56 protein-coding genes (1 of these 56 running past the window's edge) are annotated in these 57,671 nt (G+C 37.7%); 10 read left to right on the top strand and 46 right to left on the bottom strand.

Annotated elements, in window-relative coordinates; translation table 11 throughout:
- A protein-coding gene (locus tag GA0116959_RS05020; protein WP_053578055.1) for a TerC family protein crosses the window boundary here: on the bottom strand, positions 1-744 show its 5' portion. 783 nt of this gene lie to the left of the window's left edge; 744 of the gene's 1,527 nt are visible here — the first part of the coding sequence; it begins with the start codon at positions 742-744; the stop codon falls past the left edge of the window.
- A gap of 580 nt (positions 745-1,324) precedes the next feature.
- Between GA0116959_RS05020 and GA0116959_RS05015 the strand changes: the two genes are divergently transcribed.
- Complete coding sequence (locus GA0116959_RS05015) at positions 1,325-1,789, top strand: MarR family winged helix-turn-helix transcriptional regulator (protein WP_092718972.1); 465 nt, start codon at positions 1,325-1,327, stop codon at positions 1,787-1,789.
- A 9-nt stretch (positions 1,790-1,798) separates the two neighbouring features.
- Here GA0116959_RS05015 and GA0116959_RS05010 read toward each other — a convergent pair whose 3' ends face one another.
- The 4 genes from GA0116959_RS05010 to zapE form a co-directional block, all read right to left on the bottom strand.
- Positions 1,799-2,461: an SOS response-associated peptidase gene (locus GA0116959_RS05010; protein WP_092719288.1), complete on the bottom strand. Its 663-nt coding sequence runs from the start codon at positions 2,459-2,461 to the stop codon at positions 1,799-1,801.
- An 89-nt stretch (positions 2,462-2,550) separates the two neighbouring features.
- Positions 2,551-4,002, bottom strand: coding sequence for an aldehyde dehydrogenase family protein (locus GA0116959_RS05005; RefSeq protein WP_092718968.1), 1,452 nt, complete (start codon positions 4,000-4,002; stop codon positions 2,551-2,553).
- A 132-nt stretch (positions 4,003-4,134) separates the two neighbouring features.
- Entirely contained in the window at positions 4,135-6,297 is a 2,163-nt protein-coding gene (locus tag GA0116959_RS05000; RefSeq protein ID WP_092718966.1) for a malate synthase G, read from the bottom strand.
- A gap of 380 nt (positions 6,298-6,677) precedes the next feature.
- Entirely contained in the window at positions 6,678-7,826 is a 1,149-nt protein-coding gene (zapE, locus tag GA0116959_RS04995) for a cell division protein ZapE (RefSeq protein ID WP_092718960.1), read from the bottom strand.
- A 506-nt stretch (positions 7,827-8,332) separates the two neighbouring features.
- Between zapE and GA0116959_RS04990 the strand changes: the two genes are divergently transcribed.
- Positions 8,333-9,241 carry a LysO family transporter gene (locus GA0116959_RS04990; protein WP_092718957.1) on the top strand — a complete coding sequence of 303 codons (909 nt, stop codon included), beginning with the start codon at positions 8,333-8,335 and terminating at the stop codon, positions 9,239-9,241.
- 94 nt (positions 9,242-9,335) lie between these two features.
- Here GA0116959_RS04990 and pyrF read toward each other — a convergent pair whose 3' ends face one another.
- From pyrF to GA0116959_RS04850, 28 genes are all read right to left on the bottom strand, one after another.
- Entirely contained in the window at positions 9,336-10,016 is a 681-nt protein-coding gene (gene pyrF / locus GA0116959_RS04985; protein ID WP_092718955.1) for an orotidine-5'-phosphate decarboxylase, read from the bottom strand.
- 184 nt (positions 10,017-10,200) lie between these two features.
- On the bottom strand, positions 10,201-10,566 hold the full coding sequence (locus GA0116959_RS04980) for a lipopolysaccharide assembly protein LapA domain-containing protein (RefSeq protein ID WP_053578062.1): 366 nt from the start codon (positions 10,564-10,566) through the stop codon (positions 10,201-10,203).
- 24 nt (positions 10,567-10,590) lie between these two features.
- Complete coding sequence (locus GA0116959_RS04975; RefSeq protein WP_092718950.1) at positions 10,591-10,896, bottom strand: integration host factor subunit beta; 306 nt, start codon at positions 10,894-10,896, stop codon at positions 10,591-10,593.
- Between the two features lie 160 nt (positions 10,897-11,056).
- Positions 11,057-12,733, bottom strand: coding sequence for a 30S ribosomal protein S1 (gene rpsA, locus GA0116959_RS04970; protein WP_053578064.1), 1,677 nt, complete (start codon positions 12,731-12,733; stop codon positions 11,057-11,059).
- A 106-nt stretch (positions 12,734-12,839) separates the two neighbouring features.
- The gene (cmk, locus tag GA0116959_RS04965) at positions 12,840-13,523 is read right to left on the bottom strand and encodes a (d)CMP kinase (RefSeq protein WP_092718948.1); all 684 of its coding nucleotides are present in this window, start codon (positions 13,521-13,523) and stop codon (positions 12,840-12,842) included.
- A gap of 17 nt (positions 13,524-13,540) precedes the next feature.
- Entirely contained in the window at positions 13,541-13,972 is a 432-nt protein-coding gene (locus GA0116959_RS04960; RefSeq protein ID WP_092718945.1) for an SRPBCC family protein, read from the bottom strand.
- A gap of 59 nt (positions 13,973-14,031) precedes the next feature.
- The gene (gene tadA / locus GA0116959_RS04955) at positions 14,032-14,553 is read right to left on the bottom strand and encodes a tRNA adenosine(34) deaminase TadA (RefSeq protein WP_092718942.1); all 522 of its coding nucleotides are present in this window, start codon (positions 14,551-14,553) and stop codon (positions 14,032-14,034) included.
- Entirely contained in the window at positions 14,550-15,680 is a 1,131-nt protein-coding gene (locus GA0116959_RS04950) for an enoyl-CoA hydratase/isomerase family protein (RefSeq protein ID WP_092718940.1), read from the bottom strand. Before GA0116959_RS04950 ends, tadA begins: the two co-directional genes overlap by 4 nt.
- The gene (ung, locus tag GA0116959_RS04945) at positions 15,677-16,390 is read right to left on the bottom strand and encodes a uracil-DNA glycosylase (protein ID WP_092718937.1); all 714 of its coding nucleotides are present in this window, start codon (positions 16,388-16,390) and stop codon (positions 15,677-15,679) included. The genes GA0116959_RS04950 and ung overlap by 4 nt, the downstream gene beginning before the upstream one ends.
- Before the next feature lie 45 nt (positions 16,391-16,435).
- Positions 16,436-17,032 (bottom strand): 6-pyruvoyl trahydropterin synthase family protein, encoded by a 597-nt coding sequence (locus tag GA0116959_RS04940; RefSeq protein WP_053578070.1) that lies wholly within the window; start codon positions 17,030-17,032, stop codon positions 16,436-16,438.
- 150 nt (positions 17,033-17,182) lie between these two features.
- Entirely contained in the window at positions 17,183-18,130 is a 948-nt protein-coding gene (gspK, locus tag GA0116959_RS04935; protein WP_092718934.1) for a type II secretion system minor pseudopilin GspK, read from the bottom strand.
- 37 nt (positions 18,131-18,167) lie between these two features.
- The gene (gene gspJ / locus GA0116959_RS04930) at positions 18,168-18,794 is read right to left on the bottom strand and encodes a type II secretion system minor pseudopilin GspJ (protein WP_244878567.1); all 627 of its coding nucleotides are present in this window, start codon (positions 18,792-18,794) and stop codon (positions 18,168-18,170) included.
- Positions 18,795-18,874: 80 nt separating this feature from the next.
- Complete coding sequence (gene gspI / locus GA0116959_RS04925; RefSeq protein WP_092719285.1) at positions 18,875-19,264, bottom strand: type II secretion system minor pseudopilin GspI; 390 nt, start codon at positions 19,262-19,264, stop codon at positions 18,875-18,877.
- A gap of 100 nt (positions 19,265-19,364) precedes the next feature.
- Positions 19,365-19,925: a prepilin-type N-terminal cleavage/methylation domain-containing protein gene (locus GA0116959_RS04920; protein ID WP_092718929.1), complete on the bottom strand. Its 561-nt coding sequence runs from the start codon at positions 19,923-19,925 to the stop codon at positions 19,365-19,367.
- Positions 19,926-19,934: 9 nt separating this feature from the next.
- Complete coding sequence (locus GA0116959_RS04915; protein ID WP_092718927.1) at positions 19,935-20,549, bottom strand: TetR/AcrR family transcriptional regulator; 615 nt, start codon at positions 20,547-20,549, stop codon at positions 19,935-19,937.
- 45 nt (positions 20,550-20,594) lie between these two features.
- On the bottom strand, positions 20,595-21,368 hold the full coding sequence (locus tag GA0116959_RS04910) for a TatD family hydrolase (RefSeq protein WP_092718924.1): 774 nt from the start codon (positions 21,366-21,368) through the stop codon (positions 20,595-20,597).
- A 26-nt stretch (positions 21,369-21,394) separates the two neighbouring features.
- On the bottom strand, positions 21,395-21,736 hold the full coding sequence (locus GA0116959_RS04905) for a PilZ domain-containing protein (RefSeq protein WP_092718922.1): 342 nt from the start codon (positions 21,734-21,736) through the stop codon (positions 21,395-21,397).
- Positions 21,737-21,754: 18 nt separating this feature from the next.
- On the bottom strand, positions 21,755-22,738 hold the full coding sequence (locus tag GA0116959_RS04900; RefSeq protein ID WP_092719282.1) for a DNA polymerase III subunit delta': 984 nt from the start codon (positions 22,736-22,738) through the stop codon (positions 21,755-21,757).
- Between the two features lie 50 nt (positions 22,739-22,788).
- Positions 22,789-23,550 carry a 3-deoxy-manno-octulosonate cytidylyltransferase gene (gene kdsB, locus GA0116959_RS04895; protein ID WP_092718920.1) on the bottom strand — a complete coding sequence of 254 codons (762 nt, stop codon included), beginning with the start codon at positions 23,548-23,550 and terminating at the stop codon, positions 22,789-22,791.
- Between the two features lie 12 nt (positions 23,551-23,562).
- A complete protein-coding gene (gene lpxK / locus GA0116959_RS04890; protein ID WP_092718917.1) occupies positions 23,563-24,567 on the bottom strand; it encodes a tetraacyldisaccharide 4'-kinase in 1,005 nt (334 codons plus the stop codon).
- Positions 24,568-24,570: 3 nt separating this feature from the next.
- Positions 24,571-26,298, bottom strand: a complete 1,728-nt coding sequence (gene msbA, locus GA0116959_RS04885) for a lipid A export permease/ATP-binding protein MsbA (RefSeq protein ID WP_092718915.1) — start codon at positions 26,296-26,298, stop codon at positions 24,571-24,573.
- Complete coding sequence (locus tag GA0116959_RS04880; RefSeq protein ID WP_053578079.1) at positions 26,295-26,720, bottom strand: ExbD/TolR family protein; 426 nt, start codon at positions 26,718-26,720, stop codon at positions 26,295-26,297. The genes msbA and GA0116959_RS04880 overlap by 4 nt, the downstream gene beginning before the upstream one ends.
- Before the next feature lie 9 nt (positions 26,721-26,729).
- Positions 26,730-27,368, bottom strand: a complete 639-nt coding sequence (locus GA0116959_RS04875; RefSeq protein ID WP_053578080.1) for a MotA/TolQ/ExbB proton channel family protein — start codon at positions 27,366-27,368, stop codon at positions 26,730-26,732.
- 24 nt (positions 27,369-27,392) lie between these two features.
- Positions 27,393-28,280, bottom strand: a complete 888-nt coding sequence (locus GA0116959_RS04870; RefSeq protein WP_092718912.1) for a ParB/RepB/Spo0J family partition protein — start codon at positions 28,278-28,280, stop codon at positions 27,393-27,395.
- Positions 28,277-29,059, bottom strand: coding sequence for a ParA family protein (locus GA0116959_RS04865; protein ID WP_053578082.1), 783 nt, complete (start codon positions 29,057-29,059; stop codon positions 28,277-28,279). The genes GA0116959_RS04870 and GA0116959_RS04865 overlap by 4 nt, the downstream gene beginning before the upstream one ends.
- 25 nt (positions 29,060-29,084) lie before the next feature.
- Positions 29,085-29,717: a 16S rRNA (guanine(527)-N(7))-methyltransferase RsmG gene (gene rsmG, locus GA0116959_RS04860; RefSeq protein WP_092718909.1), complete on the bottom strand. Its 633-nt coding sequence runs from the start codon at positions 29,715-29,717 to the stop codon at positions 29,085-29,087.
- 84 nt (positions 29,718-29,801) lie between these two features.
- Positions 29,802-30,491: an N-acetylmuramate alpha-1-phosphate uridylyltransferase MurU gene (gene murU / locus GA0116959_RS04855; RefSeq protein WP_092718907.1), complete on the bottom strand. Its 690-nt coding sequence runs from the start codon at positions 30,489-30,491 to the stop codon at positions 29,802-29,804.
- Positions 30,491-31,504, bottom strand: a complete 1,014-nt coding sequence (locus GA0116959_RS04850) for an aminoglycoside phosphotransferase family protein (protein ID WP_092718903.1) — start codon at positions 31,502-31,504, stop codon at positions 30,491-30,493. Before GA0116959_RS04850 ends, murU begins: the two co-directional genes overlap by 1 nt.
- Before the next feature lie 120 nt (positions 31,505-31,624).
- On the opposite strand from GA0116959_RS04850, the gene GA0116959_RS04845 reads away from it, so the two are divergent.
- Together GA0116959_RS04845 and GA0116959_RS04840 are read left to right on the top strand one after the other, a co-directional pair.
- Entirely contained in the window at positions 31,625-34,087 is a 2,463-nt protein-coding gene (locus GA0116959_RS04845; protein ID WP_092718901.1) for an LPS-assembly protein LptD, read from the top strand.
- Positions 34,087-35,391 (top strand): peptidylprolyl isomerase, encoded by a 1,305-nt coding sequence (locus tag GA0116959_RS04840; RefSeq protein WP_092718899.1) that lies wholly within the window; start codon positions 34,087-34,089, stop codon positions 35,389-35,391. Before GA0116959_RS04845 ends, GA0116959_RS04840 begins: the two co-directional genes overlap by 1 nt.
- A gap of 557 nt (positions 35,392-35,948) precedes the next feature.
- On the opposite strand, the gene hfq is transcribed toward GA0116959_RS04840, so the two are convergent.
- The 4 genes from hfq to tsaE form a co-directional block, all read right to left on the bottom strand.
- Positions 35,949-36,491 carry an RNA chaperone Hfq gene (hfq, locus tag GA0116959_RS04835; RefSeq protein ID WP_092718896.1) on the bottom strand — a complete coding sequence of 181 codons (543 nt, stop codon included), beginning with the start codon at positions 36,489-36,491 and terminating at the stop codon, positions 35,949-35,951.
- Positions 36,492-36,584: 93 nt separating this feature from the next.
- Complete coding sequence (miaA, locus tag GA0116959_RS04830; RefSeq protein WP_092718894.1) at positions 36,585-37,529, bottom strand: tRNA (adenosine(37)-N6)-dimethylallyltransferase MiaA; 945 nt, start codon at positions 37,527-37,529, stop codon at positions 36,585-36,587.
- Positions 37,530-37,535: 6 nt separating this feature from the next.
- Positions 37,536-39,494, bottom strand: a complete 1,959-nt coding sequence (mutL, locus tag GA0116959_RS04825; RefSeq protein ID WP_092718891.1) for a DNA mismatch repair endonuclease MutL — start codon at positions 39,492-39,494, stop codon at positions 37,536-37,538.
- A 4-nt stretch (positions 39,495-39,498) separates the two neighbouring features.
- Entirely contained in the window at positions 39,499-39,963 is a 465-nt protein-coding gene (tsaE, locus tag GA0116959_RS04820; protein ID WP_092719279.1) for a tRNA (adenosine(37)-N6)-threonylcarbamoyltransferase complex ATPase subunit type 1 TsaE, read from the bottom strand.
- A 133-nt stretch (positions 39,964-40,096) separates the two neighbouring features.
- On the opposite strand from tsaE, the gene GA0116959_RS04815 reads away from it, so the two are divergent.
- The 3 genes from GA0116959_RS04815 to GA0116959_RS04805 all read left to right on the top strand — a co-directional run bounded on the left by GA0116959_RS04815 (position 40,097) and on the right by GA0116959_RS04805 (position 41,988).
- Positions 40,097-41,002 carry a pseudouridine synthase gene (locus tag GA0116959_RS04815; protein ID WP_092718890.1) on the top strand — a complete coding sequence of 302 codons (906 nt, stop codon included), beginning with the start codon at positions 40,097-40,099 and terminating at the stop codon, positions 41,000-41,002.
- 113 nt (positions 41,003-41,115) lie between these two features.
- Positions 41,116-41,451, top strand: a complete 336-nt coding sequence (locus GA0116959_RS04810) for a type II toxin-antitoxin system RelB/DinJ family antitoxin (protein ID WP_053578092.1) — start codon at positions 41,116-41,118, stop codon at positions 41,449-41,451.
- Positions 41,452-41,544: 93 nt separating this feature from the next.
- Positions 41,545-41,988, top strand: a complete 444-nt coding sequence (locus GA0116959_RS04805) for a GNAT family N-acetyltransferase (RefSeq protein WP_053578093.1) — start codon at positions 41,545-41,547, stop codon at positions 41,986-41,988.
- Here the strand turns inward: GA0116959_RS04805 and GA0116959_RS04800 are convergent.
- Entirely contained in the window at positions 41,981-42,691 is a 711-nt protein-coding gene (locus GA0116959_RS04800; protein WP_092718887.1) for a pseudouridine synthase, read from the bottom strand. The genes GA0116959_RS04805 and GA0116959_RS04800 overlap by 8 nt on opposite strands.
- A 138-nt stretch (positions 42,692-42,829) precedes the next feature.
- Between GA0116959_RS04800 and GA0116959_RS04795 the strand changes: the two genes are divergently transcribed.
- Positions 42,830-43,282 (top strand): DUF441 domain-containing protein, encoded by a 453-nt coding sequence (locus GA0116959_RS04795; protein ID WP_053578095.1) that lies wholly within the window; start codon positions 42,830-42,832, stop codon positions 43,280-43,282.
- Between the two features lie 39 nt (positions 43,283-43,321).
- Here the strand turns inward: GA0116959_RS04795 and GA0116959_RS04790 are convergent, their stop codons facing one another.
- From GA0116959_RS04790 to GA0116959_RS04765, 6 genes are all read right to left on the bottom strand, one after another.
- Entirely contained in the window at positions 43,322-44,335 is a 1,014-nt protein-coding gene (locus tag GA0116959_RS04790) for a sensor domain-containing diguanylate cyclase (RefSeq protein ID WP_092719276.1), read from the bottom strand.
- Positions 44,336-44,524: 189 nt separating this feature from the next.
- Positions 44,525-45,445, bottom strand: coding sequence for a LysR family transcriptional regulator (locus tag GA0116959_RS04785; protein ID WP_092718885.1), 921 nt, complete (start codon positions 45,443-45,445; stop codon positions 44,525-44,527).
- A gap of 284 nt (positions 45,446-45,729) precedes the next feature.
- The gene (locus tag GA0116959_RS04780; protein ID WP_092719273.1) at positions 45,730-47,445 is read right to left on the bottom strand and encodes an AAA family ATPase; all 1,716 of its coding nucleotides are present in this window, start codon (positions 47,443-47,445) and stop codon (positions 45,730-45,732) included.
- Between the two features lie 88 nt (positions 47,446-47,533).
- Positions 47,534-49,552, bottom strand: a complete 2,019-nt coding sequence (locus tag GA0116959_RS04775; RefSeq protein ID WP_092718882.1) for a hypothetical protein — start codon at positions 49,550-49,552, stop codon at positions 47,534-47,536.
- Between the two features lie 372 nt (positions 49,553-49,924).
- Positions 49,925-51,043, bottom strand: a complete 1,119-nt coding sequence (locus tag GA0116959_RS04770; protein WP_092718879.1) for a beta-ketoacyl-ACP synthase III — start codon at positions 51,041-51,043, stop codon at positions 49,925-49,927.
- A gap of 26 nt (positions 51,044-51,069) precedes the next feature.
- On the bottom strand, positions 51,070-54,999 hold the full coding sequence (locus tag GA0116959_RS04765) for a DUF3418 domain-containing protein (RefSeq protein ID WP_425304198.1): 3,930 nt from the start codon (positions 54,997-54,999) through the stop codon (positions 51,070-51,072).
- A gap of 549 nt (positions 55,000-55,548) precedes the next feature.
- Between GA0116959_RS04765 and ahpC the strand changes: the two genes are divergently transcribed.
- Positions 55,549-56,112, top strand: coding sequence for an alkyl hydroperoxide reductase subunit C (ahpC, locus tag GA0116959_RS04760; protein ID WP_053578101.1), 564 nt, complete (start codon positions 55,549-55,551; stop codon positions 56,110-56,112).
- 268 nt (positions 56,113-56,380) lie between these two features.
- Positions 56,381-56,587 (top strand): KTSC domain-containing protein, encoded by a 207-nt coding sequence (locus tag GA0116959_RS04755; protein ID WP_092718873.1) that lies wholly within the window; start codon positions 56,381-56,383, stop codon positions 56,585-56,587.
- Positions 56,588-56,624: 37 nt separating this feature from the next.
- Here GA0116959_RS04755 and GA0116959_RS04750 read toward each other — a convergent pair whose 3' ends face one another.
- Both GA0116959_RS04750 and GA0116959_RS04745 read right to left on the bottom strand, forming a co-directional pair.
- Positions 56,625-57,209, bottom strand: a complete 585-nt coding sequence (locus GA0116959_RS04750; RefSeq protein ID WP_092718871.1) for an O-methyltransferase — start codon at positions 57,207-57,209, stop codon at positions 56,625-56,627.
- 46 nt (positions 57,210-57,255) lie between these two features.
- Positions 57,256-57,477: a DUF1653 domain-containing protein gene (locus GA0116959_RS04745; protein WP_053578104.1), complete on the bottom strand. Its 222-nt coding sequence runs from the start codon at positions 57,475-57,477 to the stop codon at positions 57,256-57,258.
- Between the last annotated feature and the right edge of the window lie 194 nt (positions 57,478-57,671).

Genomic DNA, 57,671 nt, shown 5'->3' with positions numbered 1-57,671 from the left:
ACGATGACGCAGTGGAATTTTAGATTCATGTTTGGCAACATTTCGCTGACCAAATTGGTTAAATGCTTCAATCGCAATAGCAACACCAATACCCGAATAGATATAACCTTTCGGAATGTGGAAACCAAAACCTTCTGCGATTAAGCTAATCCCAATCAGTAATAAGAAGCTTAGACACAGAATTACCACCGTTGGATGACGGTTTACGAAAGCAGTGAGTGATTTAGAAGCCAGTAGCATGACAGCCATGGCAACAATCATTGCTACCATCATTACATAAATGTTGTCGACCATGCCAATAGCGGTGATAACAGAATCTAAAGAGAATACTGCATCTAATACAACAATCTGTGCAACGACTGCGGCAAAACTCGCATAAACAATATTGGTGCTTACTTTAACTTCAGGTTTACCCTCAATTTTTTCATGCAGCTCTGTGACGGCTTTATACACCAAGAACAGACCACCAAATAAAAGAATCAAGTCTCGACCCGAGAAGGTCCAATCAAAAAGAATAATTAGCGGTTTGGTCAAAGTGACTAACCAAGAAATGGCAAACAGCAATCCCAAACGCATAATTAAAGCGAGTGAAAGACCAATCACACGTGCTTTATCACGTTGTTCTGGAGGAAGTTTTTCAGCTAAAATAGCAATAAAGACAAGGTTATCAATACCCAAAACAATTTCTAAAACAATCAGGGTAAGTAGTCCAACCCAAATTCCCGGATCTAATAAAAACTCCATTAGTTTATATCTCCGATGTTATACATTGGGTGAAAATAAAGCGTAGACCTGTACGGCGACGGATCCATATGAGTGACCTTTTCAACAATAGATAAATCAATTATGCACAATCTAGGAAATTTGTAATTATTTTTTTTATTTTTAACGTTTAAAACTCGATTTTTCTATTTATTTGATCCCTTTTAATTTAAGTTATTTTATAATTCCTCATCATGAATTTAAACAAATTAATTATATTTTTCAAATACTTAATTAGATTATTTGAAATATTTTATAGTTCATTGTCTCTAAGTTATTATAAGTTTTAGCCCATCCTCATATTTTTTATAATTCAATTTTTTGAATTATCTAGATATTACTTCCGATTCACTATAGTCGAACGCAATTCTTGTGTACAAAATAGCCAACTCTTATTTATAAGGAAAATTTATATATAATTTTTGCATTAATTTATAATCAACCATTATCGTTTATGAATTTTATCATTTAAGTTATATTAATCTTGATAAATGAGTGAATTTTCAAATAAGATATTCAAGATAACGGATTACAATTACAACAATTTGCTCGGGGAATTTTTATGACTAAGAAATACAGTAAGTTCTTGCCTACATCAGAAGATTTTAATCTAGAACATTTTCCCTATTATTGGGTTACCCAAGTCCATGCTCAATATGTCCAAAACGTAGATCATGTATTAAAAAAATATGGTTTGGATAATTCTCGTCGTCGTATTTTATTGGCATTAAAGTCTAAACCCAATGCAAGCGTTTCAGATTTGTCTGAAATGGTAGTCTCTAAAATGTCGACCACCACCAAAATTGTTTATCGCTTAAAAGATGAAAAGTTAGTCGACACCTATTCATGTGAAGATGATGCACGAATTACGCGTGTTATTTTGACTGAAGAAGGCGAAAAAATGTTCTATAAAATTAATGATCTAACCAATGTGGTACTCGAACAATCCTTTGAAGGCTTAACGCCTTTGCAAATTGAAAAAATGATGGAATGTCTTAAGCATATTTTTAAAAACTTAGCCCATTAAAACCATTTATCATTCATCAAAAAAATTCAACTGTGGACTGGTTTTCTTCACTTTTAATTTAGGCACATGTGAACATTCAAAATCTGCCACAGGAAAACCTTCGACAAATGACTGTATATCTGGAGAGTTCCAGCTTAACCATTCATTTAAACGCTCATGAGGAATAATCATCACTGAGCGTTTAATATTTCCTGGTTCATGGAATTCTTTCATCATAGGATGATCAATCGCATCCATGGTAATCATGCTGCAAGAACGAATCACTTGATCATTTATTTTGCTTATTTCATACAATGCAGCAATAAAAAATGCCTGACCATCTTTTCGTCTAACGCCCCATCTTTGTGGTTTTTGATCTATATATTTAGATTCATAAAACTCGGTGACAGGAATGACACCAAATTGGTATTTCAACAACGCTTCACTAAAGCTCGGTTTTTGTGACAAAGTTTCATTGCGTGCATTATAGGTCTTAGTTGCAATCGTTGTATCTTTAGCCCATTTGGGTACCAAACCGAACATCACTTTACGCCACTCTAAACCCCGCGAAGATTGAAACAATAACGGTAACTCATAGCCTGGATAAACTTCTTCAGAATATTCAAACGGTATATTCGGAAAATTTAAATAACTCAATTGCTGAAGAGTAAGTGGTTTGAAATTTGCACACATAACAGTCATTTGGCCATGTATCAATTCTATTCAATTATAACTATAAATGATATTTCAAACCACAAATCAAACCTTACTACGTATCTAGATTAGGACTTTATCTTTGGTCGCGTCACCCAATGGGTACGACTAAACTCTTCTAAAATCCATTGCCCATTAAAACGCCCCAAGCCTGAGTTTTTCTCTCCCCCAAAAGGTGCATTGGCTTGATCTGCTACGGTAATTGCATTGATGTGTGTCATTCCCGCTTCAATTTTTAAAGCAAATTGCACCCCACGTTCATTATCTTGAGTACACACCGCACTTGATAGACCAAAACGCGTATCATTCGCAAGCTCTAGAGCATGGGCTTCATTTTGCGCCTTAATAACAGGTAAAATTGGCGCAAAACTTTCTTCTTGGGCCAAACTCGAACTTGGATCGACATCAATAAAAATATGCGGCGGTACTAAATTGCCTTTGATTTCCCCTTTAACGATTAGTTTTATACCCGCTTGCTCTGCAAGCTCGATGATTTTTTTAATTTTATCAACTTGGCTGCTATTAATAATCGGACCAATAAGGGTGGTTTCCTGTGCAGGGTCTCCAATTTCAATTGATCCAACACGCTGTACCAACTTTTCGACAAAACGATCATAAATATTCGCATCAACAATGACACGATTGGTACTCATACAAATTTGCCCCTGATGGAGAAAACGTCCCATTACAGTTAACTCTACAGCCAAATCTAGATCTGCATCATCTAAAACCACCAACGGTGCATTTCCACCGAGTTCTAAAGCAAGCCGTTTTAAATTATTACTGGCAATAGCCAGTTGTCCTACTCGTTTGCCGACTTCTGTTGATCCAGTAAATGAAATAAGTTTAGGAACGTCGTGTTCGACAAAATAATCACCTATTTCACTGCCGACGCCTGCAACAACATTTAAAACACCGGAGGGTAAGCCTGCCTCCTCAAAGATTTTTGCTAATAATAAACCTCCTGTTACAGGTGTATCACTTGCTGGCTTCAAAACCACTGTATTTCCAATTGCAATCGCGGTGATCACTGAACGCATACTTAAATGAAATGGAAAATTCCAAGGACTAATCACGGCAATCACACCTAAGGCTTTACGGTAGACCCAGCTGCTTCTTTCTGAATCTAAGGATTTAAGCTTGCTGTCCATCATACGCTGAGGAAAAGTTGCTGCCTCCTGAATGATACTTAAGGCTGCATCTACTTCAAGCGAAGCCTTTAATCGTGTACTTCCCGATTCTTGAATTAACCAGTCAATGATTTCCTCACGTCGTGTCTTCACCACTTCTGCCACATTTACAACCAGTTTTTTTCTCTGTTCTGCTGCTGTGCTTGACCATGACAAGAAACTTTTTTGTGCTGCTGCGTAAGCACTTTCTACATCAATGATACTGGCTGCGTGAAGTTCTAAAATAATTTCTTGATGATAAGGATTGATATTTTCTATGACATGGGTTGATGTTCCTTTTAGCCATTGTCCCGCTATGTATTGTTCATCATTTATTTTATAAGCAATCATACTCAGACTCTTTTTTTTGACTTAAGAATGAATGTAGGAGGTATTGTATAAAAGCGCCAGTACAAAATACTTTTAGTAACCTTAAGACAATAAAAAAACCTCCGAAGAGGTTTTTTTATTTACATGCGATGTTTAATCACCTGTATAACCTTTAAGTTTTAAACGTGCTGCATGCAATAATGGCTCTGTATAACCCGATGGCTGTTCCCCACCTTTAAAGATCAAGTCAGATGCAGCTTGGAATGCGATACCATCAAAGTTTGGACCCATAGCTGTATATTCTGGATCATTTGCATTTTGCTGATCCACAATAGCAGCCATACGTTTCATGACTTCTTCAACTTGCGCGTGGGTTACAATACCGTGACGTAACCAGTTCGCTACATGTTGTGAAGAAATACGCAATGTTGCACGGTCTTCCATTAAACCCACATTGTTAATATCAAGAACTTTAGAACAACCTACGCCTAAATCAACCCAACGAACTACATAGCCCAAAATACCTTGACAGTTATTTTCAAGTTCTTTGGTTTTTTCGTCTTCAGACCAATTGGTGTCTTTTGCTAAAGGTGGCGTTAACAAATCATCTAATGGTAATGCTTCAGTCGCCAATAATTCTTTTTGGCGGCTTGCAACATTAATTTGATGATAATGAATCGCGTGAATGACCGCACCCGCTGGTGATGGAACCCATGCACAGCTTGCACCAGCATCTGGATGTTCCGTTTTAGTTTTATACATATCCAGCAACATATCTGGTTTAGGCCACATTCCTTTACCAATTTGTGCTTTACCACGTAAACCTGCTTTCAAGCCCACCATTACATTTCGGTTTTCATACGCTGGGAACCAGATTTGTCCTTTCACTTCGCCTTTACGTACGAACGGACCTGCTTCCATAAAGGTATGAATTTCATCACCAGTACGATCCATGAAGCCTGTATTGATGAAAATCGTACGGTCTTTCGCTTGTGCAATACAGTTTTTCAAGTTTACAGATGTACGACGCTCTTCATCCATAATCCCGATTTTTAAAGTTTTTGCAGGTAAACCTAATGCTTGCTCAGAGCGTTCAAACAATTCAACAGCAAATGCAACTTCTTCTGGACCATGCATTTTTGGCTTAACGATATACATAGAACCTTTGCGAGAGTTCTTAATTTCGTTTTGCCCTTTAATGTCAGCAAAAGAAAGTAATGGTGTAACCAATGCATCCATAATGCCTTCATAAATTTCCGCACCATCGACAAGGATGGCAGGATTAGTCATCAAGTGACCCACATTACGAAGAAGCATTAATGAACGACCATGAATAATCGTTTCACCACCAATCAAGTTCTTATGCGTACGGTCTTTATTTAAACTACGAGTAACAGTTTTACCGTTTTTCTCGATTGATTCTTCTAAAGTACCTTTCATTAGGCCTAACCAGTTACGGTAGCCTTCAACTTTTTCTTCAGCATCAACAGCTGCAATTGAATCTTCTAAATCTTGAATAGTCGTTACAGCAGCTTCAAGTACTAAATCTTTAACACCTGCCGCATCTGTTTGACCAATTGGGCTAGTGGCATCAATTTCAATAATGACATGTAAGCCATTATTTTTGAATACGATTTCAGTCGGTGCAGCAGCTTCACCGTTATAACCTACAAATTGAGCTTCGTGAGCTAAAGTAGTTTGAGTCGCATCTTTTAAAGTCACGACAAGCTTGTTGTGATCTACCGTATATTCGGTTGCATCTGCATGTGAACCTTGCGCCAATGGAAAGTTTTCATTTAGGAAGTTTTTCGCAAATGCAATGACTTTATCACCACGAACTGCGTTATAGCCCTTACCTTTTTCAGCACCATCTTCTTCAGAGATGACATCAAAACCGTAAAGTGCATCGTACAAAGAACCCCAACGCGCATTAGCGGCATTTAAGCAATAACGTGCATTACGTACAGGTACGACAAGTTGTGGACCAGCCAATAATGCAATTTCTTCGTCTACATTTTCTGTGCTGATTTGAAAATCTTCTACTTCAGGTAATAAGTAGCCAATTTCTTTAAGAAAAGCTTTATAAGCTTCTAATTCAAATTTATTATTACGATGCCATTCATCAATTTTAGCCTGAAGATCATCACGCTTAGCTAAAAGCGCCTTATTCTTAGGACTAAGATCAACAACCACTTGCTCGAAGTTTTTCCAGTATGTTTCGCTGTCTATACCAGAACCTGGTAATGCTTCATTTTCGATAAAATCGTAAAGTTCTTTAGCAATCGCTAACTTGCCTTTTTGAATACGTGCAGTCATTGTCTATCCTGATATTGCTACTTTTTATAACAAGAGATTCTAGTATACCGATTTAAATCTAACTGAATAGTACTATCACAATGCTAAATAATGATCATTTTCTATAAAACAATATACTCATTATTGAATAAAAATATACTTTATTTATATACTGTTATTATTCACCTAGAGATTTAATTTATAGTGTATGAAATTTTGAGCATACAAAAATTAGACCTAAGTACCAGCTTCTACCTTTAAATCAGTCTCAAAGCATATTTTTTCAGAATAAAATATTAAATATTGCACTCAAAACTGATATGAATATTGAGAATATAAACTTCATAGTTAAAAAAAGCGCCAAATAATGGCGCTTAATCTTTATTTCATCGTCTGTATTTTTAATTTACTTCAGAGTCAATTTTCTGAATTTGCTTATGTGCTGCATTTAAGTATTCATCAGATTGCATTTCAAGTAAACGTGAACGGGTGCGTTCAATTTCAAAGGCCATTTTTTCACCTTGATAAATCTCAATAATGGAGTCTTCAGAGGTTAATAATAACTTTACACCACGATCATAAAACTCATCGACCAAATAAATAAAACGACGTGCGCCTTCAGACAAGTAATCAGTCAAATGTGGAACATTACTAACCAATACGGTGTTATAAATATTTGCGATTTCAATAAAGTCTGCGGGACTACGAGGCTTTAAACACAATTCTGAAAATTCACACCACAAAACATCTTCTGTATGACCTATGGTTTCTACAATACGATTATTAATAATAATGGGCTCTTGTGAAATCGTTTGTGTTCGTGTGAGCGCACTAAAACGTTGTGCAATCCAATTTTTATGATCGTGAGTCAATGGAGTCTTAAATAATTGTGCCTGTTTTAGTACTCGTAAACGATAATCTACGCCAGCATCCACATTTAAAACGACACAATTTTTCTTCACCATTTCAATGGTAGGAATAAAGCGATCACGATGAATACCGTTTTTATAAAGACCATCTGGTGCAATATTTGAAGTAGCAATCAGCGTAACGCCACGCTGAAACAATTTTTGGAATAATTCGCTTAAAATCATCGCATCTGTAACGTTTGAAACAAAAAATTCATCAAAACAGATAATAACAGCTTGTTGATAAATTTGATCTGCAACCAAATCAAGTGGATTACGCTGACCAGATAATTTATTTAATTCACGATGCACATGTTGCATAAAATGATGAAAATGCATCCGCATTTTACGTCGAAAAGGAATAGATTCAAAAAATTGATCCATTAACCATGTTTTACCACGCCCTACGCCACCCCACATATACACGCCCTTAGGCGAGGTTTGGCGACGGAAACGACGGAATGTTTTTTTCGATGCTTTAAAACGTTGTACCAATTCCTGCCAAACCCGATCTAATTCATGAACAGCTTGCGCCTGCGCATCATCCGGCATGAATTGACCAGAAGCGATCGCTTGAGCATAACGTTCTGCTGGTGACAAAGGAGTAAAGGCGGTGCTGTGTTTAGAATTTAAATCAGACATATCATTGAATACTATTTTAGGCTATTTAAATTATAGCGAAGATTAAGATGAAATATATAACACTTTGGCATTAAAAAACTTAGGCTATTTAAGTGCGGGCTTGACCATATTCGTGGCTTTTTTTTACAAACACACTTCATGACAAAATCTAATGAAAATAACATTTCAATTTTTACTATAAATTTGGTTGTTTGCACATTGCGGAAACTATCAATATTTCTTTGAGCCCATTCTGTTGAATTTTGGCTTATTTACTCAATTTTTTTAAGTATTGTGATAAAAAATTAGACCAAAGAGTTTAATTAAAATCTATTCATATCACTCAAAAATCAAGACTAGTCGTTAAAATATTAAAGAAGAATGAGCATATAATTTTCCTCATAACCAATGACATTAAAATAATGGACTAAAAAATTATAGATTGAACAAAATCTTGATAAGTTATATACAGCTTAAAAGTTAATTTGTCATAATAAACCCGTATTTTCAACTCTTGTCTGTTCTGTATGTCATCATTTTGGCTCATTACCCAACTCTTGCTCTGTTTATGTGTTGGTTTTATTTTTGCGCATAAAATCCCAAAAAAATTAGTTCGTTTTGCATTTCAAGTTCTACCTTATTTTACTTATATTTTACTCATTGCCATTGCCTTTGAATTCTCAGAAAATTTACATCAGATCGAAAGACCCATTCAGATTTTATCAACCTCATTCATACTTTCCCTCGTCACATCAGTCGGTGCTTTTTTGTGTTGCTACATTCTATTTAAAAGTATTGGCCATCAACCTGCGCATGGGAAAGTTTCGACTGCTTTGTTACTTAAATCGCTCTTAAATATTAGTTACGCCTTTATTGCATTAGTTTTAGGCTACGGTCTGGCTGAATTAGTGCATTATTTTAATTTAAATCTCTCAATCAGTACTTGGAATTTATTGCTCATTTTCATGCTTTTTATTGGCTTAGATTTAGCGTATTCCCCACTTGATCGTTCATGGCTCAATTGGAAAATTATGCTTGTTCCCTTGGGGTGTATTATTGGATCATTAGCAGGTGCACTTTTAAGTTCATTCATTATTAAAGATGTAAATTTAAAAGACTTAATTATGTTGTCACAAGGTTATGGCTTTTATTCTATGAGTGGCATTGTAGTTACGGAGTTGAAAAATGCGGAGTTGGGCAGTATTGCGCTAATGAATGACTTATTCCGAGAAGTTATTGCAATTCTCTTAATGTATAGTATCGGATGGCGTTATCCACGTTCTGCTATTTCTGCTGCAGCCGCAACGGCAATGGATGTTACTTTACCCATGGTCAAACAAGCTTGCGGTAATGACTTTATTCCTCATGCCATGGTGAGTGGTTTTATATTGTCTATACTTGCACCAATTGCAATCAGTATTTTGGCTGCATTTTAATATGTTTAGCATCCAAGTTAATGGCTTTGAAAGCTTAAAATAGAAGTCTTATATATAAAAAGCTGACCTAAGTCAGCTTTTTGATAACCAAAAATTAAAGACTTGCCAAAATATCACGTAAAGTTTGATTTGGATTTTTTGATTGTGTAATAGGACGACCAATCACTAAATGTGTAGCACCATCTTGCATAGCTTGTTGCGGTGTAACAATTCGTTTTTGATCATCCGCATTTGAGCCCACTGGGCGAATGCCCGGTGTAACTAAAGAAAATTCAGGCGATAGCACTTCACGCAACATTTTTGCTTCTTGTGCAGAACACACTATTCCGTCTAGCCCACTTTGTTCAGTCAACTGAGCAAGACGTCTAACCTGCTCGAAAGGCTCAATATCTAAACCAATATCTTTTAAATCTTCACGACCCATTGAAGTCAACACAGTGACCGCAATCAATTGAGTTGGGTAATTACCTGCCTTTAATCTCTCTACACAGGTTTCCATCATTTTCCGCCCTCCCGATGCATGCACATTCACCATCCACACACCTAAGTCTGCCGCAGCACAAACCGCCTGTGCAGTGGTGTTGGGAATATCATGAAATTTAAGATCTAGAAAAACTTCAAAGCCTTTATCGTGCAATACTTTTACAACGGAAGGCCCTGCATGAGTAAAAAGCTCTTTACCTACTTTTACACGACAGAGTGATGGATCAAGTTGATCTGTAATTGTTAAGGCGTCATATTGGCTTTTAGCATCTAAGGCAACAATGATACTCAAGAGTCTATTTCCATCACTTAAAAAGAAGTTAGATTATAAAGTGGTTTATTGAAAACTGTAACTTTATTCAAGTTTTAAAAATTTAATTTTAATTATTCAATGTCTCAGTACCTTTCAAAGATTTTTATCATAAAAAAAGCCTGCTATCAACAAATTGAATAGCAGGCTTGAATCATTCAAATGCTTATAAAGGAAAAGAACCCTTATCTTCAGGATGAATATCTAAAACCGTTTTTTCATGACGATTATGCGCAGCGGCTTCTGTCGCAGCCAATTGAGCAGATTGAATCTGTTCTTTACGGAGGTATTCAATGTCTTTACGTAATCGTTTAATTTCCCAGTTCTTTTGAAAGACTCGAAAAATTTGTACACCTAACAATAAGCCCAATACCAGCCCTAAAGCTAATGTTAATAACAGCAACAAACCTAAACGCATTGCAGGAACTTGGGTGAATAACATATCTACAGTAACTTCAGTTCCATTTTGTAGAACCAAAGCCAACGAATAGCCAAACAGTACAATTAATAAAGCGACCAATACATAACGCATAGAACACCCCTATTTAGAATTTTTTTATTCACTAGCAGAATCATTTACTGCATCACGCAATGCTTTACCTGGCTTAAAATGTGGTACTGCTTTTGCTGCTACCTCAACAGATTTACCTGTTTTCGGGTTACGACCCACACGTGGATCACGATGATGTAAAGCAAAACTACCAAAACCACGAATCTCTATACGATTATCAGACGACAATGCAGCTATCATTTGATCAATCATAATTTTAACCGCTTCCTCAACTAAAGGTTCTGCCAAGTGCGGGTTTTTAAGAGAAATTCGCTCTATTAAGTCAGACTTATTCAGTGCTTCCGTAGTCATCTGAGACCTCTTTAATTATCAAGCTATTATATAGATGATCCGATAATAACCTGTTTAAATACAAAACGGTAGCGTAATAAGTTAATACTACGCTACCGTTTACAGTATTTGTGTAAAAAGTATCAGTTAACTTACATTAACAATACTTTTAACCGCCTACTTAGTGGTTCATTTGAGCTTTGATCAAATCACCAATGGTTTTAGGACCATTTTCTGTAGAAGTAGTTGCTGTTTTTAAGTTAGCAACTGCTTCTTTTTCTTCAGCTTCGTCTTTCGCTTTGATAGACAAGTTGATAGAACGAGATTTACGATCTACGTTGATGATTTTAGCTTCAACTTCTTGACCAACTTCAAGGAACTTAGTTGCATCTTCAACGCGATCGCGATTGATTTCAGATGCTTTAAGTGTCGCTTCAACTTCGTCAGCTAACTTAATTGTTGCGCCTTTAGCATCAACTGCAGTTACAGTACCTTTAACAAGCGCACCACGTTCGTTCGTTGCCAAGAAATCATTGAACGGGTCATTGTTCATTTGTTTGATACCAAGGCTAATACGATTGCCTTCAGCATCTACAGACAAGATAACCGCTTCAACAGTGTCACCCTTCTTGTAACGACGAATAGCTTCTTCGCCTTGTTCATTCCAAGAAATATCAGACAGGTGAACTAAACCATCAATGCCGCCCGGTAAACCAATGAAGATACCAAAGTCAGTGATAGATTTGATCGTACCAGAAACTTTTTCGCCTTTGTCATGGTCTTTAGCAAACTCTTCCCATGGATTAGCACGAGTTTGTTTGATACCCAAAGAAATACGACGACGTTCTTCATCAACTTCAAGAACCATAACATCAACTTCATCACCAATCTGAACAACTTTAGATGGGTGGATGTTTTTGTTTGTGTGATCCATTTCTGAAACGTGTACTAAACCTTCAACGCCTTCAGCAATTTCAGCGAAACAACCATAATCAGTCAGGTTAGTTACGCGTGCCTTAACGATTGAACCTTTAGGGTAACGGTTCATGATCGCTAACCATGGATCTTCACCTAATTGCTTAAGACCTAAAGATACACGATTACGTTCACGGTCAAATTTAAGTACTTTAACAGTAACTTCTTGACCCACTTCAACAACTTCTGAAGGATGCTTGATACGTTTCCAAGCCATGTCAGTGATGTGAAGAAGACCATCAATACCGCCAAGATCAACGAATGCGCCATAATCAGTAAGGTTCTTAATCGTACCTGTAACTGTTTGACCTTCTTCAAGCTGAGCAAGTAGTGCTTCACGGTCAGCTGAAGATTCAGCTTCCATAACAGCACGACGAGATACAACAACGTTATTACGCTTAGCATCAAGTTTGATTACTTTAAACTCTAACTCTTTACCTTCAAGGTGAGTTGTATCACGGATAGGACGAGTGTCTACCAAAGAACCTGGTAAGAACGCACGTACTGGACCGATGTCTACAGTGAAACCGCCTTTAACTTTACCAGAAATAACGCCAGTAACGATTTCGCCATCTTCAAAGATTTTTTCAAGCTTAGTCCAAGTTTCAGCACGTTTCGCTTTTTCACGTGATAAAACTGTTTGACCCATACCGTTGTCAAGTGCTTCAACAACAACATCAACAGTATCGCCAATTTGAACTTCAAGTTCACGTTGGTCGTTTAAGAATTCAGCGCGGTCAACAATACCTTCTGATTTAAGGCCAGTGTCAACTGTTACCCAGTCAGAATCGATGTTTACAACAACGCCTTGGATGACAGCACCCTTTTCAACGTTGAAATTTAATTCGCTTTCTTCAAAGAGGGCTGCAAAAGATTCGGTCATGATATACCTGATATGTCAGCGGTCTTGGATCAGACAAGGCCGGTTTAATTAAGCTTCCACATAGTCCGTAATAAACTGATCTAGCTATGCTTTAGCTGAAAATTCTTTAATTCATTAATTGCTGGTCAACAAATGTAGTCATTAACTTAAACACTTGATTGATGTTCAATTCTGAACTATCAATGATGTAAGCATCAGTTGCTGGCTTGAGTGGCGCGACTGCTCGCTCCATATCTCGTTTGTCTCTAGCTTGTATATTAGCTAAAATATCCTTTATTTTAACATCTAGCCCCATACCCTGCAACTGCTTTAAACGTCGCTCGGCTCGAGACTCAGCAGATGCAGTTAAGTAAATTTTGGCTTGCGCTTCTGGAAAAATAGTAGTTGCCATATCTCGTCCATCTGCTACCAATCCAGGTGCTTGTACAAATGCACGTTGTCGATCAAAAAGTGCCTGCCTAAGCTCTGGAATTACAGCAACTTTTGAAGCAAACTCTCCAACACGCTCTGTGCGAATAGTTTGAGTAACATCTTGCTTATCAAGCCAAACCTCAGTTCCAACATCACTTGTAACAAATTTTATATCTAATTTTTTTGCAATTTCAGTACATAAGTCAAGTTTTGAATCCAAACAATCCAATAAATTCTGTTGATGTAATGACAAGCCTAAAAGACGATATAGCGCGCCAGAATCTAATAAATGAAACTGATAATATGCTGCCAATTTAGCAGCAAGCGTACCCTTTCCTGAACCACTTGGGCCATCAATTGTAATAATATTTACTGTCATTGCTGTTCCGCCATTACTTATACAGTCTTTGCGAGTTTTGAAAAGCCAAGTTTAATCGCAGATTTTAACTGTGCAAGGATTATTTGACTAACAAAAGGTGCACGTGCTTGTAATTCAATTGTATAAGTGACTAAAGTTTTATTCTCATTTATTGCATCAAACTCAATAATCCCCAAATGATGTTTGATTAAAGGATTTTTAATAATCTGATATTCAATTCTTTGATTAACGTCCATACGTGTAATTTGTTCTTGCAAAGGTTTAACAGGGCCAAACCCCATGCGACGAACTGACCCCACACCATCAGGACGCTCAGGATCTGTAGAATCTTTAACTCTTTCAACCTGAATCGGTGCAAAGGCAATATTATAAGTGGCATGTTTAGATAACAAATTAAATATTTGCTCAATCGGTGCATTAAATTCTTTTCTAACCTGAATAGACTTCATGGTTTAATCCAACTCTTATTTGACAATGATTATTGTCATTGTATTTTACATATATTAGATCAATGATTCTGATCATTTAAGGACTTTTCTTGTAATTTATTTATTTTTTTTTGCTCACGGCGCATCTTAAAAAAATCACTCAACTGTTGAGAACACTGTTTATTCAAGCACCCGCCAGAAAAATCAAACTGATGATTGTAATAACCTGTTTCTAATAACTTTCTTGCACTGACCAATGAACCTGCTTTAGTTTCAGTCGCGCCAAACACAACCCGACTAATACGTGCATGAATTAAAGCCCCAACACACATAGTACAAGGCTCTAAAGTCACATATAAAATAGAATCTTCGGGGAGTCGATAATTATTGAGGTGATTGCACGCTTGACGTAGCGCCTGTACTTCCGCATGAGCCGTTGGATCATTCAATGATATGGGCGCATTATAACCTGCGCCAATAATCTTATTTTGACTGACAATCACCGCCCCGACAGGGATTTCTTGTTTCGAGGCGGCAATGCCCGCTTGCTGATAAGCAAACTGCATCCATTCCTCATCTGACAATGGTGTTTCAACGGTCATACTGAACTAATTACACCATAATGCTTTAAAAGATTATTCCAACTTTCAATTTTAGTCACAGGCGGGTAATCAGACAAAATCGACTTTAACGAAAAATCTGCACCTTTTTTCCATTCTGGAGACAAATCTTTGTCGACCAAACGAGCCCGTACACCTTCGACAAAATCGGGGTGACGAATCTTCCAGTCTGAAATTTGAATTTCAAGTTCAAAGATTTCATTCCAAGAATGTACTTGCTTGCCCCACTGCCATAGCAACCAAGTTAAAGCAGCAGTAGTCGGTGAACCTTTTTGCAAATTTTCACTTGCTTGACGCAACCAGTCACTACGCGCATCACTTAAACCAATGATTGATTCATAATCATGCTCAAAGTTTACACCTCGACAAACACTATGAATCACATCCAAAGAGTTTTGCAAAGGACCTGGGCCTACAGGGCGATGCATACCATTCAATGTGTCATCAATTGCGCGAAAATCTCCTGCTGGATAGTGACCCCAATCAATATTGAGCACTTTTTGTAAGACATTATCGCGTTGTGCATCACAAATATGAGTCGCCCAACCAATACCGTAGGCACCTGCCGCAGTCATAATCGAGCCTGTAAGTCCTGTAAATAGGCCAATTGCACCCCGATCTGCTAAGAAACGTGTAGCACCTACATCGGGATAAAGCCCAATATTAATTTCTGGCATAGCTAAGCGTGAATATGGAGTCACCAAACGGAAAGGTGCTGCCATGAATAGGCCTAATCCGCCCCCCATGACATAACCTTCGCCCCATACCAATACAGGTTTAGCATAGTTATGTAAGAGCAAGTCTAAAGCATATTCTTGTTCAAAGAATTTGTTTGCAGTTTCCACTTCATCATTAATCACCAATTGACGAAGTTTACGCACATCTCCACCCGCACAAAATGCTTTTGGAGTGGTTGAATCCAACCAAATCGCTTTTACTGCATCATCGAGGTGGAAATCTTGAAACACATCTAAAAGTGCCGTAACAATTGATTCATCTAATGCGTGTAAAGATTTTGGCCGATTAAGACGAACAATGCGCCAGCCATTTTTTGCTTCTTCAACAATAAGATCGGGATGATAACTTTTTAATTCAGGAGATTGTGTCATGCGTCCAGCTGCCAGTTTATAGGCTCAATGCCATTTTGTTTCAGATAATTATTTGTTTTTGAAAATACTTTACATCCAAAAAAACCACCACGATTTGCAGCAAGTGGTGAAGGATGTGCAGCTTTTAGAATCAAATGCTTATTTGGATCGATTCGTTGTCCTTTTCGTTGTGCATATGCTCCCCAAAGGATAAACACAATATGTTCACACTGCTCATTTAACACATCAATCACATGATCGGTAAAATCTTCCCAACCCTGTTTTTGATGTGAAGTTGGCTGACCTGCTTCAACAGTCAATACACTATTCAGTAGTAACACGCCTTGTGTCGCCCAATCTGTTAAATTTCCGTGTTTTGAAATAGGAATATTCAGATCAGTATTTAATTCATGAAAAATATTACGCAATGAAGGCGGTAACGCAAGCCCTTTTTGCACTGAAAAACTTAAACCATGTGCCTGATTTGGACCATGATAAGGGTCTTGCCCAATAATCACGACTTTAACATGGCTTAAAGGCGTTGTATTAAGCGCATTAAAAATAAGTGAACTGGGCGGATAAATCAATTTATCGGCATTTTTTTCTGCCACCAAAAACTGCTTTAATTCTTCCATTTTCGTGCTAAGCAAAAACTCACTTAACGCACTTTTCCAACTTGCATCTAACTGAATTTTATCAAGTTGAGACTGCTGTTGTTCCGTAAAAGCCATACTTGCTTCCTAATCCTTTTTAAACATAACCAAGATAGACTCACTTCAAACAGGAACTTGAAGATCTACACTTGGATTTTGGAATTTTATTCCTTGTTTTAATTTTTCATACATAGCTGGATCTAACCATTCTGCTTGGACTTGCTCAGAAAATATAATTTGCTCTAGCTTTAATAGCCCCATTTGCTCATTTTCAATATCTTCAATAAAGCTTTGCGCATAGCCTGTATCCGTTTCATGTACGATAACAGAATAGACCTCAACATCACCTTCCCCATTTTGAGTAATGGTAGAAACTAATATTTGCTGAGCTAAATAGAAGAAAATTCTTGAAAACTGTTCCGCAGACGGCGAAACAGGTAAAGATACCCAACGAGCACTAAATTTTTTGCAGGCCTCAATATAATCAGCATCATCTTGTTGCCAAAAACAAATTGCATGATCAAAGCTGTCAAAAATATCTTTGATCAGTCCTTTTAACAGGCCAAAATCGTAAACCATTTGTCCATGATCTAATTTTGAAGCCTTAAGCAGCAATTCAACTTTATAGCTATGACCATGAATCGAGCGCTTACAACGATCAGATGTGCAGTTACGCACAATATGAGCATTTTCAAACTTAAATAACTTACGAATTAACATATGTCGTAATGCAATCAGAAATCTGTGAATTAATTTTGATTATAAAGCAAAACTGAAAGGCTGCGCATTAATTTTACTGTTCAATACAATTGATAAAATTTAAACAATAAAAGTAGGTGCTATCATTTTAGCGTCATCAGGTAAATACAATTAGAATGGTGCCATACTTCGGTAAGCAACATAAACTGTCTTATCTTTACGGACCAAGTCACTACTGAACTGTCGTTTTCGCTCACTTAATATGACTTCAATACGTGCCTTAAAATAATTGGATTGGACACCTAAAAGATCATTTAATTCAGTACGAACTTCATTACTGACTTGTGCAAAAGGCTCAATGGCCCAAAGTTCACTGACATTGGAAAAATATTGTAAATTGGCTTGTCGCTGCTGTATGACGTGTTGAACTGCATTCACTTCTAACTTAGGGTCTAAACTTGCCAACAACACAGCAGAAGCTGTATTGATATTCAGTTTACTGTCTGTATTAGGTACGGTGGTGACATAATCGGCAATTTGTAAATATTTTTCGCCTTCAAATCCTCGAACTAACTTAAGTTCTTCGACATGATGAAATTTGGTATTTGCAGGTAAATAACTTGGCGATAGTCCTTGATAGTAATTTGCTTCCGCGCCCATCCCCCCGATAGTTTGGTCATCTGGATCTTGCCAATCAATCACAGCTTCACTTAATTTTTCTTGTAATCCTACCCGTAACAATAATTTTTCAAACCAAATTTTGGCAGGCAAATTAGGGGTTCCATCAGCATTGACCAAACTATTTAAATTAAATTTTCCAGACTCATCTTGTATAGTGCCCGATACAAAACCATCTTCCACTGGAAAAGCAGGCATTGGTTTGGCCCAATTTTCTTGTAAATGATCTATATCTGCTGCATTTTCTGCATCATCGACCAAAAGTTCAGAGAAAAAAGCTTCCGCACTTTTAGCGTACATTAATGACTGATTTTGACGCATTAAATAAGCTGTATTTTCAGCCGTATTGGCTTGGCGTTTTACAATCGTTGCAGCAAGAATGGTTGCCAATGCCACCATGACTAAAATTGTGATTAAGGCAATTCCACGTTGCTGCTTCATGTATCTCTCTTTAATTTTGCTTTAGTTCACGATTTGTTTAATTATTCTGGCGCTGTTCTAGATAATCTGTATTCAATAAACTAAAGATCCATTCATATTCAACATCTCTCACTTTCAGCTTAATCTTAATTCCTTTGGGTAACTTCTGCTTCTGTACATGATCAGTTAAATTTTCTGCTGATTCTGGCCATGCAGTGCTTTCATTTGGATTTAACACCACAACCTCAAACTGATCTACATCCCTCAGCAATACGCTGGATTCAGGCTGATCACGACCACTTCGATTAAGATAACGATATTTTAAACGATAAACTTTTTTTTCATCGGCACGATATTGATATTCTACTCGCTCATCGGGGGAAATCCCTTGCTGCAAAGGATCGGTTACCCCTGTTTTACTAAAGCTGAATGTACTATTTTGCAACACTAAAGCAGGCTGAATTTCACTATTTATATTCGCAGTTAAAGGCACTGTTTGCACGGTATCACGTAAAACTTGCTGATAAGCTTCTTGTAATTGACCTAAATTTATTTCATGTTCAGCATTACGATCTTTTACTTTAATCAAATAATCAAAAACTTTCCATCCTAATGCCGAAAGCACTGCAAAAATCGCAATTGCCACCAACAACTCAACCAAGGTAAAACCTGAACGAGGATGAATTAAACAACGCTTTTTTTGTGTACAAGATCGACAATTATGCTGTGTTTGTGACATTTTATTTTTTTTATTTTTTAACTGCATTACACTTTAGCCTTGTAGTTAAAAAAAACTAGATGTGTAATTCCTGCTTGCACTTTTCCTGAGTCTGCATTCAATAAGCTCACTTGTACTTCTATACGCTGTACATTTGGACTAATGGTGGATTGCGCAGATTTATCAATTTGCCACATTTCTCCCTGCTGTGTGCTTTGTTCTGATTGTGTTCCTTGTAACCATTCTTGATTGATTTCCATATTCGCCACTTCATTTAAAGCGACAAATTGTGCTTTGGTCCGTAAAATTGCATTTGCAGTGGCTTGAGTATATTGCATTGCCACTTTTGTCAGAGCAATTGCGGCAGTGGCAAAAATAGCCAACGCCACCATGACTTCAAGTAGAGTAAATCCTAAAGTACGACGAGATCTAAGCATGCGAGACTGTTTAAAGCGATGAGAGCATGAATTTTGCCCATTGTCATGAGTTGAATATTGTTTCGCAACCAAGCAAGGCAGAAAATTCGCTCTAGAGTATTTAGCTTGCATTTATTTTGCCTAAATAATCAATCTCTATTTCTTCTCCAATGGGCCGCTGTTCAAAATAAAACTGTATTCGCACAGGTTTTGCTTCCCCATTACCAAACCACATTAATTTAGGTGCATTGGCTTGAATCAAATCTTGATTGTTGGCATTTTCGTATTGTCGGTCAATCGCTTGAATATTGAATGAAACCTGATCGGGTAAAGTACGCATCTTAAATCCAGTATAGTTTTGCCACTTTTGATTATCAGCGATTGTTGGCATCTGATCGTTTTGACGGATAGAAGTAATATACTCATTCACACCATAACGAAATGGTGCTACATCGGTTGCAGGGAGTAGATTCAACGCAAAAATACGCGCTTGATCATTTGATTCACGATTTAATCGTGTTAAATCCATAAGAAAGACTTCACGCGCCTGCATGGCTTTTCGTTGATCGACACCACCGATATTACTTAAAACCAAAGACGCCATGAGTGCCATAATGACAATCACCACCATCAATTCGATAAGTGTAAAACCCTGATTTGATGATGGTCTCATGTGCTTCATTGCATACCTTTACAGCATTGATTGTGCAAAACTGATTTGCTTAGGCAGTGCCAATGCCTGATCGATATAAGCGACACGTAAAGTATCTCTTGAACCCATATAACGCTGATAAAAACTTGAATTCAATATGGCTGCGGCACCATGCGTTAAAGCCCAAATAGAGGCCAAATAGTCACGCACGGACATAATACTTTCAAGAGAGTCTAAATAACTTTCAGTCATACGAATAATAATACGTAAACGCTGCTTTCTAATTTGATAGAGTTCATTGAATAAATGATGAATACCCACACCAGTGGTCGATAAACGCTCTTCGATTTGATGAAAAAGCACTGTACGCTCTGGATGATGCAGATGATGCAACATAAAAAAAGCCAAATGTTCTGGAAATGCTTTGTCTGAATCTTTGATCATTTCGAGCAACATTTTTTCATTGCGAATAATTAAAAGAATATACAGCTCATCTTTACTTTGAAAGTGCTTATACAACGTTCCTTTTGCCAGATCGAGTTCCGCTGCTAACGCATCAAGCGTCATGCCCGATTCGCCATTTTCTAATAATAGTTGCTCTGCAACTTGAAAAATTAATGCTTCTCTTGCTCGAAACTGAGCCTGTCGATCCATCTTCACGCTATGACTCTCTTCTACACTTGTATCAATTCAAACTATTTATTTTAAATTAAGGAGATTTTCAAAATTTTGCATGGTGATCGCTGCAATTTCCTCAACAGACTTATCATATACATGGCTTAAGGCTTTTGCTACATAAGGAACGTATTTTGGTTCATTGGCTTTACCTCTATAGGGCATAGGTGCCAAGTATGGACTATCCGTTTCAATTAATAGCCGATCAAGTGGAACTTGCTTGGCGACATCGCGTAAATCTTGCGCATTTTTAAAAGAAACAATACCGGAAAAGGAAACGTAATAACCGCAATCGAGTACCGCTTTAGCCGTTTCCCAATCTTCAGTAAAACAATGCAAAATACCATGCGTAGATTTTTCAGCACGAATGATATCTACAGTGTCATGTTTGGCTGAGCGAGTGTGAACTACCACTGGTTTTTTCACGGTTTGAGACGCATGAATATGACGGACAAAACAATCTTTTTGCTCTGCAATAAAATCCGTGCTGTGAAAATAATCTAAACCTGTTTCACCAATTGCCCATACTTTTTCACTTCGGGCTAATTCCACCAAATAATCCGTGCTTGCACGTGCCATAACATCAGGATCTTCACAGGGATGCACACCAACGCTGTATCCCACATCGGCATGCCGTGCTGCAATTTCAGCTAATGCAATATGATCATCCAAATTCACCGAAATACTCATAAATTTAGACACACCCGCTTGACGTGCCTGTGCCAAAGCTAAATCTAGATTGCCATTATAAGGCGTTAAATCCAACATGGTTAAATGGCAATGCGTATCTACAAACACGGTGAAATCCTAAAAGTAATGAAAGCTTACATAGTGTAACTAGTTCGCCCTTCAGACTTAATACCTGCAAGTAACTTTTCAGCTTCTGATTTGTAATAAACACCTTTCTCACCAGAAAGTTGCATTCCAAAACCTTGTAATTTAATGCCGTTCTGTTTTTGTGAGATCCAGATCACTTTTCCTGTTAAAGGAATTTTTTGTGATTGATCGGGTAAAGTCGCCAACACAAAAACTTCCTCACCCATTTTAACAGGTTGTTTTGTCGGAACAAATAAACCACCGCCTACAACATAAGGCATGTAACTGGCATATAAAGTATCTCGATCTGGAATATTGGCCTGAATAATACCGCCCATACGTGGTTGCATGTTATTCCCTTTTTTAATTTAAATATTCATTAGTTTTATACACAATTGATCAAGTACCAAATTGGTTTGCACATTTTGCTCAATAAACTGTTTTGATTGTTGCAAGTCTGAATAAACCTGAAATAAAAATGCCAGCGAATAGTGCTCTGCCAATTCACCAAAATCCAAATCGGTATTTTTAACTTGTTGATTGAGCTTGACACAAATTAAATCGGACAACAAGTATTCAAACATTTGCGCAAAATCACTAAAACTTAAGTTTTTATTCCATTTCGTCGCAATTGCCATAGGCATATTTTTTTGTATCACTAATTTTTGCCAATCCATCAAAAATTCTTGTCTTTTTTGCAACCATTCCGCATTAGCCAATTTAAGAGCTTGTAGCGGCATATGATTCGATAAATTGAGCAATAGTTGTTTTTGTATGGGATCTAAATCAGACAAATTTTGATTCAAATATTCATCTGCCTGTGCGTCCGAAATACGATCTAAAGCATAATGTTGTAAACGGCTACGAATGGTGGCAGGCAATTTCAAATAATGTTCGGCCAACAAAATAATCATCGTCCGATCACCTGGCTCTTCTAAGGTTTTTAATAAAGCATTTGCAGAGGCAATATTGAGCGCTTCTGCAGGTTCAATCACAATCACTCGCCAACCATCTACTGTTTGCTGTACAAATGGCAATAAATCACGGATTTTTTCAATCTTAATTTTAGCATTTTGCTTTTTATTTTCTTCATCTGTACTGATATAAACGTAGTTGGGATGCGTGTCGGATTTGAGCCATAAACAACTATTACATTCACCGCAAGGTACATTTTTAACATGCCGATTCAGACACAAAACCCATGCCAAAAAATATTGAGAAAATGCTTCCTTCCCACATCCTTTTTTGCCATAAAAAAGTAAACCATGCCCTATTTCTGGAAAACGCCCTGTTAAGGTATTCCAAATGGTTTGCTGCCAGGGATAAACTTGAGCCAGACGCTCATTTTGCATTGTATTCGCATCATTTTGCATGGCATTTAAACCCAACTTGAACCCATATTTTATTCAAAGTGAGAAATATCCATGTGATTTAGACGATCTAAATCAGCTTGAGTATCTACACCGGGTGGTAAATTTGCCTCAGCGATGGCAATGGCAATACGATGACCATTTTCAAGAACACGTAATTGCTCTAAACTTTCAAGCCGCTCCAACATCCCCATATCCCAAGATACATATTCTTGTAGTAAATTGACTCGATACGCATATAAACCCAAATGTCGGTAAGCTTGAGTATGTAATTGCTGAACAGCCTCTTTTGCTCCATCGCGATCATACGGAATGGTGGCACGACTGAAATAGAGTGCTTGGTTGTATTTTGACATCACCACTTTTACAATACTGTCACGCTCAAACTCAGCTAAGCTCTCAATCGGCTCACATAAAGTCGACATAGATGCTTCAGGTTGAGACTCTAAAAGTTGTGCTACTTGTTGCACCAATTGTGCAGGCAATAAAGGTTCATCTCCCTGCACATTGACAATAATATCTTCACTTGCCCAACCTTTTAATCGCGCAACTTCACTCAAGCGATCTGTACCAGAAGGATGATCTGCACTGGTCAACACAACATCGACACCCTCAGCGCGGCAGACCTCAGCAATACGCTCATTATCTGTAGCCACACATAAATCGTCAAAATCCAGCACTTTTCTGGCTTGATCCACGACTCGTAAAATCATAGGACGCCCATGAATCTCAAGCAAGGGCTTACCTGGTAAACGTGAACTTGCAAAACGCGCAGGAATAACAATATGTTTCATAAGCCATAAACCTTAAGGAATTTGAATACCCAGTTGTTGTAATTGATGATGCAAAACATCATAACACTGTGCTGAAAGCTTAGCCTCGACTGGTACCACCCAAACCTCCCGCTTGAAATTTGAATGTTGTTTTAATAAGGGTAAAATTTTAACCGCATCTTTTTCTGTGGTAATGATTGGATAATCATCTTCAAACTCAAGATCATGAATTTCATACTCATAATGATCTGGAAACTCGTGACACTGAAATGGATGAATACCTATTGAAGCTAAAGTTTGATAAAAACGCTGCGGAAAACCAATTCCAACCACTGCATAGAAATGATGTTCAGGATGAAAAGGTTTACTTCCAACTGCATTTAACAAATAAGGTAAAGCCACTTCTAAATGCATATTCAAAGCTGAGGTAGGTTCTGCTGCATGCTCAATCACTGTACCTGTCGTTAAACGGCTGGAAGGTTCTCGTAAATATCCTTCTGGTAATAATTTCTGATTACCTAAGCCTCGATTTTGATCTAAGACAATCCATTCAATTTGTCGTGCAAGTGCCAAGTGCTGCAAGCCATCGTCACTGATAATTAAATCTAAACAATGTCGAGATAGTAAGCTTTCAATGCTGTGCTGACGATTTGACCCTACCACCATAGGCACCCCTGTAGATTGAACAATTAAACAGGGCTCATCTCCAACTACTTCAGGCTCAGATTCTAAATTAACGTAGGCTGGGAAAGGTCCACTCCCTCCATATCCACGACTAATGACACCTACTCGAATATTTAGACTGTGTAAATGATTGACTAAATGAATTAATAATGGTGTTTTACCACTTCCACCCACAGTAATATTACCAATCACCATCACAGGGACAGGTGCTTGATAACTTGACTTAATCCCAACTTGATACATTTTTTTATTAAGTAAAAAACCACTACGATAAAGCCATGACAAAGGTCGCAGCACAATTAACCATTTTGCTTGTTTATTCCAGGCATCTTGAATGAATTGTGCAAATGACATAAATCAATTTTCCTCAAAATTACGTTGGTGCAATTGATAATAAGCACCGTGCTGGGCAAGTAATTCTGCATGTGTACCTTGCTCAATAATTTCACCTTTATCCATAACCACAATACGATCAGCATTTTCAATGGTCGATAAACGATGAGCAATCACAATCGTGGTACGATCCTGCATAGCAGCATCAAAAGCTTGTTGAATAAAATACTCAGATTCATTATCCAGTGCACTGGTCGCTTCATCTAAAATTAAAATGGGCGCATTTTTCAAAATAGCACGTGCAATTGCAATTCGTTGGCGTTGTCCACCAGACAAGTTCAAACCCTGTGCACCTAATTGGGTATCATAGCCTTGCGGTAAAGCGAGAATGAAGTCATGCGCGTATGCCGCTTTTGCTGCTGCAATAACATCTTCATCAGGTGCATTTTCAAGTTGACCATAGGCAATATTTTCACGAACAGTTCGATTAAACAAAACAACTTGTTGGTTCACCATCGCAATTTGGGTGCGCAAGGTATTGATGTCCAAATCTTGAATATCGATTTGATCCAAATAAATATGTCCTGAACTGACTTCCTGAAAACGTACCAATAAATTAACTAAAGAGCTTTTACCAGCACCTGAACGTCCAACCAAGGCAACTGTTTCACCCGATTCCACCTTTAAATTAAAGTTATGAATTGCTTGATGACCATCTGCATAGGTCAGATTCACCTCTTTAAACTCAATATTCCCTTGTAAGACTGGCGTCAAAAGGCCTTGTTTTTTCTCTTCAGGTAAATCCAGCAATTCAAATACCGAATGAGCAGCAGCCATACCGCGTTGTAACTTTTCATTGACATCTGTCAAAGCCTTGATGGGCTTACTCAACATACCTGCTGCAGTAATATAGGCAACAAATTCACCAGCACTGGTATCACGTAAAATTTCTGGACGTAACGCGATCCAGATAATAATACCCATTGCAATCGACATAATAAATTGTACAACTGGGCTATTGAGCTGTTGTACCACCACCATTTTTAAACCACGTTTTAAATTTTCTAATGATTTATCTCGAAAACGTGTTTGTTCATAGGTTTGACCGCCAAAACCTTTTACAATTAAATGACCATTTACAGTTTCTTGTACCACGTGGTTCACATCACCCATGGTATCTTGAACTTGCAAAGACAATTTACGCATCCGCTTGGACGCTTGACGAACCAAAAGCCCCATGAAGGGTGCAAAAATAAGAATCACCAAGGTTAGACGCCAATTTGAATAAATCAGATATCCCAACAAACCGATCGCGATCAAACCTTGCTGTACAATCGTTTTGAGTGATTCTGATGAAGCAGCCGTAAGCTGTTCCACGTTGTACATAATTTTAGCTGTAATATGACCACTGGTATTATCTAAATAATACTGTGAAGGCAGTTTGAGTAATTTTGCAAATACTTCTTGGCGAATATTAAACACTAAATTTCGTGAAATGACAGCGGTGTAATAGCCCCCAATAAAGGAACCCACGCCACGAAAAAACATCAACAAAATAACTAAAAAAGGAAAGATAGAAGTAAAGCCCTGATCCCTATGCTGAATCGCAGTAATGATTTTTTCTAATAATTTTGCAATCGATACTTCTGTTGCAGCACTAATTGAAAACCCGATAAAAACCAATATTGCTACACCCCAAAAGGGTTTTAAATACCCCAACAGACGTGTATAGACTTTAAAATCTTGATTCACTCATAACCCCTAGACGGAACTTTAGTACTGATATTAATATTAACAAATCCTAATTGCCCTGCAACATCCATGACACGAATGACATCTTGATGGGTCGCTTTGGCATCTGCGGCAATCACAAACATTAAATCACGGCGTTCATTCGAAATCTGTTTAATTGCAGTATTTAAATCTGCTACATCTTTACTGGCAATAGATTGCCCATTAATTGAATAATGTCCTGAAGCATCGACTACCACTTCTACTTTTTGCTCAAACTGCTTGGGTGGAACACCTTGCGCATCAGGCAAAGTTAAATTCATACGACTAAATTGACTAAAAGTCGTCGACAGCAATAGAAATACCAAAATAAACAATAAACAATCAATCATAGGGGTGAGGTTAATATGAATATCTTCGACTTGTGTGCGTTTGAATTTCATATTGTGCCTTTACCCTGCTTTTCTCATGTCTTGCTCTTCATCTGTTAAATTTTGATAGAACAGTGCTGCATGAAATAAGGTCGACTGTTGTTCAAGCTCGGCAATATATTCTTGTACTAAGCGTTGAAAATAGCGATAAGCAAACAGAGCAGGAATAGCAATAAACATACCTGCAGCTGTGGTAATTAAGGCTTTTGAAATCCCAGGAATCATCATGGTTGGATTACTATTATTCCCTAAATCGATCACCAAGAAAGATTCAATAATCCCCAAAACCGTTCCTAGTAAGCCCAAAAGTGGCGCAACAGCACTTAATGTTCCCAAAAAATTAATATTTTTTTCAAGGTAACCAATTTCTTGAGATGCTGTACTTTCCATTTGAGCACGTGCAAATTGCTCATTGTGCTGTTTACTCTGAAATCCTGCTGCAAAAATACGGCCTAAAGTACTGTTTTTTAATGCTTGCTCTTGTTGTAATTTTTGAATAACTGTTTCTATATTCTGAGTAGAATTCAGCAACAAATTTTTTGGTAAAATCAGTGATTTTTTTAATCGAATAAAGCGTTCAAGCGTAATTGCAACGGTAAAAATTGAACACAATACAAGAGGCAGCATGAGCCACCCACCTGCCTTGACCAGTTCCCACATGTGTTATCCCCAATACATTTAAAATTATTCTGCAAAACAGATATTTAAAATACCATCCAACTCATCGAGTGAGTGATACTGAATCACCAGTTTGCCCTTGCCTTGCTTATTATGATCGATTTTAACATCTGCGCTAAAACGTTCAGCTAACCGCTGAGTCAACTGTTGGATATCTGGTGCGATATCCACTTTGTTTTTTTCTTGTTTTGGGGTATTTAAATCTCGAACCCATTGCTCTGTCTGACGTACTGATAAACTTTTTTCAATAACATATTCAGCAACTTTAAGTTGATCTTTAGCTTTTAATGTCAGTATTGCGCGTGCATGCCCCATATCCAGCAGACCTTGCTGCATAAAGTCTTTTACTTCTTCAGCCAAAGACAATAAGCGCAATAAGTTACTTACTGTCGTCCTTGCTTTCCCAACAGTATCCGCAATTTCTTGATGACTTAAACCAAATTCTTCATGAAAGCGTTGTAGTGCCATGGCTTGATCAATCGGATTTAAATCTTGGCGTTGAATATTTTCAATCAGTGCCAAAGCAATTGCAACCTGATCGGATAAATCACGCACAATGGCTGGAATTTCGGTTAAGCCAGCAAGCTGTGCAGCACGCCAGCGACGTTCACCCGCAATAATTTCGTAAGGGAATTTTTCATCATCAATTGGACGAATGACAATGGGTTGCATTACCCCATGTTTTTCAATGGATGCTGTCAGCTCTTGAAGTTCTGGCTCATGAATAAAGCGACGTGGCTGATATTCACCACGTTTCAGTAAATTTACATCTATTTGTTTTAATTGCCCATGATCCAAACCCTGAGCTTCCATTTGTAATTTTTCTTTTTGAATTGAACCCAGTAAGGCATCTAAACCACGACCTTTTGCTAATCCGCGTTTTTTTGTGGTCATGCTTTAATTCCTTTTTTTACTTTGCTTTTTTTTAACATTTCAGCCGCTAAATTTAAGTAAGCCACTGCACCTTTTGAACTTTTTTCAAAATAAATGATCGGCAACCCATGTGCTGGTGCTTCGGCTAATCGAACATTCCGCGGAATCACGGTGTCATACAATTTCTTGCCAAAATATTGCTCAAGCTCTTCTGAAACATCGCGTGTTAATGCATTACGCGCATCATACATCGTACGCAATACACCCACAATGTGCAGGTCAGGATTCAATGCTTGCTGAATGCGATCAATGGTTTGGGTTAAATCTGCTAGTCCTTCAAGTGCATAATATTCACATTGCATTGGAATAAGAACACTATGCACTGCTGCAAGTGCATTCACCGTAATTAAGCTCAAACTGGGTGCACAATCAACAATAATATAATCAAAAGCGTGTTCGATTTCTTTTAGTGCTTCTCGCAGAATAAATTCACGACCTTCTTGTTCGGCAATCGCAAGCTCAACCCCAGCTAAATCACGGTTCGCACCTAATACTTTATAACCGACTTCAGCTTTGCTGATTGCAGTTTCAATGGGCACTTCACCCAATAAAACATCAGTAACAGAGTATAAAAGATCATTTTTTTGGATACCAGAGCCCATAGTAGCATTTCCCTGTGAATCCATATCCACCAGTAAAACGCGCTTCTTTAAGACTGCTAACGATGCTGCCAAATTTACTGCGGTTGTGGTTTTACCAACACCACCTTTTTGGTTCGCAATCGCAATAATTTGTACCATGGTCACCCCAATTCTTTCAAAATAATTAAATATGTTTCAACAAAAGTAAATGACGTTGCTCATCTAGTCGTGGAACCTGTAAAGCAATAATTTCGCAGCTAAATTCTTGTTTAATGGCCGCAATCTCATCTTCAGGAACCAAACCTTTCATAGAAGCAATAATACTCTGTTCATGCATATATGGTTTCGAAGCAGCTACAAAATCAGTGAGTGAAGCAAAAGCACGACTGGTAATGACATCAAATTTCCCCAAATCATGGATACTGTCTTCATTTTCAACTCGGGTTTGCACTGCAATTACATTTTTTAATTTTAGATCTGCAATAAACTGTTTCAAAAAACGAATTTTCTTACCATTAGAGTCGAGCAAAACACATTCTCGCTCTGGTTGACACAGTGCAATGATCATGCCGGGCATACCACCACCCGTCCCAATATCGAGCAAACGTCCCTGAGGCAAGTCTTTTAAAATGCTTAAGCTATCCAGTAAATGCTTGACTAACATTTCCTTTGGATCACGAATTGCAGTCAAATTATAAGCTTTATTCCATAGCACCAAAGCATCTTGATATTTGAGAAGTAAATTTAAAGCCTCATCACTGAGTGCTAAACCCAAAGTCAGACTACCCTGCTTAAGCTCTTGAAAAAACGTATGCATATACAATAAATGCCCCGAAAAGTTAGGTGAAGTATACCGACTTATCTGCAAAGTCATAGTAGCGAGCGCTTAGTGAATATGCACTTAAACGCAGTTGTCTTGCTTAATTTGTTGATCTAATGCTTTTAATCTCTCTGGAGTGCCCACATCCACCCAAATTGCATTCATTTTTGAGGCAGAAACTTTTTGTTCAAGCATGACTTGTTTCAGCAATGGTGCGAGAGGACGCTTACCTTCATCTAAACCCATAAACATTTTAGGATGAATCACTGCAACACCACTATAGGTCAGCGCTTCACCTTGCTGTTGCTGGTCGAAAGTATAACCTCGCCCATGAGAAAGAATAAAATCACCCTGTGGATGTTGTACTGGGTTAGCGACAAAAACAAGATGCGCTAAATCACCTTCTAACTTCACATCCAATAAGGATGAAAAATCCATACTGGTCCAAACATCACCGTTGATCAAAATAAAAGGTGTGTCCCCTAACAAGGGTAAAGCACGAATAATGCCACCAGCAGTTTCTAGACCCTCACCTTCATGTGACCATAAAATATTGACTCCAAATTGTGAACCATCCCCCAAAGCTGTCGCAAGTTTTTCACCCAGCCAAGCAGTATTAATCACAATTTCAGTTACACCTATTTTTTTTAGTTTTTCAATATGCCAAACAATGAGTGGTTTATCTCCAACTTCTAGCAAAGGTTTTGGCGTATGTAAAGTTAAGGGGCGCATCCGATTGCCCATGCCTGCTGCTAAAATCATTGCTTTCATCAGGCCACAACCTCATACGCACCATATTTGGCTTCGAATTTAGGCATGACTTTATTCTGAAGGAATTGCATAAAAGGCTGGATTTCTGCATAAGGCTTACTTTCCTCAAGCAAATACCACATGACGCGCGGTAAATCTTTCAAATAACTAGTTTTTCCATCTCGCTCAAATAGACGCACAAAAATGCCTAAAATTTTGAGATGACGCTGAATGGCCATAAAGTCAGCATCACGTTTAAATTGCTCAAAGTCACGATCTTGTTTTGCCGCTTCTGGCAATAAATCATAAAAGACTTTAAACCAATGATAAACACGCTCTGCATTCCATTGCACATAAGCATCACGGGTAATTGAAATTAAATCATAAGTGTCTGCACCAATTACAGCATCTTGAAAATCAATCACGCCCAAATCAGTTTCAGATTCAATTTTCATCAAATTACGACTATGAAAATCTCGATGAACAATCACTTGTGGTTGTGCCAGTGCAGCATTGGCTAAAATAGCAAAACTACGTTTAATCAAAGCTTCTTCGTCTTGAGTTGGCTGAATATTGAGGGACGGTAACATCCACTCCGTCAACAATTCCATTTCAGAAATTAATTTCTCATAGGAATAGTTGGGAAAGTTTTTTGTGCCATCAATTGCCTGCAATTCAATTAATTGCTTAAAGCTTTGCGCATAATAATCATCTACCGAATCATTATTTAATAAAGTAGACAGCAAAATATCGCCAAAATCTTCAAGCAATAAAAAACCTTGTACTAAATCTTTGGCAACAATATGCGGTACACGGACACCATGTTGATCGAAAAACTGGTCAATCGTCACAAAAGGCCCACAATCTTCTTTTTCTGGTGGTGCATCCATAAGCATAAATGTTTTATTATTCAACTTGATTCGTGCGTAACGACGGAAACTTGCATCGCCTGGCAAAAAATTAATTTCAAATTGATCTGAATTAAGTACAGATGTAACCCATGTTTGTATCAATTGTTCACGTTGTGTATTCATTTGCGATAAATTCTAAAACAGGCTGAGTTTTTAAAGTACTAAGTGTAGCCACTTATAAACTTTTTCTCTATGATGCGAGAATAATTAATTGTGATTAAGCATACTTGGTTAATGAGACAAATGAAGCATCAGTTCAAATTTAATCCTCTAGCGACTGCTATTTTAACGCTTTTATGTGGCAGCTCGATTTCAAGCTATGCTGAGTCTACACTTCCAGCTTCGAATACCGACAACCAAAAAATGAAAGCCAGTATTCAGGAAGCTTATCCTGGACAACAGTTTTTTGAACAATACTATGTCGATAAATCTTCGCCAGAAGCACAGCAACGCCAAGCACACCATTTAAGCTCTGCCTATTGTCAAGGTGCTTGGGTCACCCCAATTAGTCCAGATATTAAAGCAGTGGAAGCATCCGAAGCCACTTCTGTTGTGACTGCAGATTATGGGCATTATGACCCCAATGGTGATTCTATTCTTGAAGGCAATGTTTTGATTGACCAACAAGGTCGTCAAATTCGTGCTGATAAAATCACCATCGATAAGTCTCAAACTTTTGCCAATGCAGAAGGTCGAGTGCAAATGGCTCAAGCGGGCTTACTCGCCCAAAGCGATCAAATTAATTACAATTTAAAAACACAACAAGGCGATTTGAACAACAGCTACTATATTTCTGAAGAACAACATGCACATGGTCGTGCAGAAAAGATATCTCGCACTTCTGACAATATTGTCGTCATGAACAATGCTACGTATAGCACCTGTCCACCTGACGAAAAGCCAACGTGGAAAATTCAAGCAGATAAGATTACCTTAAATCAGGAAACAGGTCGTGGTGAAACGACTGGAACCAAACTTTATGTGAAAGATGTTCCCGTTCTGGCTGTGCCTTATTTTAATTTCCCGATAGATGACCGTCGCACGACCGGTATTTTGACGCCAAGCTTTGGTTTCACCAATGATGGTGGCGTCGAACTTGCAGTTCCTGTTTACTTAAATTTAGCTCCTCATTACGATGCAACCGTTACACCACGCTATATTGCAGATCGTGGCGCGATGCTAGAAGGTGAATTTCGTTATTTAACCGAGAGTTTCGGCTCAGGTATGCTTTGGGGTGGCTATTTAGCTTCAGATGATAAATATGACGGTCAAGATCGTAAAGAATTACATGTATTACACAATTGGCAAATTAACGATCAATTCTCGACCAACCTAGATTATAACTACGCGTCTGATAAAGATTATTTTGCCGATTTAAATAACAACCCTAACTCTAAAACAGATTTAAATTTAAGACGAGCATGGGAACTTAATTACAAAAATGGTGTTCCCGGTCTAAAAGCACAGTTAAAAGTTGAAGACTTTCAAACGCTAGATAAAACTGTAAGCGATGAAGACCGACCATATGCACGTTTACCGCAATTTTTATTAAATTATAAAACGGGCAATCCACTCGGTTTACAGTACGAATTTAATAACGACACAGCCTACTTTAAAAAAGATATCAATGATTATACCAGTGGCACAAGCACTACGTTTGAGCCAAGTGGTACGCGTATCTACAATGATTTTGCTGTTCGATACAACTATCGAAACCCTTGGTCTTTCGTCATTCCAGAAGTATCTATTCGTAACGTAAATACGTTCTATGATAAAGATACTGTAGATGCACTCAATCAAAACACTAATTCATCTAACGAAACACAATCGGTGACTGTGCCACAGTTTACTTTAGATGCAGGTTTAACTTTTGAAAAAGATGGAAAATACCTTCAAACATTAACGCCTCGTGCTTTTTATGCTTACGCTCCATATAAAAATCAAGAAGGTCATCCAAATTTTGATTCTGCTACCGCGTCTATCAATTATGACCAGTTGTTTAGTCCACGTCGTTTTTACGGACATGACCGCTTAGAAGACAATAACTTTTTATCTTTAGGTTTAAGTTATAGTTTATTTGATGAAATTGGTTTAGAACGCCTTAAAACCAGTATTGGCCAAAGTTTCTTTTTCGATGAGCGACGTGTAAGCCTAGAAAACGAAACGGATAATTTTGATACTGAAGATCATACAGGGCCAGTCATCAGTTTATCGAGCCAACTTTCACAAAACTTTACCATCGGTGCAAATTCTGCATGGCAGTCGGATGGTGAAAATGCCCAACGTGATTTGCAGCTTTACTATACGGGAGATCAGGGCAATCTTTACAATGTCGGATACTTCTATCGTAAAGATATTCCTAATCGACAAAATCAGTACGATCAAGTGGTGGCCTCTTTCATTCAGCCTATTGCCAATAACTGGCGAATTATGGGTCATGCGCAATATGACATTGATAACAATGTCGCTCGAGAATATTTATTGGGCGTCAATTATGAATCTTGCTGCTGGGGCATTTCAGTCTATGGACGCTCATACTACAACGATTTAGACAACGTAAATGATGAAGGCGTAAGCGCAAAACGTGCCATCATGGCAGAAATTAGTCTGAAAGGTTTAGGCGGTTTCAATAATAAACTTTCATCATTACTAGAAAATCGTATTCTAGGTTTTAATAAAATTAATCAATCTTGGACGCAACGTTAATGAAGACACTACCGTTAAAACATTTTTTTAAAGCGACTGCATTGGCTTTAGCTCTCTCTTCATCAATGTCTTTATTTGCACAGCCTACAGACCAAGTTGTGGCTGTGGTTGATAATAGTATTATTTTAAAAAGTGATTTAGACCAAAGTATTGCAGAAATAAAGCATCAGCTCGAAGCACAAAAAAAGACCGTTCCACCTGCGCAATATTTGCAACAACAAGCACTTGATCAGTTAATTCTTCGTCAAGCACAACTTGAGCAAGTCAAACGCTACAATATCAAACCAAATGAAAAAGAATTGAACGAAGCGGTGCTTAAAGTCGCAGCCCAATCTGGTAGCAAGAGCTTAGAAGCTTTTCAGCAAAAATTGGATGCGATTGCACCGAATACTTACGAATCTTTGCGCAACCGAATTGGTGAAGATTTAGCGGTGAATCGCTTACGTCAACAAATGGTGATGTCACGAATTAAAATTAGTGACCAAGATATCGAAAATTTCTTAAAAACACCGCAAGGACAAGCTGCGCTCGGCAATCAAGTTCATGTATTACATGTCCGAATTTCAGGTAAACAAGACGTAGAAAAAGTAGCCAAAGAAGTTCAAGCAGCATTAAAAGAAAGTAATGATATTGCGTCAATTGACAAGAAATTTACCAGTGCTAATGTAAAAGTTGAAAGTGCAGATATGGGTTTCCGTAACTTATCAGAAATTCCGAGTGAACTTGCAGCACGTGTTAGTCCTTTACAAACTGGACAAATTACAGATTTGATTACTGTGAGCGATGGCATACATATTTTAAAATTATTAGAACGTAAAGGTGCAGAACAAAAAGCACTAGTGCCACAATATCAGGTGCGTCATATTTTAATCCAACCGTCAGAAGTCGTGAGCCCTGAAAATGCAAAACAACAAATTGACAGCATATATAATCGCTTAAAAGCAGGTGAAGATTTTGCAGTCCTTGCCTCTACTTTTTCCAATGATCCTGGCTCTGCTCGTGATGGGGGAAGTTTAGGTTGGGTAAATCCAGGAGTTATGGTGCCTGAATTTGAAACAAAAATGAAAAGCACTCCCGTAGGGCAAATGAGCGCTCCTTTCCAGAGTCAATTTGGTTGGCATATTCTTCAAGTGACTGATACACGTCAACAAGATATGACACGCGAATATCAAGAACGTATGGCACGTCAGATTCTAGGTGAACGTCAATTTGATGCTGAACTGGACAGTTGGTTACGTGAAATTCGCAGTAACGCTTTTGTTGAAATTAAAGACCCTTCAATGGATCGCAAACAGAACAAATAATTTAATTAAGTTACTACAGTTAATAACAGACCAATACATCATGTAAGGCCAGTCAATTGATAAATTGACTGGCCTTTTAGTCAGGTCTATCAATAGTAGATTTAATCGGTAAAATGCTACTTTCAACCCACTCCTAAAATGAGTTATTTATTACAATTGTTGAGTACATTCAGTTAAATAATTTATTTTCTAACACAACTTTTTAAGAAAAAAACCACATTATAAGTATATTTAATTTGATACTAATTTATGAAATAAACCACAGCAAATATTAAAGAAAATATCTAAATTCACTTTAAAAAGAATAAGACTTTATAGTGAATTTAAAACCACAGAAATTGATCCAATTTTAAACCATCAAATTATTATTCATCATTGTGTTGGTTTTTGTAGGTTCAGAAAGTTTTCAAAAAATATTTGAATTATACGAATGTGATTACACACAAAATTATAGCGACTTAAACCTTAGTGATTATTTCTACTCATACATAAAATGCTAAAGAAAAAACCTCTCACGAAGAGAGGTTTTTTAACGATTAACGATTAACGATTAACGATTAACGATTATTTTCGTCATCTTGTGAATCTTCAAATTTAGTTTCACCATCAAAACCAGTATTAGACTGACCACCAAAGCCGCCTGGTGCACCACCAAAGCCACCTTGACCGCCAAAACCGCCACCCTGACCGCCAAAACCACCTTGTGAACCACCAAAGCCACCTTGACCGCCAAAACCGCCACCTTGACCACCAAAGCCACCTTGTGAACCACCACCAAAGCCACCTTGACCGCCAAAACCACCACCTTGACCACCGAAGCCGCCTGGTTGCGTACCTTGTTGACCACTGAAACCACCAGCAGCACCTTGAGTACCAGCAGGAGCACCAGCAGGACGTGGATTACGTGCAGGAACTACGGTAGAGATCGCATGTTTATAAACCATTTGGCTTACAGTGTTTTTCAGCAAAACAACATACTGGTCAAAAGATTCAATATGACCTTGTAATTTAATACCGTTCACTAGGAAGATAGAAACAGGAATACGTTCCTTACGAAGAGAATTCAAGAATGGATCTTGTAAAGTTTGACCTTTAGACATGTGATAACTCCAAAAAATTTTAAAAAATCAGCGCAAAAACTATCTTTATTTCTCAATTAAAAATTATAAAAAAGATAGGTAGTAAATTTTGCTTTATCCGTAACAGTTTCGCAAGTCTTCTTGAGCTTGCTTGATTGTTAAATATGTTTTAAATTTATGCGATTCTTGCAAAGATCTTAACCAAGTATATTGACGTTTTGCAAGTTGTCGTGTCGCAAATAATGACTTATCCTCCATTTCTTGTTGTTTTTTATGACTTTGGTCACTTTTTTGTATAAATTCTAAAGCCTGACGATATCCGACTGAACGCATAGAAGGTAAATTTTCACTTAAATCGTATTTAACAATTAAAGATTCAACTTCATTTAAAAATCCGATATCCCACATAATTTTTAGACGTTTTTCAATACGTTCATGTAATTCTACCCGATCTGGCAACAATGCATGATTATGAAAATTGTACCTGTATGGTATATTTTTCGGTTGTTCAGCTTGTAGTTTTGTAATGGGTTGACCTGTCAATTTAAAGACTTCTAAAGCACGAATAATCCGCTGCTTATCAGTGACCTTAAATTTCTCAGCCGCCAAACAATCTACCGCACATAATTCTGCATAAACAGCTTCCCACCCTTGTTGATGGGCTTTCTCTTCAATCTCTGCGCGGACAGCCGCGTCAGCACTCGGCAAATTGCTCGATAAACCTTCGAGTAATGCTTTAAAATACAACATGGTTCCCCCAACCAAAATTGGGGTTTTACCACGTAGATGTATATCATCAATCAGCACACACGCATCTTCAACAAATTGAGCAGCCGAATAAGTTTCTAACGGCGTAATAATATCAATCAGACGATGCGGATAAAGCGCCTGCTCGTCTTTACTGGGTTTGGCGGTACCAATATCCATATCCAGATAAACCAGCGCAGAATCGACGGAAATTAGTTCAAATCCGCCTTGCTCATAAAGCTCACATGCCAAAGCAGTTTTACCACTTGCTGTGGGTCCCATTAAATTGATGACCGGCAATTGATTAGACATGTAAAACTACTCTCCTCGAGCAAAAAGTTTATCTAATTGGGACAATGGAAAAGCACGCCAAGTTGGACGACCATGATTACATTGACTGGCAAATTCAGTTTGTTCCATTTGACGGAGTAATGCATTCATTTCAGAAAGACTGAGCATTCGGTGAGCACGTACCGCACCATGACAGGCCATACCTGCTAAAATTTGGTCGCGCTTTTGCAGCAACCCTTGTGCTTCATCATTTGGATCTAAATCATTCAACAATTCAGGTACCAATGCGTCAAAATTAGCTTTATGTAAAATGGCAGGTACACCTCGAACAATGACTTGTTCATCGCCATATTGGTCAATCTCGAGCCCTAAACGCATCAATTGATCTTTCAGCTCATCCACGCGCATCGCTTGCATCCGTGTAATCGTAATAACTTTGGGAATGAGCAATTGTTGTGAAGTCCAAAATTCAGGTTTATCCCATGCAGATTTCATTTGCTGTAAGACAATACGTTCATGCGCTGCATGCATATCGACCATAATAAGGCCTTCAGTATTTTGCGCCAAAATATAAATCCCATGAAGCTGTGCAATTGCAATCCCCAAAGGATGCTCATCCACATGCACAGACCCACTTTGCTCAAACTGCTTTAACTCAGCACCTGCTTCATCAGAATGATGAGCTGCACGTAATGGCGCCAGATAGCTTTGCAATGCATTATTCAATTGCTGTGAACCACTATGGGACGTTTGTGTCTGCATGGAATACTGCACAACTTGAGGACTACTGGCATTAAAATCGTTTAACAACTCGTTCGAAGGTTCAGTTGGCACATTCATCTGAACCTTTTCAACAGAACGGTGCAATTGAAATTGTTCTTGATAACGAGGATGCTGTGCCTGCAAATTATTCGACAGTTGATCCTCTGGTTTCATAGCCTGAGCTAAATCTGCACTGGCTGTTTGAAACTGAGATAAGGTGTTCTTGGCATAATGACGCACAAATTCATGCACTTCACGCTGATTTAAAAATCGGATTTCATGTTTAGTCGGATGGACATTAACATCAATATTTTCTGGATCAACTTCTAAAAATAGCAAATAGGCTGCATGTTGATGACCATGTAAAATTCCTTCATACGCCATGCGCAAAGCATGGGAAATGGTTTTATCTTTTACAATTCGCCCATTCACATAAACATATTGTAAATCTGCTTGTGAACGCGCATCGGATGGATGCCCTAACCAGCCAGATAAGCGCATGCTAATACTGTCTGCATCTATCCAATAGGCATTTTCACTAAACTGTCGACCCAACAATTGCTGCACACGCTGAAAACGCAGCTCGCCACTGTCCGCAATCGGTAAATTCAGACGAATATTATGGTTATGTTCCAACACAAAACGAATATCAAAATGTGTCAACGCCAAACGACGTACGATTTCTTCTATATGGCCAAATTCTGTACTTGGTTTTTTTAAAAATTTACGCCGTGCAGGCACGTTAAAAAATAAATCCTGCACACGAATATGGGTTCCTCTTGCCGATGCTACTGCCTGAATTTCTTGATGATCAAAAGCAGTTCCATTGACTTCGACCTGATAGCCAATGCCTTCTTCATTTTGACTACTGATCAAAGTTAAACGCGAAACGGCAGCTATTGAGGCTAATGCCTCACCTCTAAAACCCAAACTAACAATGGCATGTAAGTCATCAGCTGTTTGAATTTTACTGGTCGCGTGACGCATAACAGCGAGTGCTAAATCTTCTGAGTGAATGCCACGCCCATTATCCATAATTTCAATTAAAGTGCTGCCGCCTTGCTCAACTCGAACGATCAGTTCCGTCGCGCCTGCATCAATCGCATTTTCTAATAACTCTTTGACTACAGAAGCTGGACGTTCAATCACCTCACCCGCAGCAATTTGGTTTGCCAGCGCAGGATTTAGCGCGAGAATACGACGTTGACTTAAATCATCAGGCATTGTTTTATTGACTCTCTAAGGCATGTTTTAATTCTTCCGATGAAAAACTTAAAGTAGCAACACGTGACAGTTGATCTTCAGATTTTTCAAGATGAATAATGAGGTCTGCTTGTGGAATCTCATCGCCACCTTTTGATGGCCATTCGAATAAAAAGAGTGCCTTTGGTGTATCTAAATAATCACGAATGCCCATTAGTTCTAATTCATAAGGATCATTTAAGCGATATAAATCAAAATGAAAAATATCTTTTCCCTGAATATTGTAGGGTTCAACCAAAGTATAAGTTGGACTTTTCACCGCACCCTGATGCCCTAAAGCGTGTAAAAAATAACGACTCAGTGTGGTTTTTCCAGCACCTAAGTCTCCCACCAAATACACGACTCCAATCGTAAAATGCTGTGCCAAAACCTGTGCTAAATTTTGGGTAGCGTCTTCATTGTTTAAAGCTAAAGTAAATGAATACTGCATTTTATTCACGACAAGATTCAAAAGAACAATTATGATAGCACCACGCTGCTTTAATGCCCATGCTCCGACAGTCAAATGTGCATATTTTGCTACATTTGATCGCAAATTTTATTGATCTACCACGATGTAATCCATGACCAAAACTGAATTTATTCCACCCACCATGAACGGGGTGAGCGCCAGCAAAGTATTCCTTCCGACATGCTCTCCTTTACCAAAAAGTGTCTATGAATATCTTTGTCACAAATTTCCACATATTGCTTTAACTGAGTGGCAGCAGCGCTTCTCTGAGGGTTTGATTTTTGATACAACGGGTCATATTTTAAATCTTGAATCAGACTATATACAAAATAGTCATATTTTTTATTATCGCTTTTTGCCACACGAAACTCATGTTCCTTTTGAGCACAAAATTTTGTTCGAAAATGAACATTTATTGGTGGTCGATAAACCCCATTTTTTAACCATGAGTCCAACAGGAAAATATGTTCAACAGACCTTGTTGGTTCGTTTAAAACAACAAACTGGAAATGATGTTTTAACTCCAATTCATCGTCTTGATCGTGAAACGGCAGGCGTGGTTTTATTTTCAAAACAAGCATGTAGCCGAGCTATTTATCAAGAAATGTTTGCAAAACGTGAAGTGAAAAAAACCTATCATGCTATTGCGCCTTATCATTCAGATGTCATATTTCCATGTAATGTATGTTTAAGAATGGAAAAAGGTGAACCGTTCTATACCATGCAAGTGGTTGCTGGAACTGTAAATAGTGAAACCGAAATTGATTTACTCGAACACAATACCGTTTGGGGTAAATATCAACTGCAACCGATTACAGGAAAGCAGCATCAATTGCGAGTCCATTTAAACCATTTACGGCTCCCTATTAAAAATGACCCCTTTTATCCTGTCGTCGAACACAAGTTAGAAAATGATTTCTCTTCACCACTTCAACTTTTAGCCAAACACATTCGTTTTATTGACCCTATCAGCTTGAATGAAATGTCTTTTTCATCTCATTTTGACTTGACGTTGTAATATGCTTGTCATTACAAAATATTTTAGAAAATGTGATGTATGAACATTGAAATTCAATTCGATTCGATTAGAATAAATGCTGAAAAGTTAAGTAATTAGATGCCTTTAAAATCATGAGAAAAACAGAAGTTTATCAAATCAGACTTGACTCCCAAGAAAAAAAACATGCTTTTGCTGTTTTTAAACAATTGGGGATTACACCTGCCCAAGCAGTGCGACTTTTTTTCAAGCAAGTGGTTCTCACCAAATCTATCCCATTTTCTATTGAAAATCAGAGTATTAATTTAGAACAACTCATTAAACTTCGTAAACTCAAGCAACAAAACCCAGTTCATGGTGATTTAGAATCTTCTATTTCTACTGAACAAGAATTAAATTTAGAGGATGATGATCATTTAGATTTATTTGAAGAACTGAATGCAATTTTGGGTGAGAGTGACAAAACTTAACAGTGTTGCATTTACAAACAAAATTTAGAAAAAATTTGATAAAAATTTAGGTATGCTTCATGCCAATACAATAAAAAAGCATGGAGTAAAAGTATGATCGTTAGACGTGCGACTTTAGAAGATTTACAACCACTTGCTGTTTTATTTGATGAATATCGACAGTTTTATGGGGCATCCTCAAATTTAGAACTTTCTTATCAATTTTTAAAACAACGATTTCTAAACCAAGAAAGTGTTATTTTTGTTCATGTAAAAGATGATATTTTCACTGGCTTTGTATTGTTATATATGGGTTTTTCATCTGTTGCCTGTTCTATTTATTATATTTTGGATGATGTGTATGTTACGCCAATTTATCGTCGTCAAGGTTCTGCAAAACAATTGATTGATACTGCTATTTTATTTGCACGGCATGAAAACGCGCAACGTATTAGCCTAGAAACACAAAAAAATAATTATCATTCCCATCAGCTCTATGAACAAATGGGATTTGTTAAAGATAATGAATTTCAGACTTATCACTGTTTTCTTAAGTAGTCATGCGGGTTTTCGCTAATTCAACTTGTTCAGCATTTAGATATATCCATTTGCCTTGCTCTAATTCTGGCAGGGTTAAAGCGCCAATTTGTTGACGCTGTAATCGTTCAACTTTATTGCCTACAGCAGCAAGCATTCGCTTAACTTGATGGTAAACACCTTGATGAATGGTCATCTGTAATTCATTTTCTGCAAGTTGAACAATACTTGTGGCTGCAAAAACGCCAGATTCATTGTGCAATTCAACACCCTGTTGTAATTGTAAAATTTGCTGCTCGGTCACAGGATCAACCGTTTGCATCCGATAAACCTTCGCCACATGCTTTTTCGGATGCGTTAAAGCTTGTAAAAACTGACCATCATCAGTGAGCAATAAAAGCCCACTGGTATCTTGATCCAAACGTCCAACACATTGCAAACCACGATTCCTTAACACATCATTAAAAAAATCAAATACACTAAAATGATGGGTAGCTTGATGAGAACATTCATAACCTTGTGGTTTATTTAAAGCAATATAGACCTTTTCACGATACTCAAAATGTTTATCATAGACAGAAAAACTCAAATTATTTAAATCAAGTTTATGCTTAGGTTGATCAATTTTTTCTCCCTCAATCGAGACCGCTCCATTTTTAATCAGTTGTTGACAATGTTTACGCGAACCAAAACCTTGTGATTGCAACATTCTTTCCAAAAACATAATTTGGTCCTTCATTTTCTCAATAAAAGCATTCTATACGGAAATGGATAATATTTTAATAATCCACTATTTTTAATCATCAATTAAAGCTTAAAACCCGCTACAATAAGCTTTGTTTTGTTATCTCTCCCCCAAATAATGTCTCATATAGATTTAAATCTGATCGTGTTGTTGGTTTTATTGGCTTGCGGTATTTTTAGTCACAATAGTGCTGTCACTATTGCAGCTGGTGTGCTGATTGTATTTCGAATTACCCCACTGAGTGAGTTTTTTCCTTATTTACAACAACACGGTCTCAACATTGGCATTATTATTTTAACGATTGGCGTTTTAACGCCAATCGCCAGTGGGAAAATTCCCGGCGAAGCCATTTTAAAATCCTTTATGAGCTGGAAATCATTACTTGCAATTGCGATTGGTCTTTTGGTGGCTTGGCTAGGCGGTCGCGGTGTCAAATTGATGACCAATCAACCAGATGTTGTAGCGGGGTTGTTGATTGGCACGGTTGCAGGTGTTGCGGCATTACGCGGTGTACCTGTTGGGCCTTTAATTGCCGCAGGTCTCTTGACGCTATTTATCGGAACATCATAAATATTGGAATCAAGATTTTAAACTGAGAAAATTTTGCGTTTAAATTTGCAGTATGGTTTGCTTTTTTTGTCTCTTATTTTCATACATTTTTAAATCTGCATATTCTAATAAATGCTCTAAATCTTGTGCATTTTCTGGATAAACAGCCAAACCAATACTGGCACCAATAGTTAGTCGTACATTTTCAAAAGCAAAGGGTAAACCACAGGCTTCAGCTATTTTGTTCATTGCTGCTTTTGCAACACTCTGCTGCCCATTAGAACTCAAAATGACAGCAAATTCATCTCCTCCCAAACGGGCGACCAAGTCTTCATGGTGAGTATTGGTTAAGATACGCTTTGCCATTTCCTTTAAAGCAGCATCTCCCATGCGATGTCCAAATTCATCATTGATGGGTTTTAACCCGTCCATATCAATCATGAGTATGCCTAAAGTCTTGTTCTCTGTTTTTGCTTTTTCAACCCCTTGACGTAAACAGTCTAAAAATAAAGCCCGATTGGCCAAACCTGTTAAATGATCTTGAGTGGCTAATTTATATAATTCTTGCGCCCCAAACTTGGTTGCATGGTACATTGCCGCAGCAATTAACTCTGACATGAGCGTTAAAATTTGCAAATCTTCGGCTTTAAAGGCATTCACATTTTCTGAATAAATTTTGAGTACACCAATGGCTTCACCGCAATGAATTAAAGGCACAACAGCCATCGAGCGCAAACCAACTCGACGGCATGCTTCTCGATCAACACGTAAATCAACTTCACTATCTTTGCAATATAAAGTGGTATTTTGGGCAATACATAAACCCGATAAACTATTTTGAAGTTTTAATCTTAAGCCCAAAAAATGCGATGCACCCCCAGATACTGCCCGATACACCATATCTCCATCTTCGGCTAATTCAACCACTGCCCCTTTGGCTTGAGTAATGCTTTGAACCTGCTCTGCAACCAAAGTCATCACTGCATTCAAATCAAGTCCAAGCTTTGCAATAGCAGTTTGTGTTTGAATAACGGATAACAATTGCTTATGTGAAGGCGGTTTAGGTTTAGGCATAAATAGACCTGAAAAAGAGTCATGTGAGTTAAAAATATCCACACGAATTTTAGAAATTTTATATATCCTTGTATAGCTTTTATTCGATGCAATTCTCATTATTTTTAATATTTATGTAATTCATTTATTTTGTCATTTTTTAGAAGAGCTGGGTATAAATCAGCTCTTCATTTTCAGATCAATCCTCATTTAAGAAGAATAATACTGGTTTCGTTTTTGAGAAAATTTTGCCAGTTGCTTTAAAAAACCCTCGAAATAGCTTTTTTCTTTTTCTTCAATTCGATAACCTGCATATAAAGTACGACGTAGTCCTGTAGACGAAACACAGTGTAAACGTCGAGAAGTCACCCAGCCTTTTTGTTCATACTCATTCACTACCCAATCGGGTAAAGCAGCAATACCCCGTCCACTTGCCACCAACTGAATCAGCATTTGGGTTAAATCGGTGGTACGAATATGTTTCGGTAAAATGTTGGCGGGAATAAATAATTTCGACATGATATCTAAACGGTGTTTATCCACTGGGTAGGTAATTAATGTCTCATCTGCTAACTCTTGGACATTAATACGCTCTACTCTTACCAAGGGATGGGTATTGGATAAGACCAACCGTGATTCATATTCAAAAATTGGGAAATATTCAATCCCTTTTAAAGCAATTGGGTCGGCTGTAATTAATAGATCAAATTCATTGTTTTGCAACAGTTCATGTGGATTTGATTCAAAACCTGAAGCAAAATCTAAATCAACATCAGGATATTGATGGCGATACTGATTTAATAAGGGCATTAACCAGTCAAAACAGCTATGACACTCGGATGAGAAAATAATTCTTCCTGTCTGACCATGCACTATACGGGTAATATCTGTTTGAGTAATTTGAATTTGTGGCAATACATCATCAGCCAATTTAAGTAAACGCTGTCCTACATTTGAAAATGTTACTGGTCTGCTACGACGATTGACCACTTCTACGCCGTACCAATGATCCAATTCTTTTAATTGATGTGAAATAGCCGACGGCGTTAAACACAAATCATTCGCGGCAGCAACCAATGAACCATGTTCACGCAATGCAGTTAAGGTTTTTAAATGGCGAATTTCAAGCATGAACAAAACCAATAACAATATTTAAATGAATAAATCTCATCTTATCATAAAATCAATTAATGATTTTCACCTTTGTTTCTATTCGATGATCTTTTCAACAAAAAGTCTCTTCTTTAAAAAATTAGACGCCTAGTGGTAATGAAGCCAAGTAAGACAACACATTATGCGAAGCACTTGAAAAAATCCCCACAATTAAGGGGAATTTTTTGACTCATAAAAATAGATTAGGCAAGACTAGACTGAATTTATGGCCTATAAAATATTTTTCATCGACATATTGGTCTTTATTCAACAAAAAGCAAAGCCAAACGCACTTGATCATAGCCCATTTTGGGGCTGGTCAATTCAACAATAGGACGCAGTTTAATGACGCCATCTTCACTGAAATTTTCAGGACTTTGACGCTTAATTAAACGCTTGTAAATTTTTCGCACTTGCTCAACCACTTCCTCACCGGGATGTGCCACGGAAATATCAAGACCCTGTTCTTTATGCAGCTTTGCCAAATGATTGATAATGGTCGCAGGTGTTAGGCTACGTTCAACCGCAATATCCTGAATTTCATAACCTTCTTCAAACAGTGCACGAGTTTCATCCAGTGTAGCCGTGGCATAATTGGTTTTAGTACCACTTTTAGCTATTTTCTTTTCGTTTCGCGTAATTTCAGTTTCGTTCAGCGTACCGCCACAATGTCGAATAAATGCTTTATGTTGTGGTGCCAAATCAATAAGTTCAAAATGATTTTCAGCTTCGACTGACAACTCCTGAAAACGTCGGTCTGCTTTAATTGACAAACTATCCAACTCTAAAGCTTGCTGATTGATCCCCAACAATTTCAGGCCATCTAACGCTTTTAAACGTGATAATGCGACGTAGCCCTGACCTTTTTCAAAGGTATTGGCCAAATTAATTTCAGCCGATTCTAAAGTCATTCCTTGTGATTTATGAATCGTAATCGCCCATGCCAAACGTAAAGGAATTTGCTGAAAACTGGCAATGGTTTTTCCTGCTTCATTATCGACCGACCATGTTTCAGGTGGCACAATCAGAACTGTCCCATCTGTCAATTTTACTTTCGGTAAAATGCCATGATCATCATCTTCTTCAAATCCGATCACTTCACCCAGACTGCCGTTAATGTAACCCATGTCAAAGTTATTTTTCACAAACATGACTTTGGCATTTTTCTTCAAAGTCAGGTTTTCGGGCGCGCGTACCGAAGACTTTAAAGTGTCAATGAGTTTATCATTCCCGTCACAGAGCGCAGCAAACTGTCGCTCCTCGGCATCAATCGCATTCAAATGCTTAAAATTGATACTGTCTACATCCATATTGTGAGTATATAAACGGGTAAAGGTTTCACCAATATTTTGCTCACCTGTTTGTTTTAATGCCTGCAGATGTTCGGTACTGACTGTTTGACTGCGAATCGCATTTAAGATGTCATTTAAATAATCGTTACCTTGACGATGCTGTTCAGTCAAGTAACACACACGAAATTTGGCTTCCACCCATGCATCTGACATAAAACAGAATTTATCACGGTTGCTCTCTTCTTTTTTACCTACTGGTGGCAACTGAAAAAAGTCTCCCGCGACAATGACCTGAATTCCACCGAATGCTTCATCACTTTCTTTAAAATATTTTAAAACCTGATTGACCAAATTCAACTGCTTCGCATGTAACATTGAAATTTCATCGATAATCAATACTTGGGCATTTTCCAAATGCTCTTTTAAATATTTACGTTCCTTCATATTTTTTAAATCAGCATCAGATAAAAAATCTTTAATGCCTATGCCAGCCCAAGTATGAATAGTCATGCCATTCATATGTGTAGCTGCAATCCCTGTTGATGCAGTGATAGCAACGGGAACTTTACGCGCTTTCAAGTAATTGATGTACTGATTGAGTGTATAGGTTTTTCCTGCACCAGCCGAACCTGTTAAAAAGACATTTTCGCCTGCTTTTAGAAGCTTAAGTGCAGTTTCTTGTTTCATAAGACCTATAACCATAAATTAACGGCTATAGCCTACCGATTTTTTCTCCAAAAGTTAAGTCTAGAAAAAAGTTTAACGTCATCTGGTGTCACTTAAAAGGTGCATATTCGGTGTTTAACCAAGAGATAAATTGAAGCGCGATATTTACAAAGAGATATTCTGTCTTTTTATTGTGTGCATACTCCAGCTGATCATAAATCAATTGTCCATCTTTAAGATAACATCCCAAAGTCATATGATGCTTACCCGTTTGTGAAGCCATATGAAATGCCACATATTCTTTTTCAATAATTCGCTGTGCATAACTTGCTGCCAAACAATTGTGACACTTTTTAGATTCCTGAATAATTCGGTCTAAATCTGCGAGCTCTTCAAAACTCCAACCTAAAAACTGTATACATTGTTCAGGCATCATCGGTTGTAATGGCTGAGCAAGATTTTTCTTAAGCTGGCTCATAATATCTTGTTTTTGAACTTGATCATGCCAAACAATAGCGTGTTGAAATAACCCCATCCAAGAGACATGTTTAGATATCATTTTATTATCAGCAAAATAATCAACTAAATAATCACGTACAAACGAATCAAAAATAGAAACACGAATATGATGACCCCGTAAATAGAATTGTGACCTAAACTCATCTAACTGCATTTTATGTCGTTGTAATACACCATAAAAATCACGATTTTGATGGGTTTCTGGATGGATATACACGATTAAATCTTCGGGCAATGCAACGCTAATGTGGTGCAAGTGCAGCATATATGTTTGCATGACACGACTTAAACGCAAATATATTATTTTAACAGACTGATCGTTTTTTTGAACCATACTTTGCATGAGCTGCATCCACTCATCCAGATACAAAATAGAAGGGCTAATCGCAATGCGCTGATCATCTAAAGATTGTTTCTGTCCTTTTAAAATCATTGAATGATTATTTTCAGGGTCAAACCACGATTCTTGCATCGCATAATAATGACAGCTATGGATAAACATCCGCGCTGAAGTTTGCTGAAAATACTGTAAAGTGGCTAAAATAACCTGTGAATGCACCTGACTAGTATCAATGAAGCTTAAAGCAGTCACTGCAACCCGAACACTGCTATGTTGAATATGAGAACTGATCCAATCCAGTACATCACTTGATTGTTTAAATAACCAATTTACAGTACGTGAATAATCAAAAAGTGGCAGTTTGGCTACTTTTTTTTGCCAGACTGTTGAGCTGCTATACAGGAAATTATATTTAGACAAGAGGTCGTCACGTGACCAGAGTTCACGTTGCATTAAACGTACGAATCCCAATAAATGTGATTTTTCTTGTGCATGGCGATACAACAACACAATATCATCTTGATATTCAATCAATTCATTTAAATTAAAACGCTCTTCAAACGAAAGCGCCATAATGCGATACATCGGCGCAGGTAAAAATTGTGCCGCGCTAAAACAAAAATCGTCCCAACATTCCATCAAGAGTTGAATAGGCAGAAACTCATCACTAGACATGACCTCCAAATGACACATTTTTTGTATGGTCTGAATGACGGTATTAGGCAATTCACTAGCAAGCTGTACAGAGTCGGTCAAAATAGCTGAGGAATAAAAATCGGCACTCATCATTAGATGATCTATTAGCTCTGCTTCTGCCAAAGTCAGATGTGATAAAAAAGAGTGGACCCTTTGCTGTCCATTGACCCAATCAAACACCTGATCAAGCAGCAGCTTTCGAAATTGTTGCACTTTTTGACGCAGAAAAAGGGTGTGTTGTGGCTTTAAATCTTGCGTTAAAAAATATAAATCATGCAATAAAAACTCTTCTAACAACTCTGCTTTTTGTCCTCGAAAAGTAAAATCACGCTGTACTATATTTTTTTTATCTGCAGTAGGTGGATGAAATTTAAGTTGTAATAATCCATTGGCAATAAATACTGTATGTGCGGCTTGATCAATCCGAAACATATTTTGTGGCGTCAAATGACCAATAATACTCAGTTGATCTTGAACAATATCATTCAACTGAGGCGAAACTCTCACGAGCTGTTCCGCAATCTTTTGATATTGTGATATTAAAATATCTGCTTGTAGATGCTCCTGCTGCATAACTGACCTCGACTGTGGATCACCTCTGTTCTTAAGTTTTTCACATACTGATTATGGCGTCGATATAAAAGTGATGGCCAACTAAAAGCAGTGATGAATTCTGATTAGCATAATGTACCAATCCATGATCAAAAACTATACTTTAAATTCATTCCTCACACATTATTATTTTATTTTGAGCATTTGTTGTTTTTTAAATTAAAAACATAAAAAGACTGTGACAGTGTTCTGTCACAGTCTTATCAAAAATATTAGGGACTAAGATGGATAAATCAAATTTCATCAAATCCTATAACAATCACAATCAACCTGTAAGAGTGATTCTTCCTGAATCACTCTCTTTGTTTTAATAGCATGATTTTAATATGACATTTAAACCACTATATGTTTTTGTACCAAAATTGAACCCACTGAATACCCTGCACCAAATGAACACAATACGCCATATTCACCATTATTTACTTCATGGGCGGTGCGATGCAAAGCGATCATGACACCTGCTGAAGAAGTATTCGCAAATTCATCCAAAATAATTGGAACTAATGCTGGATCTGCTTCAGCTACAGCTTTACCTACTACCAATTTCAGAATGAGTTCATTCATGTTGACATTAGCCTGATGTAACCAAAAACGTTTTACCTGTGTAGCTTCAATGTCATTTTTTTCGAGTTGTGTGGTAATAATTTTCGCAACTAAAGGACAAACTTCTTTAAAGACTTTACGACCATCCTGACGGAATTGCTTATCATCACGTGAGGTCAATTCTGAGCTATTTAAAAAACCAAAATTATTACGAATATTATTTGAGAATTGGGTAAATAAATGGGTATCTAATATTTCAAATCCTGTTTTGCTAGTCGTATTTTCAATAATTGAAGCCGTCGCCACATCACCAAAAATAAAGTGGCAGTCGCGCGAACGATAATCGGTATGACCTGAAGTGATTTCAACATTGACTAACAATACACGACGTGCGCCAGACTGCACGGCATCATAGGCTTGCTTAAGCCCAAAAGTTGCTGCAGAACACGCCACATTCATATCATAGGCATAACCTTGTATTCCGAGTGCGGTCTGAATTTCAATGGCAACAGCAGGATAAGCACGTTGTAAATTAGAACACGCCAAAATAACCACATCAATATCTTCAGCCGTCACGGCTGCATTTTGCATGGCTTGTTTCGCTGCAATCACGCCCCACTCAGCTTGAATGGAAAGTTCATCATCACTGCGCTCTGCTAAACGTGGACGCAAACGGTTTGGATCTAATATGCCATCTTTTTCAATCACATAACGACTTTTAACCCCAGAGGCTTTTTCTATAAATTCTGCATTTGAACCGCGACGCGCTTCAACTTCACCAGTTTCAATTTTATCTGCATGGTCGTGGTTAAATTGTTCCACATAAGCATTTAAAGTTTCCACTAACTCTTGGTTGCTAATGGATTCTTCTGGATGATAAAGACCAGTACCTGTAATACGAATGCCCATGTAAAACTCCTACTTATATCGCTATGTTAACTGACACCCAATTGATTCCATACTTTTTGCAATCTGGCTGGAGAAATGGGCATTTTTGTTTTCATAGGCTGAGAAAACAAAGAAATGCGCAGCTCTTCAATCATGAAGTACAGTTCCTTCAGGCGAGCGTCATTTTTAAACTTAAATAATTTTTCCATCCAAGGATCAACCTGATCAATCGCTGAGTTATCTCGTTGTAAGTTATTTGGCAAGCGTTCTAGACGCAAAACTAGAGCCTTTAAATAACGCGGGAATTCCTGCCATGTGTCTGAAGATTTAACATAGACAAAATTGGAAAGACTCATCAAATCAAGCTGATCTTCAATATCATCAATATTTTTTCCAAAGAGGGAATCATCTAAAACCAAGAGTTTTCGACGAATATCCTGCCATTGAATATAAATATCGCTCAATATCAATAATGCCTCTTGTCCACGACTTAGGAAAGATTTTTTTACATTTAAAATTAACTTTTGAAACTCTTCAGCATTGACAGGTAGATCTATAATGCTCATTTGCAAAGTAGCATATATCAAAATTTGTTCTAATTTAGCTTTATCTCCAAGCGGTGAATAAGCCAAAGCCAAAGATTTTGAAATCTGTTTCTTGAGTTGACGAACCAAATCTCCCAATTGCATATGCACTAAATGAATGACGCCTTCTCTGTGCTGTCGAATTGCTTCCATCTGATCATTGAAGGTTTGAATGACCACCCCTGAATCATCTTTTACACTGAGCTCCGCAAAAGCTTTGGTCGGGACTAAGGCTTGATATTGTTTGACAATGACACCCGTTACTTTTTGTGATGCTTCAAAAGTAAAGCTTTCTGGGAAAGTTTTAAATTCACCTTTTAATTGTTTCACAGGACTATGCGTTTCCGCACGACAACGGGCTTTGAGTTCAGTCAAATCACGCCCTTGCTCAATAACACGTCCTTTTTCATCCATCACTTTAATGAATGGTAATAAGTACTGGTCTACCCGCTCGAATGAAAAATCTTTTACACTAATTTGCTCACCACGCAACTGGAAAGCCAAATAACTGAAAATGTGCTCGCGTAAATTTACCGCATCTATACGAGACAGCAATTTCCGCGTGGTATCTGGAATAGGCACCAAATTACGTCGTTTATCTTTAGGCAAGGATTTTAATAAAGCGTCAATCAAATCTGGTCGCCAACCCGGAATTCCCCATGACCAAATATTTTCGTCAATCTGAGAGAGTGCCGCCAATGGAATTTTTACGGTTGCGCCATCTTCATCATGACTCGGGTCAAAGCGATAACTGGCCGCCAAACGCAATGAACCATTGTGTAAATGATCAGGAAATTGCTGTGTAGTTGGACGATCGTTCATCCACAGTGCATCATCATCCACAAATAGAAATTGTGGATTTTGTGGTTCAACTGTTGCGCGCCAATCTTCAAATGTCCGACGACTCGCAACCTCAGCAGGGACTTTAGTTGCATAGAACTGGTAAATCGTTTCCTCATCGACCACTAAATCTCGACGACGTAATTTATCTTCAACACGTTCTACTTCTTCGAGTTTATGTAAATTATGCTTTAAAAAGGGCGGTGTAATGCCCAAATGACCCGTGGTTAAAGCATCACGCAGAAATATTTCATGCGCTGCAGCTTGATCAACCTTGTCATAGTTCATTAAACGCTTAGGTTCGATAATTAAGCCAAACAAAGAAATCTGATCATAACAATTGACGACGCCAGCTTTTTTCGACCAATGGGGTTCAAAATAATGATGTTTCAATAAATCACGTGCGGCGAGCAAGATCCATTCAGGCTCAATTTTAGCCAAAGTCCGCAAATAAACCTGTGAAGTTTCCACCATCTCGAAGGCCATCACCCAAGATGCAGCGCCTTTATGTAAGGTGGAGGCAGGGAAAATTCGGGCTTTTTGCTGACGCACTGCCATATAGATATTTTTTTCATCTGTCTTATTGGCAATAAAGGAAAGCAACCCTGTCAATAAAGCACGATGTAGATTTTCATAACTGGCTTTTTTTTCATTAAACGAAAGCTTTAAACCTTGTGCTAATTCAGTCAGTTGCTCATGGGTTTTCTTCCATTCACGCAAACGCAACCAGCTTAAAAAATGCTGACGTGCAAAATTACGCCGTTTATTTTCATTCATTGAAGCACGGTTATTTTGTAGGGTTTCCCATAACTTAATATAAAACAGAAAGTCAGAGTCACCTTCTTTAAATAAAGCATGCTTCTGATCGGCTTGGGTTTGTTTATCATTCGGGCGTTCACGTGGATCTTGTACAGCCAGCGCTGCCACAATAATCAACACTTCATTTAAGACACCAAAATGTGCACCGCCTAAAATCATGCGTGCTAAACGTGGGTCAATTGGCATTTTCGCCATTTGTTGACCAATTTTAGTTAAGCCATTATTTTGTTCTGCTTTATTTGAAGAAAATTTACCAGAATTTGCAGATTTAGAATCGGCATTTTGTACAATAGATTGAGCCTGTTGTGTTTCTATGCGCTGAACAGTACTCCCCTTTTCGGTCATCGCACCAAGTTCAATCAGTAACTTACGTCCATCATTCACTAAACGATGATCTGGCGGCTCAATAAAATCAAAATTTTCTAACTCCCCCAAATTTAAGCTCTGCATCTGTAAAATGACCGAAGCCAAGTTCGTGCGCTTAATTTCAGGCTCGGTAAATTCAGGACGGCCCAAAAAATCATCTTCAGAATACAAGCGGATACATACACCCGGTGCAATACGACCACAACGTCCTTTACGCTGATTGGCAGCAGCTTGAGATACTGCTTCAATAGGTAAACGCTGTACTCTTGAACGATAGCTATACCGTGAAATCCGAGCAAAACCACTGTCAATCACATAACGAATATTAGGAACAGTTAATGCTGTTTCAGCAACATTGGTGGCAATAATGATTCGTCTTCCACCACTGCCCGAATTAAAGATCTTTTGCTGTTCGGCTATAGCTAAGCGCGCATATAAAGGTAAAATTTCGGTATGGCGTGGCCCATGTTTTTGCAAAGTTTCTTGTAATTCACGAATTTCCTGTTCAGTACTGGCAAAAATGAGAATGTCTGCATGCTCAGGATGACCTTTTTGTTGTGCATCAGCAAAACACTCTTCAACGGCTTGAACGACTGCACGTGGCAAGTTTTCTTCAAAATCATCAAATTCATCATCATCACTCCCTCCAATGCTCATTTCTGAAATGGGACGATAACGTAATTCGACTGGAAAACTGCGCCCTTCTACTTCAAAAATAGGGGCATTAAAAAAGTAGTTACTAAAACGATTTACATCTAAAGTTGCCGAAGTAATGATGACTTTTAAATCTTTACGACGTGGTAAAAGCTGCTTCAAATATCCCATGATAAAGTCAATATTGAGTGAACGCTCATGCGCTTCATCAATAATAATGGTGTCATATTTGGTCAAATAACGGTCATTGGACAATTCAGCCAACAAAATACCATCCGTCATTAAACGAACAATTGAGTCCTGTGAACCTTGTTCATTAAAACGAATTTTAAAACCGATCGACTCACCCAGTGTTTCACCGACTTCTTCAGCAATCCGTTGCGATACAGTTCGAGCAGCCAATCGACGCGGTTGGGTATGACCAATCATTCCCGTTAAACCACGCCCAGCCAGCATTGCAATTTGTGGAAGTTGTGTCGTTTTTCCTGAACCAGTTTCTCCCGCTACAATAATCACTTGATGCTGCTGAATCGCTTCAATCAATTTGTCTTTATATTGCGTAACGGGTAAGTCTTGATTGAGCTTAATATTCGGAACGCGTGAAAGACGCTCGCGAACTTGTAGGTTTGATTTTTCAGATAATTCTTGATATTTCGTTTCACTGGCATCTTTACCTTTACGCAGCCGATTTAAACGATGACGGTCACGTGCCATGACCCATTGATCTACATTTAAATGACTGACCACAGATAATGTACCCTAAACAAAAAATTGAACTAACTATTTTACGCTGTAAAGCTGCGTAGAGAAAGATAAGCGCAAGGCGTTTCAGGTCGTTTGATGTAAAGATTATTTAAAATTAGAAAAATACATTAAGTCTGAAGAGATAAAAGCTTGTGTTATGCATTGCATCTGGCATCTGTATTCTGATTTTACGCATGCTTTGAATGCCTTGTCGTGGACCTATATGTTCCTTTTATGACAGAAAAACTCAAGAAAATTAAAAAAATAAATGCTTAACCCTTGAATTCTGTAGCATCAGCCTTCATCTCTCTAAGCAAGCTGAAAAACTGATTTTTTTTCATTAAGTTATCATTTTGATAGGACTTAATTGATAAAGAATTAGAGTTGATGAAAAAGTATACGCTTTACTTCTTGATTCGGTTTTTCCGATTTCAATGATGTAAAAATACTGTTTCAGCAATAACAAAAAATTCGCTATTCTCTTAGAAATTAAATACAACCTCGTTCACGGAGACAATGATGAGCTTAATTAATACAGAAGTTAAACCATTTAAAGCACAAGCATTCCTTAACGGTCAATTTATTGAAGTGACTGAAGCAGACCTTAAAGGTAAATGGTCAGTATTTTTCTTCTATCCAGCTGACTTCACTTTTGTTTGCCCAACTGAACTTGGTGATCTTGCAGACAACTATGCTGAATTCAAAAAATTAGGTGTTGAAATTTATTCAGTTTCTACTGATACACATTTCACGCATAAAGCTTGGCATGATTCTTCAGAAGAAATTAAGAAAATTGAATACCCAATGGTAGGCGATCCAACGTGGACACTTGCTAAAAACTTTGAAGTATTAATCGAAGCTGCTGGTCTTGCTGACCGTGGTACTTTTGTAATCGATCCTGAAGGCAAAATCCAAATCGTTGAAATCAACGCTGGTGGTATTGGCCGTGATGCTCAAGAACTTCTTCGTAAAGTGAAAGCTGCTCAATATGTACACGCTCACCCAGGTGAAGTTTGCCCAGCGAAATGGAAAGAAGGCGATGCAACTTTAGCGCCTTCAATCGACTTAGTCGGTAAAATCTAATCTGCTATTAGATTGAACTAACTTAAAAAAATCACGCTTTTAGCGTGATTTTTTATGCATGCTCTAAAATTGTCATCGCTAAATGCTTTATACAAATTTTAAGGATAAGACTAAAATTAAATGACGTCCTTCTCAGGTATAAAATATTCACGATTAATAGGCGAAAAGATTACAATATTGTTATACATCCTCTTTACTTTTTGTCTTAATTTCAAGTTATATAGAAAGCTTAATACATCATTTATAAGTATAAATTTGGAGGAAATCTATGGGCACAACACTTGTAGTCACTTCATATAAATATAATGCGGTTTCGCGCTATTTAAAAATTTTTTATAACAATGGCTCAGGTGAACTTTACCATCCTGTTCCAGAATTTATTTATAATAATTTATTGCGTTGTAATGACAAAACTGCTTTTGTGCACAAATACCTAGAATATGATTTGCACTTTACCCGAGTGTCTATAAATTAATAAAAATCAGGGTATCCCCTGATTTTTAAATATTTATTTATCGGTAACATACCAAAAATAAACCAGCCCCCACAGACAACGTTGTCGTGATAAAACGTGCATCACTTTGTACAAGAGCAATAAATTCTTGTACTTCTGCAGCATGAGAAATTACATTATCTACAATCAAAATGCCGCTTTTGGGAGCAATCATATGTTGTAGATTATTCCAATAATCAACATAGGCATCACGTTCTGCATCCAATAAAATAAAATCGTAGCGATTCAAATTATTGTTCAAAAACGCTTGCGCATCCCCTATTCTAAAATCAATCACATGATCCAGACCTAATTCTTGGGCGTACTGCTGAGCTTGAGCACTTCGATCATGCTCTATTTCAAGCGTTGTGATCTGCCCTTGCGTTTCTTGTGCTGCATTTGCCAACCATAAAGTTGAATATCCAGTCGAGGTACCAATTTCAAGAATTTTTTTTGATTGTTGAACTCGAATTTGCATCGCTAAAAATAATGCAGACTCAGGTTCAATATTTCGATAGCGCTGAGTACGTTCAGTTTGTAATGCATCAAATGCAATAAATTGTTGATACAACGTTTGCATACGCTGCTGAAATACCGAATTCATATTTTATCTCTTAACTGCAATTTAAAAATTAGAATAAAAATTATTGCTATGCTATTTCTTGAATCAATTTAAATCGTGGAAATATCTGGTTATTCTCAAGCGTAACCGTTTCTTGAAACATCTCTAAAGGTCGTACCCAAATTGAGTAATCACCATATAAACATTGATAAACCACTAATTTTTCTGCTGTTTCACTATGCGTTGCCACGTGAAAAACTTGATATAAATTGCCTTTATAGTGTTGATAAATTCCTGCTTTAAGCGTCATACATACTTACCTATTCAAATGTCTGTTTATCATAATCAAAATTAGCCTTCTGATCTTAAAAGATTGACTGACGTCTCAATCTATTTATACGATCGTAACAATAAAAACAAACTGTTTTATCTATTCCTTGAATTGCCTTATGATCACTGCATTGCATATAAATTTACTCCCTTGGAGACTTAAGCCATGTTAGA

The organism is Acinetobacter albensis, from assembly GCF_900095025.1.
Taxonomy (GTDB): domain Bacteria; phylum Pseudomonadota; class Gammaproteobacteria; order Pseudomonadales; family Moraxellaceae; genus Acinetobacter; species Acinetobacter albensis.
This window is presented reverse-complemented; position numbering and strand designations above follow the sequence as displayed.

Excerpts from the sequence above, each read along its gene's own strand:
- GA0116959_RS05015 (WP_092718972.1), top strand. The coding sequence starts at position 1,325 with ATGACTAAGAAATACAGTAAGTTCTTGCCTACATCAGAAGATTTTAAT.
- GA0116959_RS05010 (WP_092719288.1), bottom strand. The coding sequence starts at position 2,461 with ATGTGTGCAAATTTCAAACCACTTACTCTTCAGCAATTGAGTTATTTA.
- GA0116959_RS05005 (WP_092718968.1), bottom strand. The coding sequence starts at position 4,002 with ATGATTGCTTATAAAATAAATGATGAACAATACATAGCGGGACAATGG.
- GA0116959_RS05000 (WP_092718966.1), bottom strand. The coding sequence starts at position 6,297 with ATGACTGCACGTATTCAAAAAGGCAAGTTAGCGATTGCTAAAGAACTT.
- zapE (WP_092718960.1), bottom strand. The coding sequence starts at position 7,826 with ATGTCTGATTTAAATTCTAAACACAGCACCGCCTTTACTCCTTTGTCA.
- GA0116959_RS04990 (WP_092718957.1), top strand. The coding sequence starts at position 8,333 with ATGTCATCATTTTGGCTCATTACCCAACTCTTGCTCTGTTTATGTGTT.
- GA0116959_RS04980 (WP_053578062.1), bottom strand. The coding sequence starts at position 10,566 with ATGCGTTATGTATTGGTCGCTTTATTAATTGTACTGTTTGGCTATTCG.
- GA0116959_RS04975 (WP_092718950.1), bottom strand. The coding sequence starts at position 10,896 with ATGACTACGGAAGCACTGAATAAGTCTGACTTAATAGAGCGAATTTCT.
- rpsA (WP_053578064.1), bottom strand. The coding sequence starts at position 12,733 with ATGACCGAATCTTTTGCAGCCCTCTTTGAAGAAAGCGAATTAAATTTC.
- cmk (WP_092718948.1), bottom strand. The coding sequence starts at position 13,523 with ATGACAGTAAATATTATTACAATTGATGGCCCAAGTGGTTCAGGAAAG.
- GA0116959_RS04960 (WP_092718945.1), bottom strand. The coding sequence starts at position 13,972 with ATGAAGTCTATTCAGGTTAGAAAAGAATTTAATGCACCGATTGAGCAA.
- tadA (WP_092718942.1), bottom strand. The coding sequence starts at position 14,553 with ATGACCGTTGAAACACCATTGTCAGATGAGGAATGGATGCAGTTTGCT.
- GA0116959_RS04950 (WP_092718940.1), bottom strand. The coding sequence starts at position 15,680 with ATGACACAATCTCCTGAATTAAAAAGTTATCATCCCGATCTTATTGTT.
- ung (WP_092718937.1), bottom strand. The coding sequence starts at position 16,390 with ATGGCTTTTACGGAACAACAGCAGTCTCAACTTGATAAAATTCAGTTA.
- GA0116959_RS04940 (WP_053578070.1), bottom strand. The coding sequence starts at position 17,032 with ATGTTAATTCGTAAGTTATTTAAGTTTGAAAATGCTCATATTGTGCGT.
- gspK (WP_092718934.1), bottom strand. The coding sequence starts at position 18,130 with ATGAAGCAGCAACGTGGAATTGCCTTAATCACAATTTTAGTCATGGTG.
- gspI (WP_092719285.1), bottom strand. The coding sequence starts at position 19,264 with ATGCTTAGATCTCGTCGTACTTTAGGATTTACTCTACTTGAAGTCATG.
- GA0116959_RS04920 (WP_092718929.1), bottom strand. The coding sequence starts at position 19,925 with ATGAAGCACATGAGACCATCATCAAATCAGGGTTTTACACTTATCGAA.
- GA0116959_RS04915 (WP_092718927.1), bottom strand. The coding sequence starts at position 20,549 with ATGGATCGACAGGCTCAGTTTCGAGCAAGAGAAGCATTAATTTTTCAA.
- GA0116959_RS04905 (WP_092718922.1), bottom strand. The coding sequence starts at position 21,736 with ATGCAACCACGTATGGGCGGTATTATTCAGGCCAATATTCCAGATCGA.
- GA0116959_RS04900 (WP_092719282.1), bottom strand. The coding sequence starts at position 22,738 with ATGCAAAATGAGCGTCTGGCTCAAGTTTATCCCTGGCAGCAAACCATT.
- kdsB (WP_092718920.1), bottom strand. The coding sequence starts at position 23,550 with ATGAAACATATTGTTATTCCTGCGCGTTTTGCAAGTTCACGTTTACCA.
- lpxK (WP_092718917.1), bottom strand. The coding sequence starts at position 24,567 with ATGTCATTTGCACAATTCATTCAAGATGCCTGGAATAAACAAGCAAAA.
- GA0116959_RS04880 (WP_053578079.1), bottom strand. The coding sequence starts at position 26,720 with ATGAAATTCAAACGCACACAAGTCGAAGATATTCATATTAACCTCACC.
- GA0116959_RS04875 (WP_053578080.1), bottom strand. The coding sequence starts at position 27,368 with ATGTGGGAACTGGTCAAGGCAGGTGGGTGGCTCATGCTGCCTCTTGTA.
- GA0116959_RS04870 (WP_092718912.1), bottom strand. The coding sequence starts at position 28,280 with ATGACCACAAAAAAACGCGGATTAGCAAAAGGTCGTGGTTTAGATGCC.
- GA0116959_RS04865 (WP_053578082.1), bottom strand. The coding sequence starts at position 29,059 with ATGGTACAAATTATTGCGATTGCGAACCAAAAAGGTGGTGTTGGTAAA.
- rsmG (WP_092718909.1), bottom strand. The coding sequence starts at position 29,717 with ATGCATACGTTTTTTCAAGAGCTTAAGCAGGGTAGTCTGACTTTGGGT.
- murU (WP_092718907.1), bottom strand. The coding sequence starts at position 30,491 with ATGAAAGCAATGATTTTAGCAGCAGGCATGGGCAATCGGATGCGCCCC.
- GA0116959_RS04850 (WP_092718903.1), bottom strand. The coding sequence starts at position 31,504 with ATGAATACACAACGTGAACAATTGATACAAACATGGGTTACATCTGTA.
- GA0116959_RS04845 (WP_092718901.1), top strand. The coding sequence starts at position 31,625 with ATGAAGCATCAGTTCAAATTTAATCCTCTAGCGACTGCTATTTTAACG.
- GA0116959_RS04840 (WP_092718899.1), top strand. The coding sequence starts at position 34,087 with ATGAAGACACTACCGTTAAAACATTTTTTTAAAGCGACTGCATTGGCT.
- hfq (WP_092718896.1), bottom strand. The coding sequence starts at position 36,491 with ATGTCTAAAGGTCAAACTTTACAAGATCCATTCTTGAATTCTCTTCGT.
- miaA (WP_092718894.1), bottom strand. The coding sequence starts at position 37,529 with ATGTCTAATCAATTGCCGGTCATCAATTTAATGGGACCCACAGCAAGT.
- mutL (WP_092718891.1), bottom strand. The coding sequence starts at position 39,494 with ATGCCTGATGATTTAAGTCAACGTCGTATTCTCGCGCTAAATCCTGCG.
- tsaE (WP_092719279.1), bottom strand. The coding sequence starts at position 39,963 with ATGCAGTATTCATTTACTTTAGCTTTAAACAATGAAGACGCTACCCAA.
- GA0116959_RS04815 (WP_092718890.1), top strand. The coding sequence starts at position 40,097 with ATGACCAAAACTGAATTTATTCCACCCACCATGAACGGGGTGAGCGCC.
- GA0116959_RS04810 (WP_053578092.1), top strand. The coding sequence starts at position 41,116 with ATGAGAAAAACAGAAGTTTATCAAATCAGACTTGACTCCCAAGAAAAA.
- GA0116959_RS04805 (WP_053578093.1), top strand. The coding sequence starts at position 41,545 with ATGATCGTTAGACGTGCGACTTTAGAAGATTTACAACCACTTGCTGTT.
- GA0116959_RS04800 (WP_092718887.1), bottom strand. The coding sequence starts at position 42,691 with ATGTTTTTGGAAAGAATGTTGCAATCACAAGGTTTTGGTTCGCGTAAA.
- GA0116959_RS04795 (WP_053578095.1), top strand. The coding sequence starts at position 42,830 with ATGTCTCATATAGATTTAAATCTGATCGTGTTGTTGGTTTTATTGGCT.
- GA0116959_RS04790 (WP_092719276.1), bottom strand. The coding sequence starts at position 44,335 with ATGCCTAAACCTAAACCGCCTTCACATAAGCAATTGTTATCCGTTATT.
- GA0116959_RS04785 (WP_092718885.1), bottom strand. The coding sequence starts at position 45,445 with ATGCTTGAAATTCGCCATTTAAAAACCTTAACTGCATTGCGTGAACAT.
- GA0116959_RS04780 (WP_092719273.1), bottom strand. The coding sequence starts at position 47,445 with ATGAAACAAGAAACTGCACTTAAGCTTCTAAAAGCAGGCGAAAATGTC.
- GA0116959_RS04775 (WP_092718882.1), bottom strand. The coding sequence starts at position 49,552 with ATGCAGCAGGAGCATCTACAAGCAGATATTTTAATATCACAATATCAA.
- GA0116959_RS04770 (WP_092718879.1), bottom strand. The coding sequence starts at position 51,043 with ATGGGCATTCGTATTACAGGTACTGGTCTTTATCATCCAGAAGAATCC.
- GA0116959_RS04765 (WP_425304198.1), bottom strand. The coding sequence starts at position 54,999 with ATGGCACGTGACCGTCATCGTTTAAATCGGCTGCGTAAAGGTAAAGAT.
- ahpC (WP_053578101.1), top strand. The coding sequence starts at position 55,549 with ATGAGCTTAATTAATACAGAAGTTAAACCATTTAAAGCACAAGCATTC.
- GA0116959_RS04755 (WP_092718873.1), top strand. The coding sequence starts at position 56,381 with ATGGGCACAACACTTGTAGTCACTTCATATAAATATAATGCGGTTTCG.
- GA0116959_RS04750 (WP_092718871.1), bottom strand. The coding sequence starts at position 57,209 with ATGAATTCGGTATTTCAGCAGCGTATGCAAACGTTGTATCAACAATTT.
- GA0116959_RS04745 (WP_053578104.1), bottom strand. The coding sequence starts at position 57,477 with ATGACGCTTAAAGCAGGAATTTATCAACACTATAAAGGCAATTTATAT.